Annotated in this window: 48 protein-coding genes and 1 tRNA gene (1 of these 49 only partly in view); 26 read left to right on the top strand and 23 right to left on the bottom strand. The window is 39.0% G+C overall.

Annotated features, from left to right (window positions below):
- Window positions 1–1,043 carry the 3' portion of a TlpA family protein disulfide reductase gene (locus tag HMPREF0766_RS14985; protein ID WP_002998903.1) on the top strand. Its footprint begins 331 nt before the window's first position, so the window shows 1,043 of its 1,374 coding nt (coding positions 332–1,374); its start codon lies beyond the left edge, outside the window; the stop codon is at window positions 1,041–1,043.
- A gap of 175 nt (window positions 1,044–1,218) precedes the next feature.
- Here the strand turns inward: HMPREF0766_RS14985 and HMPREF0766_RS14980 are convergent, their stop codons facing one another.
- The 4 genes from HMPREF0766_RS14980 to HMPREF0766_RS14965 all read right to left on the bottom strand — a co-directional run bounded on the left by HMPREF0766_RS14980 (window position 1,219) and on the right by HMPREF0766_RS14965 (window position 3,606).
- Window positions 1,219–1,620 carry a DUF1634 domain-containing protein gene (locus tag HMPREF0766_RS14980; protein WP_037460604.1) on the bottom strand — a complete coding sequence of 134 codons (402 nt, stop codon included), beginning with the start codon at window positions 1,618–1,620 and terminating at the stop codon, window positions 1,219–1,221.
- A gap of 4 nt (window positions 1,621–1,624) precedes the next feature.
- Window positions 1,625–2,458 carry a sulfite exporter TauE/SafE family protein gene (locus tag HMPREF0766_RS14975; RefSeq protein WP_002998896.1) on the bottom strand — a complete coding sequence of 278 codons (834 nt, stop codon included), beginning with the start codon at window positions 2,456–2,458 and terminating at the stop codon, window positions 1,625–1,627.
- On the bottom strand, window positions 2,458–3,117 hold the full coding sequence (locus HMPREF0766_RS14970) for a FadR/GntR family transcriptional regulator (RefSeq protein ID WP_002998894.1): 660 nt from the start codon (window positions 3,115–3,117) through the stop codon (window positions 2,458–2,460). Before HMPREF0766_RS14970 ends, HMPREF0766_RS14975 begins: the two co-directional genes overlap by 1 nt.
- Before the next feature lie 216 nt (window positions 3,118–3,333).
- Window positions 3,334–3,606 carry a helix-turn-helix domain-containing protein gene (locus HMPREF0766_RS14965; RefSeq protein ID WP_002998892.1) on the bottom strand — a complete coding sequence of 91 codons (273 nt, stop codon included), beginning with the start codon at window positions 3,604–3,606 and terminating at the stop codon, window positions 3,334–3,336.
- Between the two features lie 520 nt (window positions 3,607–4,126).
- Between HMPREF0766_RS14965 and HMPREF0766_RS14960 the strand changes: the two genes are divergently transcribed.
- The gene (locus HMPREF0766_RS14960) at window positions 4,127–4,456 is read left to right on the top strand and encodes a HopJ type III effector protein (protein WP_002998889.1); all 330 of its coding nucleotides are present in this window, start codon (window positions 4,127–4,129) and stop codon (window positions 4,454–4,456) included.
- Window positions 4,457–4,518: 62 nt separating this feature from the next.
- On the opposite strand, the gene HMPREF0766_RS14955 is transcribed toward HMPREF0766_RS14960, so the two are convergent.
- The 4 genes from HMPREF0766_RS14955 to HMPREF0766_RS14940 are packed head-to-tail and all read right to left on the bottom strand — an operon-like array spanning window position 4,519 to window position 8,623.
- Entirely contained in the window at window positions 4,519–4,971 is a 453-nt protein-coding gene (locus HMPREF0766_RS14955) for a DUF1572 family protein (protein WP_002998887.1), read from the bottom strand.
- Between the two features lie 10 nt (window positions 4,972–4,981).
- Window positions 4,982–5,989 (bottom strand): ATP-grasp domain-containing protein, encoded by a 1,008-nt coding sequence (locus HMPREF0766_RS14950; RefSeq protein WP_002998883.1) that lies wholly within the window; start codon window positions 5,987–5,989, stop codon window positions 4,982–4,984.
- Between the two features lie 18 nt (window positions 5,990–6,007).
- Window positions 6,008–7,849 (bottom strand): peptidase MATCAP family protein, encoded by a 1,842-nt coding sequence (locus tag HMPREF0766_RS14945; protein WP_002998880.1) that lies wholly within the window; start codon window positions 7,847–7,849, stop codon window positions 6,008–6,010.
- A 3-nt stretch (window positions 7,850–7,852) separates the two neighbouring features.
- Window positions 7,853–8,623 (bottom strand): N-formylglutamate amidohydrolase, encoded by a 771-nt coding sequence (locus HMPREF0766_RS14940; protein WP_002998878.1) that lies wholly within the window; start codon window positions 8,621–8,623, stop codon window positions 7,853–7,855.
- A gap of 211 nt (window positions 8,624–8,834) precedes the next feature.
- Here HMPREF0766_RS14940 and HMPREF0766_RS14935 point away from each other — a divergent pair, with 211 nt between their 5' ends.
- The 3 genes from HMPREF0766_RS14935 to HMPREF0766_RS14925 are packed head-to-tail and all read left to right on the top strand — an operon-like array spanning window position 8,835 to window position 12,885.
- Complete coding sequence (locus HMPREF0766_RS14935; protein WP_002998876.1) at window positions 8,835–9,509, top strand: hypothetical protein; 675 nt, start codon at window positions 8,835–8,837, stop codon at window positions 9,507–9,509.
- A 35-nt stretch (window positions 9,510–9,544) separates the two neighbouring features.
- Window positions 9,545–11,572, top strand: coding sequence for a hypothetical protein (locus HMPREF0766_RS14930; RefSeq protein WP_002998875.1), 2,028 nt, complete (start codon window positions 9,545–9,547; stop codon window positions 11,570–11,572).
- A gap of 11 nt (window positions 11,573–11,583) precedes the next feature.
- Window positions 11,584–12,885, top strand: coding sequence for a hypothetical protein (locus HMPREF0766_RS14925; protein ID WP_002998872.1), 1,302 nt, complete (start codon window positions 11,584–11,586; stop codon window positions 12,883–12,885).
- A gap of 350 nt (window positions 12,886–13,235) precedes the next feature.
- Here the strand turns inward: HMPREF0766_RS14925 and HMPREF0766_RS14920 are convergent, their stop codons facing one another.
- Genes HMPREF0766_RS14920 through HMPREF0766_RS14910 form a run of 3 tightly spaced genes read right to left on the bottom strand, consistent with a single transcriptional unit; the run spans window position 13,236 to window position 14,940 of the window.
- On the bottom strand, window positions 13,236–13,817 hold the full coding sequence (locus HMPREF0766_RS14920) for an NADPH-dependent FMN reductase (RefSeq protein WP_002998869.1): 582 nt from the start codon (window positions 13,815–13,817) through the stop codon (window positions 13,236–13,238).
- A gap of 8 nt (window positions 13,818–13,825) precedes the next feature.
- Complete coding sequence (locus tag HMPREF0766_RS14915; RefSeq protein WP_002998867.1) at window positions 13,826–14,323, bottom strand: DUF2480 family protein; 498 nt, start codon at window positions 14,321–14,323, stop codon at window positions 13,826–13,828.
- Entirely contained in the window at window positions 14,320–14,940 is a 621-nt protein-coding gene (locus HMPREF0766_RS14910) for a superoxide dismutase (RefSeq protein ID WP_002998864.1), read from the bottom strand. The genes HMPREF0766_RS14915 and HMPREF0766_RS14910 overlap by 4 nt, the downstream gene beginning before the upstream one ends.
- 75 nt (window positions 14,941–15,015) lie before the next feature.
- Between HMPREF0766_RS14910 and HMPREF0766_RS14905 the strand changes: the two genes are divergently transcribed.
- Both HMPREF0766_RS14905 and HMPREF0766_RS14900 read left to right on the top strand, forming a co-directional pair.
- Window positions 15,016–15,651, top strand: a complete 636-nt coding sequence (locus HMPREF0766_RS14905; protein ID WP_002998862.1) for a helix-turn-helix transcriptional regulator — start codon at window positions 15,016–15,018, stop codon at window positions 15,649–15,651.
- A gap of 95 nt (window positions 15,652–15,746) precedes the next feature.
- On the top strand, window positions 15,747–18,938 hold the full coding sequence (locus tag HMPREF0766_RS14900; RefSeq protein ID WP_236590443.1) for a TonB-dependent receptor: 3,192 nt from the start codon (window positions 15,747–15,749) through the stop codon (window positions 18,936–18,938).
- A 100-nt stretch (window positions 18,939–19,038) separates the two neighbouring features.
- On the opposite strand, the gene HMPREF0766_RS14895 is transcribed toward HMPREF0766_RS14900, so the two are convergent.
- The 5 genes from HMPREF0766_RS14895 to HMPREF0766_RS14875 form a co-directional block, all read right to left on the bottom strand.
- Window positions 19,039–19,257 carry a DUF6965 family protein gene (locus HMPREF0766_RS14895; protein ID WP_002998855.1) on the bottom strand — a complete coding sequence of 73 codons (219 nt, stop codon included), beginning with the start codon at window positions 19,255–19,257 and terminating at the stop codon, window positions 19,039–19,041.
- Between the two features lie 22 nt (window positions 19,258–19,279).
- On the bottom strand, window positions 19,280–19,855 hold the full coding sequence (locus HMPREF0766_RS14890; RefSeq protein WP_002998852.1) for a pentapeptide repeat-containing protein: 576 nt from the start codon (window positions 19,853–19,855) through the stop codon (window positions 19,280–19,282).
- 14 nt (window positions 19,856–19,869) lie between these two features.
- Entirely contained in the window at window positions 19,870–20,382 is a 513-nt protein-coding gene (locus HMPREF0766_RS14885; RefSeq protein WP_002998849.1) for a GNAT family N-acetyltransferase, read from the bottom strand.
- A gap of 216 nt (window positions 20,383–20,598) precedes the next feature.
- Window positions 20,599–21,351 carry a murein L,D-transpeptidase catalytic domain family protein gene (locus HMPREF0766_RS14880; RefSeq protein ID WP_002998846.1) on the bottom strand — a complete coding sequence of 251 codons (753 nt, stop codon included), beginning with the start codon at window positions 21,349–21,351 and terminating at the stop codon, window positions 20,599–20,601.
- A 66-nt stretch (window positions 21,352–21,417) separates the two neighbouring features.
- Window positions 21,418–22,449: a L,D-transpeptidase gene (locus tag HMPREF0766_RS14875; RefSeq protein WP_002998843.1), complete on the bottom strand. Its 1,032-nt coding sequence runs from the start codon at window positions 22,447–22,449 to the stop codon at window positions 21,418–21,420.
- Window positions 22,450–22,705: 256 nt separating this feature from the next.
- Between HMPREF0766_RS14875 and xpt the strand changes: the two genes are divergently transcribed.
- From xpt to HMPREF0766_RS14820, 11 genes are all read left to right on the top strand, one after another.
- The gene (gene xpt, locus HMPREF0766_RS14870) at window positions 22,706–23,275 is read left to right on the top strand and encodes a xanthine phosphoribosyltransferase (RefSeq protein WP_002998839.1); all 570 of its coding nucleotides are present in this window, start codon (window positions 22,706–22,708) and stop codon (window positions 23,273–23,275) included.
- A gap of 470 nt (window positions 23,276–23,745) precedes the next feature.
- Window positions 23,746–24,327, top strand: coding sequence for a helix-turn-helix domain-containing protein (locus tag HMPREF0766_RS14865; protein ID WP_037460597.1), 582 nt, complete (start codon window positions 23,746–23,748; stop codon window positions 24,325–24,327).
- 262 nt (window positions 24,328–24,589) lie between these two features.
- Entirely contained in the window at window positions 24,590–25,135 is a 546-nt protein-coding gene (locus HMPREF0766_RS14860; protein WP_002998834.1) for an RNA polymerase sigma factor, read from the top strand.
- 63 nt (window positions 25,136–25,198) lie between these two features.
- Complete coding sequence (locus HMPREF0766_RS14855) at window positions 25,199–26,299, top strand: FecR family protein (RefSeq protein ID WP_002998831.1); 1,101 nt, start codon at window positions 25,199–25,201, stop codon at window positions 26,297–26,299.
- Between the two features lie 257 nt (window positions 26,300–26,556).
- Complete coding sequence (locus HMPREF0766_RS14850; RefSeq protein WP_236590444.1) at window positions 26,557–29,919, top strand: SusC/RagA family TonB-linked outer membrane protein; 3,363 nt, start codon at window positions 26,557–26,559, stop codon at window positions 29,917–29,919.
- A 15-nt stretch (window positions 29,920–29,934) separates the two neighbouring features.
- The gene (locus HMPREF0766_RS14845; RefSeq protein ID WP_002998825.1) at window positions 29,935–31,749 is read left to right on the top strand and encodes a RagB/SusD family nutrient uptake outer membrane protein; all 1,815 of its coding nucleotides are present in this window, start codon (window positions 29,935–29,937) and stop codon (window positions 31,747–31,749) included.
- A 385-nt stretch (window positions 31,750–32,134) separates the two neighbouring features.
- Entirely contained in the window at window positions 32,135–32,812 is a 678-nt protein-coding gene (locus HMPREF0766_RS14840; protein ID WP_002998822.1) for an HAD hydrolase-like protein, read from the top strand.
- A gap of 5 nt (window positions 32,813–32,817) precedes the next feature.
- Window positions 32,818–34,167 carry a DUF5690 family protein gene (locus tag HMPREF0766_RS14835; protein WP_002998820.1) on the top strand — a complete coding sequence of 450 codons (1,350 nt, stop codon included), beginning with the start codon at window positions 32,818–32,820 and terminating at the stop codon, window positions 34,165–34,167.
- A gap of 14 nt (window positions 34,168–34,181) precedes the next feature.
- On the top strand, window positions 34,182–35,342 hold the full coding sequence (locus tag HMPREF0766_RS14830) for a TIGR03364 family FAD-dependent oxidoreductase (RefSeq protein WP_002998815.1): 1,161 nt from the start codon (window positions 34,182–34,184) through the stop codon (window positions 35,340–35,342).
- A gap of 432 nt (window positions 35,343–35,774) precedes the next feature.
- A complete protein-coding gene (locus tag HMPREF0766_RS14825) occupies window positions 35,775–36,881 on the top strand; it encodes an AraC family transcriptional regulator (protein WP_236590445.1) in 1,107 nt (368 codons plus the stop codon).
- 81 nt (window positions 36,882–36,962) lie between these two features.
- Window positions 36,963–37,337 carry an SPFH domain-containing protein gene (locus HMPREF0766_RS14820; protein ID WP_002998810.1) on the top strand — a complete coding sequence of 125 codons (375 nt, stop codon included), beginning with the start codon at window positions 36,963–36,965 and terminating at the stop codon, window positions 37,335–37,337.
- A gap of 123 nt (window positions 37,338–37,460) precedes the next feature.
- On the opposite strand, the gene HMPREF0766_RS14815 is transcribed toward HMPREF0766_RS14820, so the two are convergent.
- Together HMPREF0766_RS14815 and HMPREF0766_RS14810 are read right to left on the bottom strand one after the other, a co-directional pair.
- On the bottom strand, window positions 37,461–38,111 hold the full coding sequence (locus HMPREF0766_RS14815) for a response regulator transcription factor (RefSeq protein WP_002998806.1): 651 nt from the start codon (window positions 38,109–38,111) through the stop codon (window positions 37,461–37,463).
- Between the two features lie 486 nt (window positions 38,112–38,597).
- Window positions 38,598–39,203 carry an RNA polymerase sigma-70 factor gene (locus tag HMPREF0766_RS14810; protein WP_002998804.1) on the bottom strand — a complete coding sequence of 202 codons (606 nt, stop codon included), beginning with the start codon at window positions 39,201–39,203 and terminating at the stop codon, window positions 38,598–38,600.
- A 483-nt stretch (window positions 39,204–39,686) separates the two neighbouring features.
- Between HMPREF0766_RS14810 and HMPREF0766_RS14805 the strand changes: the two genes are divergently transcribed.
- The 5 genes from HMPREF0766_RS14805 to HMPREF0766_RS14785 all read left to right on the top strand — a co-directional run bounded on the left by HMPREF0766_RS14805 (window position 39,687) and on the right by HMPREF0766_RS14785 (window position 48,724).
- Window positions 39,687–40,835, top strand: a complete 1,149-nt coding sequence (locus HMPREF0766_RS14805) for a FecR family protein (protein WP_002998801.1) — start codon at window positions 39,687–39,689, stop codon at window positions 40,833–40,835.
- A 189-nt stretch (window positions 40,836–41,024) separates the two neighbouring features.
- Window positions 41,025–44,474, top strand: coding sequence for a TonB-dependent receptor (locus tag HMPREF0766_RS14800; protein ID WP_169311218.1), 3,450 nt, complete (start codon window positions 41,025–41,027; stop codon window positions 44,472–44,474).
- A 19-nt stretch (window positions 44,475–44,493) separates the two neighbouring features.
- Window positions 44,494–45,975, top strand: coding sequence for a RagB/SusD family nutrient uptake outer membrane protein (locus tag HMPREF0766_RS14795; protein ID WP_169311217.1), 1,482 nt, complete (start codon window positions 44,494–44,496; stop codon window positions 45,973–45,975).
- A 145-nt stretch (window positions 45,976–46,120) separates the two neighbouring features.
- The gene (locus HMPREF0766_RS14790; protein WP_002998794.1) at window positions 46,121–48,196 is read left to right on the top strand and encodes a DUF5695 domain-containing protein; all 2,076 of its coding nucleotides are present in this window, start codon (window positions 46,121–46,123) and stop codon (window positions 48,194–48,196) included.
- A gap of 159 nt (window positions 48,197–48,355) precedes the next feature.
- Window positions 48,356–48,724 (top strand): LytTR family DNA-binding domain-containing protein, encoded by a 369-nt coding sequence (locus tag HMPREF0766_RS14785; protein WP_115388686.1) that lies wholly within the window; start codon window positions 48,356–48,358, stop codon window positions 48,722–48,724.
- A 169-nt stretch (window positions 48,725–48,893) separates the two neighbouring features.
- Here the strand turns inward: HMPREF0766_RS14785 and HMPREF0766_RS14780 are convergent, their stop codons facing one another.
- Window positions 48,894–49,466 (bottom strand): RNA polymerase sigma factor, encoded by a 573-nt coding sequence (locus HMPREF0766_RS14780; RefSeq protein WP_002998786.1) that lies wholly within the window; start codon window positions 49,464–49,466, stop codon window positions 48,894–48,896.
- Between the two features lie 245 nt (window positions 49,467–49,711).
- Here HMPREF0766_RS14780 and HMPREF0766_RS14775 point away from each other — a divergent pair, with 245 nt between their 5' ends.
- Complete coding sequence (locus HMPREF0766_RS14775; protein WP_002998783.1) at window positions 49,712–51,244, top strand: beta-N-acetylhexosaminidase; 1,533 nt, start codon at window positions 49,712–49,714, stop codon at window positions 51,242–51,244.
- A gap of 196 nt (window positions 51,245–51,440) precedes the next feature.
- Complete coding sequence (locus HMPREF0766_RS14770; protein ID WP_002998780.1) at window positions 51,441–51,713, top strand: hypothetical protein; 273 nt, start codon at window positions 51,441–51,443, stop codon at window positions 51,711–51,713.
- A 112-nt stretch (window positions 51,714–51,825) separates the two neighbouring features.
- Here HMPREF0766_RS14770 and HMPREF0766_RS14765 read toward each other — a convergent pair whose 3' ends face one another.
- The 4 genes from HMPREF0766_RS14765 to HMPREF0766_RS14750 form a co-directional block, all read right to left on the bottom strand.
- Window positions 51,826–52,998 (bottom strand): thiol-activated cytolysin family protein, encoded by a 1,173-nt coding sequence (locus HMPREF0766_RS14765; RefSeq protein ID WP_002998777.1) that lies wholly within the window; start codon window positions 52,996–52,998, stop codon window positions 51,826–51,828.
- A 752-nt stretch (window positions 52,999–53,750) separates the two neighbouring features.
- Window positions 53,751–54,035 carry a hypothetical protein gene (locus HMPREF0766_RS14760; protein WP_201680373.1) on the bottom strand — a complete coding sequence of 95 codons (285 nt, stop codon included), beginning with the start codon at window positions 54,033–54,035 and terminating at the stop codon, window positions 53,751–53,753.
- A 408-nt stretch (window positions 54,036–54,443) separates the two neighbouring features.
- Entirely contained in the window at window positions 54,444–55,229 is a 786-nt protein-coding gene (locus HMPREF0766_RS14755) for a CPBP family intramembrane glutamic endopeptidase (protein WP_002998773.1), read from the bottom strand.
- A gap of 97 nt (window positions 55,230–55,326) precedes the next feature.
- Window positions 55,327–55,411, bottom strand: a tRNA-Ser gene (locus HMPREF0766_RS14750).
- 140 nt (window positions 55,412–55,551) lie between these two features.
- Here HMPREF0766_RS14750 and HMPREF0766_RS14745 point away from each other — a divergent pair.
- Complete coding sequence (locus HMPREF0766_RS14745; RefSeq protein WP_002998770.1) at window positions 55,552–57,597, top strand: M13 family metallopeptidase; 2,046 nt, start codon at window positions 55,552–55,554, stop codon at window positions 57,595–57,597.
- Window positions 57,598–57,671 lie beyond the last annotated feature (74 nt).

Here is a 57,671-nt window from a genome sequence, read left to right as displayed (position 1 = left end):
TTAACGGTAATCTAAATTCGAAAGAAAACAGGATTATGAAACAATGGACAGATCTTACATATCCCCTCTTCTATAAGGCGATCTGTTTTATGAAAATTCATAGCACATATGTAGACTATTTTCCACAGCAGGAAGCCATAGTTGCGAAATCTAAAACTTTTTTTAATGGAAAAGTGTCTGGAAATCCCAAATTTGATAAGGAAATCAAAACCATTATGCAAATGGATCTGATCAACTATGCTGTGTCTTTTATTGGAAGTCCGCGCACAGTACATCCTAAGATAGAAGAATACAGTGCTTTTTATGCAACATTAAAAACAAAAGAATTGGCTGTATATACACAAGCAATGTACAACTATCCTTATGGTATGCAGGTTCTCTCTTCTTTAGTCTGGATGAATATGGAACAGGATAAAGTTGGAGGACAAGGATTAGGTAAAGCAATAGAGTATGTGCCAAATGATACGTTAAAAGGGGATCTTGTGTTGGAATATTTAACTCAAATCGACGATTATAAGAGTTATAAAGCTGTTACTGATAGATTTGGAAAATACCTGCTTACTAAAACACAGAAAGAAAAAAATATCAGCTTGATTGTACCTTTACTAAGCTACGAGAAGGGATCTGACGCGTTGGCTTTTAGCTATCCTGATAAAGATGGTAATGAAGTTTCATTTGCCGGTTTGAGTGGTAATGTAGTTTTGGTGGATGTCTGGGCTACCTGGTGCGGACCCTGCAGAGCAGAATTTCCTTATTTAAAACAACTTGAAACAGATATTAAGGGCAAACCTATCCAGATAGTGAGCATTTCAGTAGATGACAATGAAGACAAAGAGAAATGGTTAGCAATGATTAAAAATGAAAGTTTAGGTGGGATACAGCTATTTGCCGGATCAAAAGATAATTTTTCTGATTACTATAAAATAAACGCTATTCCTCGTTTTCTGGTCTTCGATAAGAATGGGAAAATTGTAACTGTAGATGCTCCGCGTCCTTCAGACCCTCAATTAAAAGAACTTTTATTTTCAGAAGCAGCTAAATAATAAATAAAAAACTTTTGTTACCCGATTCCCTCTCCTTTCTAAGGAGAGGGTTAGGGAGAGGTTCTGCACTTAAATTACTAACCTCTCTGCCCTTCGGGCATCTCTCCTTAAAAAGGAGAGAATGAATTATAATAACAGTTCTTTACATATATTAAGAAGAGGTTGTATTATGTACCTATCCTTTGACTCCTCCCAGTATACTAAAGGTGATAATAGCCAGTACAATACAGGTAATAATAATATACAAACGGTCTCTTTCCAGAACAAAGCCAAAAAGCGAGCAAATAATCCGTAGTATAGGGGTAGCGATAAGGATAACCACACCAAATTGAATGATCTGTGGCGCCTGAAATTTGGCTACACCTTCCAGAATACCGCTTATTGTGGTATTGACTTCCCCTTCACCAACAAAGTGCTGATAGTCCGGTACCAGTTGCTGCCCGTGAGCAATAAGGTAAACAATACCTCCTATGATCACTACTATTGAGGCAGAGATAACACCGATTCTTAATATCTGACCTACCAGTATCTCAATATCCTGATCCGCCCAGTAGTCTTTGGAAAATAATTTTTTCATATGATTAGAATTGATGATTAAGCCCATTGTAGATCATCTCGATAGCGACCAGTGTAATAGCTATGGCAAAGATGATACGTAGTATTTTTGGATTGATTCTGGTCAGTAATTTTGAGCCGGTAAAAGCTCCTGCGAGTACGCCCAGTATTACCGGAAAAGCGATTCCCGGATCCATATATCCTCTTTGCAGATATACTACGGCCGAGGCTGCTGCAGTTACACCTATCATAAAATTGCTGGTTGTCGTACTCACTTTAAAAGGTATACGCATAGCTCCGTCCATAGCCAGGACTTTCAATGCGCCCGAACCAATACCCAACAGTCCGGATATCACGCCCGCAAGTGTCATAATAGAAAAACCTCCGGCTACATTCGTCAGCTTGTAAGATACACTTTTGCCATTAACAGGGTAATCATTGTTGAGCTTGAGCTTTTCAGCCAGTTTACTTCCTTCTGTAAGTGCGCTCTCGTTTTTCTTTCTTAAAGTCATAGCCGCTGAAAAAATTAAAACGACACCAAATATAACTGCAATAGTATTTGTAGGGGTATAGATCGCTACAAGTGCTCCGATGACAGCTCCCAGCGTCGTAGCGATTTCCAGAAACATTCCGAGACGGATGTTTGTGATACCCTCCTTTACATATGCTGTAGCTGCACCGGATGATGTAGCAATAGAGGCGAGTAAAGCTGCACCAATAGCATACCGGATATCAACATGAAAATAGAGTGTAAGCAGGGGGATAACAATAACGCCACCTCCTAATCCGGTCAGTGATCCCAAAAGACCGGCAAAGTAAGCTCCCAAAAGCAGAATAAGTGAAAAGATAAGGATTGTCATTATGAATGATTATTAGTCAGGATATGAGCCAATACATGAAGAGCTTGTTGCTCGTCCTTAGCTTTGATAGCCTCAAACAACTGTGTGTGCAGATGATGACTCATCGCAAAGTAGCTGATCCCGCGAGGTTCACGTTCCTGAAAGAAATTAGAAATTAGATGTGTGAAATTCTGGTACAAAATATAGAATACATGATGATTAGCTGCAGATGCGATCCGGAGATGAAACTGGATATCTGCATGGATGCAGGCAGATTTATCTTCTATGAGAATAGCCTCTTTCCGAAGTTGCAGGTAATGTGCTATTTCATCAAGCTGCGGTGTAGTAGCATAAGTACAGGCTCTGCGTACGAGTTCTGTTTCTAATAGTCTGCGGGCATCATTTACTTCTTCAAAATTGGCCGTCCGTAGATGTTCATCGATAGCAGATTCTTCTGATAATCGTCTGATGTAAGTTCCGTCACCTCGTTTGACCACCAGTATACCAGAGCTGGCTAATGAATTAATCGCCTCCCGCACGGTGGAACGCCCTACTTTATAAATATCCATCAGTTCACTTTCACTTGGAATCTTATGTCCGGCAAGATATAAACCCTGCTGTATATCTGATTTGATTCGCTTATAAACCTGATCTGATAGTCTTTCTTTTTGTTTTATCATGATTTTACAGTAAAAAACAATGCAAACATATGATGTTTAATTTAAACATCATATGTTTTCCAGAAAAATAGAGAAAATTGTTACAAAGTACAAAAAGTAAACTCTGTAAAGTATATCAGGAAATCGGTGTTTATTGTATAATAATCAGGCTATATAATTGTATTATTTCAACATACAAATTCTATGGCTTGTGTTTGTTTGGACGAGTATGCAGTACTATTTTCTGTTTTTGCGTGTAGGAAGGTGAGAAGGTATGTGCAATTTGAAATCAAAAATCTGGGCTGGCTGAATTTCTAATGCACGACAAATAGCCACAAGACCACTTACAGACATATTATTGTCACCTCTCATTATTCGGTAAACCTGACTGTAACTGAATCCGGTACGGTCTTCTATATCTTCAAGTGTGATTTCTTTCGCTTTAGCAATCTTCCAGAGATTATGACGAATAACTCTTAATGTTTCTCTATCAATATACTGTTCTGCCATGTATATAAAAAGAGTACATATATGTGAATTTTATTATTCCAAATTTGGAATAATAAAAAATTATCTTTACTATTGTTAATAATGTTGATATAGTAAAAATAATTTTTTTAACGTTTTCTTTTCGTTATTGAAAAAATAACGTATATTGAATGAAAACATGAGTGTAAATTTTTTAAATAAAAGTAATTCCTGATCCTGTTTTGTTTCTTTTAAGCCGCAGGGTTTGCAAGTTCTTTATAAAAAGGTTTATTGAAGATTTTTTTATTCTTTTTCATAATTGTCGAATGCGCGCGCTGTAATTCCCCCCGCGACTCTGATCCGATTCCACTTCTATAATAAAGTAGTCGTAAATTACAGCGCAAGCGCTTCGATAAATTTAAATATTCTCTGACAGAATGATCACATTACATCTGAATATTTAGATTTTCTGTTCGCAGCTCACTTCACATTCCTTTAAAATAGTAAATTTGAATGTCTCCGGACGTACATTCGTACCTTATTAAATAAAATAAATCATTATATGGAAGAGTTATTTACCCAATTGTCTGCCAGACAAGCAACATTTGCAGATGTACTGGCTTATATTGCTGTTCACTATGATTATACACCTTCAGCTTTTCAAAACGGACTGCAACATAATGCTGCAACGGAAAACCAGGGAAGTGCAAAAGTATTTGCATTTGCTCTGGATCAGGAGCTTACTAAGGATCAGACATTGGCATTGTTTGCAGAACATTACACCGCTGTTCTACAAACACCGGAAGGTACCGATCATCAGAACATCCGGCAGTTTATGATTAATGGCTGGCACGGTATCCATTTTGAAGGACAGGCCCTGAAATTGAAATAAGATTACCTGTTAAATAACAAAGGGTAATGATTATATAATTATTACCCTTTGTTGTTGTTTTATTAATCCCAACCATCCAGTAACCTTCGGTGATAGTTGATCTGTCCGAGATGATAAGCCAGATGAGTGGTAAGGTGTACTAAAAAATACATTACCGATGCCTTTTGATCAAATACCAATATCGGATACTCCTTATAGAGATCCGATTCAGATAATGTATTCAGCGAATCGCGAACTGTCGTTATTGTATCATCCAGATGACGTATGAGTTCAGCTCTTGGAATATCCCGCAGAGAGAATTCCAGTTCCCGATGACGTATATATCCGGTTTTACCTATTTCATCCCCTATGTATGTATTTAAATTTCCGATAAGGTGGAGACATAAGTTTCCGGCAGAGTTTGCAATTCCTTTTTCAGCGATCCAAAGGTTTTCTTCATGTTTATACAGGAGAATCTCTATTCTTAATTTTTGAAGATCCCGCTCAAATAGTTTCTGCAAGGTATCTATAAGCATATGGAATATATTAATCTTTTTTATTTAAAGATACCTTTTTCTCCAGATTTTCAATAATTACAGTTGTGTAATCTTCTTCATTAAGAGCCGAAGCCTGAGGCAATGCACCGGGACTGAATACATTTATCTCCATGATCTTATTACCAACGATATCCAGTCCGACAAAGTACATACCGTCATGTTTTAATTTTTCAGCTACTTTTCCGACCAGTGTCAGTATCTCTGGAGTGATATGCGCAACCTGTGCTTTAGCTCCCTGATGAATGTTGCTTCGTATTTCTCCGGCCTGCTGTACACGATTGACACTTGCATATTTACCGTTAACAACTACAGGTTCACCATCCAGCAGGAAAAAACGGATATCTCCTTTCTGAGCTTCCGGCAGATATTCCTGTGCAATGAGATATCCGTCCCTGCAGATTACTTCAACAATCTGTTTCAGATTTTTGACCTCATTCTTATTCACCATAAATACATTCTTTCCGCCGGAACCTTTCAGAGGTTTGAGAATAATATGCTGATCCTGCTCCTCAAAAAACTGCAATACGTCTTCATAGCTTCTGGTTACCATCGTTTTGGGGCGTACTTCCTCCGGGAAGTTTTCCAGATACAATTTGTTTTCTGCGCCAATCAATGCGTGAGGGTCGTTGATGACCAGGACATTCTGTTTCTGTGCAAGCTGTGCAAACTGAAGTCCCATAGTAGCGGCCCACGGTCTGCCGATCATATCCAGTACCGGATCAAATCTCAGCCACATGACATCAATATGGTCCATCTCGATCCGTAGTTTGGCGGTAGAACGCAGGATATCCAAAAGTTGTTTAGTGTCTTTGATATCCGGTGATGGAGCTACGGATCTGGCATGAGCAGCGACCCTTTCTTCTTCCAGATAAACAAAATCCGCCAACCCGATATAGCAGATATCATGCCCGCGCTGCAGAGCCCGTAATGCCAGCAAGGTGGTCGTGAAGCTTGCCTCTTCTTTGTGTGTTTGATTAATAACAAATGCGATTTTCATATAATAGATAGATGTGTTTTAGAACTTTGAAAGATTGAAAATATTCCCGCCCTGTGTGATAGTACTGATATTGTGAAGATAGGGCTCTGAAAGATAACGGGGCTTGAGAACAGGGGCGAGGAGCAGGCCACGCTGTGTCAGTTCTTCTACAATAGGGATGTAATCTTCCCTTATTTTACCTACAGTCAGTGCAGACAGATTCCGTCCCTGACGGATATATTCGATAATACCCAATAATCCTTTGAGATAGAGGGCATCCTTTGTAAGGCCGCCACCGCGGTATACCCGGCTCGTCATGTGAAAAGCTGTTTCCTCATCAAACTCATAATCCTCGACAAGCAGAAAGAACGTATCAACAAAAGTATTTCCGGCAAGCATATGATGTACGGCTACCACCCGTGCAGCCAGAATACGAAGTCTTTCGGGAGTCAGTCCGCCGACCATAAATTCGGAAAAGACGGCCATCCCTTCCTGCAGCTGCTCATAACCGGGTACACCCAGACTGAATAATTTGAAGGGTTGAGATTTTCCGTTGAAATAGGTGACGATATGCGTCCCCACTTCATGTTGCAGAAGAGCCAGAGCGCGTGATTTTTCTATACGGTAGTGGGTGCTGATATTAAGTATTCCCCGATTGACCATGATACCAGAGATATCCTCCCGTACCCTGACCCCGCTTTCCAAAGTGGGAAGTTGATGCTGCAAAAAGCGAAGTTCTTCCCTTGCCAGTTTTGCAAATTCCTGTGCATTCAGCATTTCGGTACTTGTGTTTGCGGATTTGTTGACTCCTCCGTAAACGACCAGAATGGCCTTTGCCGTTTCCAGCAATTTATCATCTACGTTGCCGAATATTTGCAGACTGCCATGTAAGAATCCGGTATTGCCTCTATCCATGAGCATAGTCATCATCGCATCCAGTTCTTTTCGTTTATCACGAAACAGATAAGCAATCGTCGGATCATCCAGATCTTCTATACGCAGATTATACAGATTTCGCTTTACCAGTTCGGGATCAATCGGCATAGGACGATACTGAAACCGGGGTGTTTTCATAAATTTATCTTTTCTGAATTGTAACCAGGCTTCATGTGAATTGATAGGACTGACAAGTAATAAGAAATCAAACCGCTGACTTTCCTGTGCTAAAGCGCGATCGATCTCCCATACCAGAGGTTGCAGCTCCGTAGTTCCCAGCATCTTAAACTGTGAAACTTTCATCGAAGTGTGCATGCGTATAAATTCGAGAAAACTCTTTCGTATACTTCTGGAAAACGTATCCCGGTAGCTTCGCAGAATCAAAGGATAAGGTTTGCCTGTATGCTGGTCTATATATCTAGGTTTAATACTCAGACCAAGTCCCAGCAATTGTTTGAATTCCGGAGCCTGCGGATCGATAAGCGGTTCTGTACCTGCAGGTTTTGGGAATTTCGTTTCCTTTTGAAGATCTATGCTGAGATGGATATATGGATCATCGCTACCCTGCAAGCTTTTACGAAGTTTTTCAGCAATATTAAGAGCGGTTTTTTGAGACAGATGAATGGCAATATCCTGTTCCAGATCCTCTTCTCTCCATATTTCTATGAGCAGGCAGGCCCCGAATTCTTCTATAAGCTGACGCACCACAGGCTGAACTATGCTCTGAAAATTGATGTCCTTTTCTTTACCAATTAAAAACGAAACCTCAGATTTGGCCAGAGCCGATATCATCTGATCTTTTCCGGATTCAGGTATTCGGTATACCAGCAGAAAAGGATTGATCCGTTTGAAAACAAGTTTGCCTTCTCCGGCAAACTGAATGTGTACAGGCTCCTTTTGTTTGATCGCCTGAATAGCTTTCTGTATTGATTTAGCCTGTTCCATATATTAACTGATTTGATCGGGTACCATTAATGCGACAGAGCGTTCTAACAACTGGCGGAGTTCCTCCAGACGCTCAGGATACAGCTCACCCGTCCATTCGTTCATAAAATCTTTCCTGAATTCTATAGACAATACACATCCGTATGCCCCGTAGCGCTCATTGATCCATTTAGACAGATTGCCACCCGAGAATTTAACATTTTCACGTATATCAATTTGTTGTCCGTCAATCTTTTGTGTCTCTATGTACGAAATGAACGTGTTGATAAGAGGTCTCCACTTAGGATCATTATGAATAGTTCCGACATTGATCTGTGGATTTGTCAGTGTGTCAGTGATTTCATCCGGACCGGACCGCTTACTATTGTAACTATGGATGTCATAAATAATGAAATATTCGTACTGCCGGATAGTTTCTTCTATCAGTAAACCTATCTCGCTTAGTATGCTGTGATAGGCTTTCTGCATTTTAAGAATCTGTTCTGACTCAGGATGTGTCTTCCATACCTGTAAGCCCCAGGCTTGTTCAGGATGCAGGTAGATAGCATTTTCTAAAGGACGATTTAGATCAACCTGAAAGCGGGATGTACTTACTATAAACTGACTGGTATCGATAGCTGTGAGCATGCCTGTGTAAGGGTCTTCTTCACGCAGACGTTCTGAAGAGGAGAGTTGTAATAATTGCTGCAGATCCTCATGCACCTCATGGCCATCATGTACAGCAAAGGCCCATACAGGCCCGTCTTTTTTCTTCAATGTATAAGCAATATCCATATGCAGATCTATTCAATTTGATGTACCTGATATTAACAATCAGGAAAGTAAATGGTTTGGCAGGTTGATGATTCCTTATCCCTGAAAATGGCTATTTATACTCTTTAAGCAGGATCTTGGATCGATGTTTGTTATTCATTTGTGGCTGTTTCAAATGTAGATTTGCAGCCCGAAACTAAAATTTTTATATCTTTAACGGAAACACATTTTTATGTTAAGAAGAATTGTAAGTTGTATTATACTTTTTGTCGTATCTCTTTCGCTCACGGGCTGTCTGGATATCGTAGAAGAAATTGATTTAAAGTCCAATGGATCCGGAAGTATTCAGGCAACACTAAATCTGAGTAAAAGCAAGACAAAAGCATCTTCACTGATGATGCTTGACCAGGTCAATGGTATAAAGATTCCTTCCAAATCCAAGATTCAGACAGAGATCAATACCATCGTCAAACTATTAAAACAGACTCCTGGTATCTCCAATGTCAGCTCAAAGGTCGATTTTACAAATTTTATTGCCTCTATTAAATGTGACTTTACAGATGTAAAAGCCTTGAATGCATTTACAACTACACTCTCCAATCATTTTAAGGTTAAAGTATCCGGGCATACCAGCTATGCTTTCGACTCTAATAAAAAGGCATTTACGCGTAATTACAAGTTCTCTCCGGAAGGAAAAAAGGAGTTTGGAAAGCTGAATGCTGAAAATCAAAATGCATTTAAGGATGCCTATTATACCAGTATCTACAGGTTTACAGATCCGGTGAAAAATCAGGAAAATACCAGCGCTAAAGTATCTCCAAATAAAAAAGCTGTGATGCTCAAGACAGGTATCGTAAATCTGATCAACGGACAGATAGACTTGTCCAACCGAATACAATTGAATTAATACCACTATTTTTAGTAAAAACCCAATATTAATATATGAATATGAAATTTTTGCTTACAGTATTGATGACTGCTGCTGTCTCTGTAAGCGCTTATGCACAGGATCTGGTTCGTAAAATACCTGCTGATGCCAATCTGGTTGTCACTCTCGATACAAAGAAATTCTTTTCTTTGGCCAATCCTCAGGACTTTAATGAAACACTGCGAAAAGCAGGATTTTTCAGAAAGATGGATGAAAGCAATTTTAGAAATGTAAAAAACATCGAAGATCTTGGGATCAATCTTTCTTCTCAGGCTTATATTTATAACCTTAAGAACGATAGTATCAACTATATAGGTGCATTGATTCCATTGGCGGATGCTAAAAAATTCAGTGCTATGATCCCTGCGCATAAAAAGATCGAGATGGTAGATGGAATGCAGACATTCTATTCTAAAGATCGCGAGACACGTGTAAGCTGGGACAACAATACGTTGTATATGCTGACAGGAATCATTACAGATGAGTACTTTCAGCAAGATAGCATTGCAGAACGCTATGGTTTACAAAGCAGGGGACTGAGTCATCTGTATGATGATGTGGAGGTAGATTCTGCAATGGCAGATACTACTTATGCTGATATGTATGATGATATGGACGTGGATACTGTAATGGCAGAAGAGATGCCGGAAGTAGAAGCTATAGAGCTCACGGAAGAAAAGGTGCTGGCTGTTCCTGTATCTCCGCCTAAAGCTCCTGAAGTCATCGCTGTTCCGGAGATAGAAACACCACCAACCGGTGTTCCCGAAATCGTAATGGATGTACCTTATGATGACAGTGAAGAGGATGATGAGGATCAAACGGATTATTATAAAATGGTTGTACAGAATGATTCCATCAAAAGTGCCATTGTAACTCAGGCGATGAATCAAAGATTGTCCACAATAATCAGTTCTCAGGGTGGTAATAACTTTTCCAATACCGGATTTGCAAAACGTCTGAATCCGAATGCGATTGCTAATATCTGGGTGAAGAGTGTGCAAGGATTGTATAATGACTATTTTCCAAAATATTTCTTGTATCTGACGACAGGATTTGATCCGCTGTATGATTCCAAATTCAAGTTTGGATTAGGAGAGTTGACCGCTAATCTTGTTGTTGAAGGTAATAAACTGCAACTGGTCGCAGATATGGAAGTGGATAAAAGTCTGGTTCCTTACTATAAAAATATTTATAAGAAAAAACCAAACCCTAAGTTTTATCAATACGTTGATCAAAATGCACTTGGTCTGGTTTCTGCAAATATCAATACAGAAGCTTACCTGAAGTTTATGCCAAAGTATATAGAAGACTATTATGGGTCCCTTATACCTAACTACAGAGAAGCACTGACACTGGGAACCACACTGTTTGATATCCTGCTGGATGAAAAAGCAATAGCGAAGGTGCTTCCTGGTGATAATCTGTTCGTATTAAATGGTGTTGTGAAAGAAGAAGTGAAGTATACAGACTACGAGTATGACGAAGATTATAATTCAATTCCGGTAGAACGTACCAAAATGGAAGAACTTCCTAAGTTCCTGTGGATGTTCTCCTCTCCGGATCCGAGAGTTTTTGAGCAATTACTGAAATTAGGAATAAAAGAAAAGGCTGTACTGTACAATGATGGTGTATACGAGTTTGTACGAAAGAGAGGTCAGGATATTAATGCATTTGTACTTATCAATAACGGAATTGTATTCGTAGGGAATGATCGTCAGGAATTAAAAGATATAAAGGATAATAAAGTTCATAAAAAAGCAGGATCAACGTATACCAGGTTATTGAAGAAAAACAGCTTCCTTGCTTTTATGAATACCTCCCGTATTCCTCAGATATTGAGAGATCTGAATGTTCCTGTTATATCTGAAATGCAGGAAACAGTTAATGAACTGGAACAATATGGTCCGGTATATATTGCTTCTCCAGGCATTAAAGGAAATAAGATCAGCGGAGAGATGTCGGTAGAATTTCCTGCAAAAGGAAAGAATGCACTTTCATTTATCATGGGCACAGTAGATTCTTTTCTTAAAACAGCAAAATAAGGTAGAAGCGCATGAAAAAGGTATTCCTATGGATTTTAGTTGTAATTATTGTAGTGGTGCTGGGTGTGTGGGGGTATCTGACTGCGCGGCAATCGGCATCGGGAGATGCACAGATACACGTACAGTGTCGGGCTGTGGTCCGTATCTCTGTCGATCGGATGCTTACCTCCCTTGCAAAAAATGCATTGATTCATCCGGGTACTTACTTTGGTGGTAAAAAAGAACCAAAAAAGGATAGCCTGGAGCGGATTAAGATCTGGGAATCCGGATGGGATATCCCCGCCAATGTCTATCTGTTTTCAATGCGTAATGATCCCCATACTTACTATACTATTCAGTCACTGAAGGATAAGGAATCTTTTGCTAAATTTTTGAAAGTTAATTTTGCGCTGGAACCAGCCTTACTTGAAGGAACGCAGTTATACTTTGTCAAGGCGGAAAATCAACGGTCAGCAATTTTATTCAATCAGGACAGAATGGTATTTGCGTTCGGAATGGAAGCGGCAGAGCGACTCACTGTAATGCGTAGCTTGTTAGAAGATACGAAGAATCTGGCTACCGTAAAATCCATGCAATTAGATACTTTGGAAGCCGATCTGCTGTATACAGATTTACTGGATAAATCGGTTATCAGGACAAATTTTTATAATGGGAATATCAAAGTGGAAGGTACTGTCTATTCTGCATTATGGCATGCCCCTGAGCAGGCAACTGCGCGTCAGCTGGATACATCAAGTGTAGCGTATGGCTGGTTGAATGTGGATTTCAGACCAGTTTTAAATCAATATAAGGACAGTCTGGAAAAGCATAAGATTCCGGTGGATACGCTTTCCAAATACCTTGGCGGATATGTAGATCTGCAATGGAGAAGAGATCCTGTCAAACAGATCGATACTATTGTCACTTATGATCTGGATGACAATTTTGAAATGTCTGAAAAGAAAGAAGTACGTGAAGCAGAGGTGCCGGACCTGCAGTTTGTCATCCGGTCATCTCCGCATCTGGCGGCTTATCTGCCTGAGAAGATGTTCTATAAATTCAAAAAACAGGTGAAAGGAGATCTTATTGCTTTGAATACCGGAACTCCTTCAGATTTTACAAATACCAGGAATAATGTCCCGAATTACTTCTATCTGCATTTGCGTGCAGATAGCTGGAACAGAATGTTTGTAAAGAAAGATTCCGGATCAGCCTGGAATCATATCGATAATATCACTTTAAGTGCAACAAGAACAACAGCCGATTGGTCGGTATTGAAAGGGGAGATTAAGCTTAAACAATCTGATATACATGCTTTATATCAGCTGTTTTAAGTATATTCTACTCAAAATATGAGTTATGAGGCAAAAGAGTCTGAACTATGTTCAGACTCTTTTTTTATTTTAATATCTGTGTTTAGAGCTTGATTTACTGAGCAGTTATTTGTCTGTGAGATAAGTGCTCTTTTTCAAGCGTCAGTTGGTGTCCCCACCAACTGTTGAAATCTTGCCTGTGAAGATAGTATCAAATGCAAAATGCAAAAGGGGGAAATGAAAAATCCTCAAACACCGGGGTGATGAATGAGGATCTTATCAATTATTAACCTAAATTATGAAAAGTCATTTTTTACACTACTATAACGCTGTCAGAATCACTATAGTGTGTGTCGAAATGTTAAGAGATGTTAAAGTATTACATTATTCTCCTGCAGTGATCTTGCTGATATCTGCTTGCTGATGAGAATGCGGATCAGCAGTTGCAATTTTTGCTGATAGGCTTTCGTAATCTGTCCCGGGTTTCCTTCATCAAAAAGTAGGGGTTTTACGATAGGTACACTGAAGGGTACCGGCCAGGCACGCAGAGATTTGGCGATAGCATCCATAGCATTAATGCCTTGCAGTGCCTGTCCGCCATCAGCCCATGAAATAAGACCGATCATTTTGTCTGTCAGGTAAGGCCGCGGCTCCTTTGCCGATATTTCCAACCAGTCCAGACAGTTCTTCATCACTCCCGTCATACTGCCATGATAGAGAGGTGTAAGCCAGATATGTGCATCAGCTTCTCTGAATTGCTGCGTCATGATCTCTACAGCGACAGGGGTCTTAGAAAGAGTAAAATCAAATAAAGGTATGGCAGATCCTGCCAGATTGAATACGGTAGAATGGATCCCATTTTCTTCCAGTGTTTGTTGTAAAAATTGAATGATACTATGTGAGGTAGAAGATGGTCTTCTTTCTAGAGCTCCGTTAAATATTAGTATGTTCATAACCTGTATTATTTCTTGTAAATAACTTTTGGCATTCCCACCTCTCCGTACATAAGTCCGGATACCAGCGGTAATAACCTTGAAGTAACAGCCATATAGATTCCCTCAGGCACCCTGATGTCATTGCGGACAGCTACTTTTCTTCCTTTGAGCTTTGTAAAGTCAGCTGCTGTAATCGCGTTGATCCAAAGTGATTGATAATGATGATCCTGTTCTCCAAAGGATAGGCTGAATGCATAGGGACGAAGTAAAGTTGTCAGCAGCATGTATGCCCACTGAGGAACAATGGCATCGGAGGAACACATAATAGTGACAGCCTTGCCTGCGAATAAGGAAAAATCGAGATGCTGCAGTTTTTCCCTGAATTCCTTCTCCCTGAGCATCATGCCCATATACAGCATATCTTTGATGTCCAGTTGCACAAAAGATACCTGTGGTGCATAATCCATGAGATCAAGACCAATGATACCTGACTGTTGTACTTTGTTCACTAATGGTGCTGTCATGATTGTCTGTTACGTATAGCATCATAGTTGCGGGATACAGCTCCCCAGTCTAGTATACTCCAGAAAGCAGCCAGATAATCAGCCCTTTTGTTTTGATATTTCAGGTAGTAGGCATGTTCCCAGACATCTAATCCCATTATCGGAAATCCCCTGTCTGTGATATTGATATCCATGAGCGGATTGTCCTGATTAGGAGTCGAGCATATCGCAATACTGCCATTATATTTGACATACAACCAGGCCCAGCCAGAGCCAAAACGTGTCATTGTAAGCTGGCCAAACTGCTCCTTGAAATTGTCTAATGAACCCCAGTTGGCCAGGATAGCATCTGCAAGTGCTCCCTGCGGTTGCGTCCGCGCAGTTGGGGAAAGAATATTCCAGAATAATTCATGATTGAAGTGTCCTCCGGCATTATTGCGTACTGCAGGAGAATAGTTACTGATGTTTTCCAGTAAAGCTGTTAAAGATTCGGGTGCAGACAGACCGTCCAGAGCCTTATTCAGGTTATCTACATATGCCTGATGATGTATGTCGTGGTGGATTTCCATGGTTGCCTTGTCGATGAAAGGTTCTAATGCATCGTATGAATAGGGCAGAGCCGGTAATTGATAAGCCATAATTTTTGTAATTTTGTTTTTGTATAGCAAAGGTATTAACTTTGTTTATTAAACCAAATAATTACTTTGTTTATTATGAATAATAATTTGCCGGATAATGAAAAATCACTTTGGATACTCAAAACCAAAGGGGCACTTCCGTTGACTGCTTTGGCTAAAGAGATGGGAGTGACCACTGAAGGCGCACGTTTCCATTTGTTAAAACTGGCAAATGAAGGTCTTGTAGCGTCGACCACTGAATCAAAAGGAAGGGGGCGTCCGCAACAGATCTGGGAACTGACCCCCAAAGGACAATCCCGTTTTCCGGATACACATGCTGATCTAACTGTTAATCTTATTCGTACTATACGGGAGACGTTAGGTGAAAAAGCATTACAGCAGATCATTAAAGCTAACGGAGAAGAAATTCTGGATCGTTATACACAACATCTTTCAGGAATACGGGATCTCGAACCGCGTATAGAAGCTCTTGTCGATATTCGTCAGCGGGAAGGATATATGGCCGAATACAGACGCGAAGCGGATGGTGAATATCTGTTTATTGAAAATCATTGTCCTATCTGTGCGGCTGCCACACAGTGTCAGGGATTCTGCGATAATGAGCTGACCACCTTCCGGACAGTATTAGGTACGCAGGCAACGGTAGATCGGATCAGTCATATCGTGGCGGGCGCACGTCGCTGTGCCTATGTCATTAAACAAAAAGAGTAAGATTTCTTTACACTTTCTAAATCATTTGTTAATCTATTGGTGGTCATAAGTTAATACGCTACGACTATTTTAGCACCCATCAATCAACAATGTATATGAAAGGTTATCTACTTACTATTTTATGCTTATTGTTGTGGGGTCATTATGACGTCATGGCACAAACGACGCAAGCCAGTATTTCCGGAAAAATTACAGATGGGGCGGGACACGCAGTAGCAGGAGCGACAGTACAGATCAGAAACGAATCTACAGGATTCAATACCAAAACATCTACTACAGCTAATGGGGATTTTACATTCAAAGAACTTCCGCTGGGAGGTCCCTATATAGTACGGGCTACTTATGTAGGATATAGCGAGCAGGTTCGTAACGGATTTATGCTTAATCAGGGAGACATCGTTCGCGTTGTCATTCCAATGGAAGAATCCAGTAATACACTGGATATCGTAGATGTGACTGCTAATGCTATGAAAAATAAGATCGAGAATCTTGGAGCAGCCACAGCGGTATCCGCAAAAGACATCGCAAAGCTTCCGGTAAACGGACGTAATTTTACTTCTCTTATGGATCTTTCACCGTTAAGCAGAGGGGATAATCTTTCAGGACAATTGGGCTCTTCAACTAATTTCACCATTGACGGTATGACTGCAAAAAATCCGACTTCAGCGGGTTCTACAACCAGTCGTAGCGGAGCGCCGTATTCTATTTCAATCGAAGCTGTACGTGAATTCAAAGTGGTTACTAATCAGTATGATGTGACATACGGCCGAAGTGGCGGAGGTACAGTGAGTGCTGTGACCAAGGCCGGTACCAATACTCTGAGCGGGAGTGCATGGACCTATGCACGTGCAGACTGGTTATCCAGTCCGTATGATATTCGTGGTAACAAACGTAACAACAAGTTTTCTACGTATCAGTATGGTTTTACTTTAGGAGGTCCTATTATCAAAGATAAATTGCATTATTTCGTAGCCTGGGATCATCAGAGAGATGCACGCCCTCTGATTATTGCAGATGTACAATCTGCCACAGACGAAAGCCGCTTTAATATAACACGTGCTACGTTAGATCAGTTTGTCAGTATCGGCCGTAATAAGTATGGCCTGGGAGATGGATCTCAGTATGGCTCATTTGACAAGACCCGTGGTTCGGATGCTGTATTTGCACGTATAGACTGGCAGATCAACGAGAAAAATTTATTGACTATCCGCGACAATTATACGAACGACAGAAACAAATTAGGCCTGGAAGATAATACAGCCATTAATATGTTTGAATCGTATGGAAATGATAAAAACATAGATAACAGTTTGCTGGCAACTTTGCGTACATCCTTATCTCCGCGGCTGACCAATGAATTAAAAGTGCAACACCTGTACACGTATCAGAAAAGCAGTCCGGGCGATCAGCTTCCGGAGGCGAATATTCCAAGAGCTATTGTTGAAAATATCGCTTCACCTGTAGACGGAAAGTCTCTGGCTACTAATGTGCAGCTGGGAGGACATCGTTTTGCTCAGGAAGGATTTACTAATAATGTGATCCAACTGGTGGACAACGTGTATTTGAGTACAGACAAAATAAACTATACGTTTGGTATAGACCTGATGTATACACATGCAAAGTCTCTGTATGGCAGCGAGGTGAACGGACGTTTTCAGTTCAGACCAAGTGATCAGTTTACAGCATTACAGAATTTTGATAACCTGACTCCATATGCATTCTATCGTGAGGTTCCTTTAATGGCTGACCCTACCGTAACCGGTAATATTTTTAATGCCGGTATCTACGGGCAGATGCAGACCAAACTTGCAAGAGGACTGGATATGACAGCAGGTATTCGTCTGGATTACGGCCGCTATCCGACTTCGCCACTCAATGAACTGTTGCTTTCTGAAGTAGGAGTTCGTACAGATAACAAGCTGAAATCATTCGTAGTACAGCCCCGTGTACAGTTTACATGGGATGTCAATGAAAACAAAACTGACTTCCTCCGCTTCGGAGCAGGTATCTTTGCGTCAGACATCAACAACTATATGACCATCAATAACCTTACTTTTGATGGCAAGCATTTCGCGACAGTAGACGTACGCGGTGCGGATGTGCCAAGGCCGGATTTTAATGCTTATCGTCAGAACCCGGCAAGTATTCCCACATTGGCAGCTTTTCAGGTTCCTACCATCAATACCTATTCGGACAATGCAAAGATTCCGGTTGTATACAAAGCCAACCTTTCCTATACCCGATTCATCAATGATCGTATCAAGGTAGGTGTGACAGGTTTTGCGACATTAGGACGTAATAACTACATGTATGTAGACCGCAATATGGTAGCAGATCCGTTTTTCAGATTAGCTAACGAAGACAATCGTGGCGTATATGTGCCTGCTACTGCAATTGTAAATGGTGCTGCTGACTGGAAACAAGGGCGTATCAGTAACAAATTTGGCCGTGTGTTGGAATTGAACAGCGAAGGTAAGATTAATCAGTTCGCAGTAGTAGTAGATGGATCATATCAGTACTTTCAGGACGGTTCGGTATCCCTGAGTTATACCTGGAATGACACAAAAGATAATACTTCCTACAACGGTAACGTCGCAAATACAGCGACTCTTTCTCTTCCTGTGAAAGATGATCCCCGTGATCTGAGTAAGATGAGCTATTCAAACGGTCAGTTCAGACATAAGGTAGTTTTCTATGGTACCCTGCCTACATTCTACGGGGTGAGTGTCGGAGTCCGTTACTCCGGAATCGGCGGTACGCGATACAGCTTACTTGCAGGTGGTAATATCAATGGTGATTTTGTATCTAATACCAATGATCTGGCTTATATATTTGATCCGAATAGTCCGAATACAGCAGCCAATGTTGCAGCCGGTTTAAATGATCTTCTGAATAATCCGAATGCGAGTCAGAGCCTCAAAGATTATATCCTGAAATATTCAGGTAAAATAGCAGAACGTAACGGCGGAGTAAACGGCTTCTACGGAATAGTAGATCTGCGTGTAGCTAAGAAATTCAAGTTTGGCCGCACACAATCACTGGAAGTATCTGCTGATGTCTTCAATCTGGGTAACCTCTTTAAGAAAGACTGGGGTGTCAACGAATCATTGGGTTCACAGGCACTCTATGCATTGGGTATACCGGAGAATAAAGAAACCGGTACAGCTGCTGTACCTCAATTTGATGTGACAAAACAGCAGTTCAATTATCGGGTCAACAACTCCGGAATTGTCAATCCTTCAGGAAATCCATACCAGTTCCAGTTAGGTCTACGCTACGGATTCTAATCCTTAATGATATCTTATTAAAAAAGCACGTCCGTAAGACGTGCTTTTTTGTTTTACAGCTATACCCGAAACAGATAAGTAGATAAAAGATATACGTTGCTTATTGCTCTATTGCATCTTTAAGCAATTGCAGACGTACCCATGAGGGACATTTTTCTACATCTTTTTCCCACATATCTACGCATATAAAGCTAATTCTTAAAAATTCAGGAACGTTTGTCACCACCATGTGTGGTGCTATTCGGATTTCGGTAGGCAGTTCCCGGCTTGAAAAATACTGTTTTAATTCAGCTGCATCCATAGCCGCAAATATAGCCAAATAACCAATAGATATGCGTCAATTAATGTTCAATCTGCAGATTATATTTATCCAGTAATCCGGCTATTCCCGAAACTGAAAACCTCGCCTTTTTAAGTTTATTATTTTCAGGGTCGATCGAATAATTACAGGCCGACCGGAAATCTGCCTTTTCCAGATTAGTGTGGTAAAAATTGGCTCTGAGAAGATCACAATTCTCAAAAACTGCCTGAGAAAGATCACTCTCCGAAAAATCTATTTCCTGAAGAGAACATTCCTTAAAAACTATTTTCTTTAGAGAGAGCCCATAGAAAGAGGAATGATGCAGCTGACAGCGAGTGAATGAAAAAGCAAGTCCGAAATCCAGACAATTTTCATAGCGTATGCCAATCATTTTGCTGTCTTCAAAGATGATATCGCGCAATGCAGTTTTTTCCAGACGAACCAGGCTCAGATTACAATGCTTAAAACTACAGTCTATAAACTTGAATCCCGAAAGATCCTGTTCTGCAAAATTGCAGTTGATAAATGTACAATTATCATATTCTCCCTTTGCCAGAGCAAGAGAAGTATAGTCCATTCTTTCAAAAGTTTCATCCTGTGTATACTGTTCACTCATGAGATAGATTTGTATTAGCTTGATTTGTTAAATAGTTCTTTTTTCAATATCATATTCAGCGAATTCAGCATTTGCCCATTAGAGGATTCTATAATTTTATTGTTTTCAGGGCGGAATGAAAAACCGTTCTTTTGATAGCAGTGTATAGCAGCATCATTCCAGTCAAATACATTGAGTTCCACTTCTTCGGCCTGCAGATCGTGAAATGCATACCTGCACAAGGCCTGAATCAATGCGGACCCAAAGCCTTTTCCTCTGTCCCCTGGAGTTCCTATTAATACCCTGCAGATTTTGTAATGATTATGTTCGCTCTTATACAATTCTGCATGACCAATATATCGGTTTTCAGACAGTGTAAAGACAGCAAAAGCAAGTCTGTCAGGATCACTTAAATAGAAATCTAATTGTTGACAGGTAAGTGGAAATGAAAAAATAAAGCCGGCAAATTGTACCAGTAATTCTTCATCTGGCACCATTCGGATCAATTGCTCAAAGTTAGATTGTTGGAAAGGAACCAGCCGGATCATTTGCTTTAGTATTAAGTGCTAAAGATACAAATCCTTTTACAGCAGCCCAACAAGCTGTAAGTTTTTCAGTGAAGAAAATAGTTCCGTGGAGAAGTTTGACGTATTTTGAAGATTACATCAAAAAAGAAGATGCTAAAATAAACCCAAAATCAGGTAATGTCTACCCGTTATCAGATTGATTTTAACATCTTCAAGCATGCTGCTTTAGAAGCTCTATTAATTTAAATGCTGTTTATCATTATTTTCAACATCCCTTTGTGCAAGCAGTGAAGATTCACTGTTAAGAATATTGCTTTTATTCGCATAATTCTGATTATCGGCATAGATGTAAAGAAGAGTTCCCTCTTTAATCGTATTGATAATCTCTGCATTGAGTTCACGCGGAAGTGCAGGACATCCATAGCTACGACCCAGACGTCCGGTAGAGGCAATGACCGCTTCGCTACAATAATCCGCTCCGTGCATCACTACAGCTCTTTCCTTTGCATGGTCATTTATTCCTTCTTCCAGACCATTCAATACCAGCGAATAGCCGTTACCACCCTGATAGGTCTTTTCTGTAACATAAAAACCCAGGGAACTCTGGTACGAATTGTTGCGGTTAGAGAAAGAAGTCGCAAATTTTTCGCCGCTGTTGCGGCCGTGCGACACCAGACTGTGGTAAAGTACTTTTCTGTTTTTCAGGTCGAGTACGTACAGCCTTTTTTCCGTTGAAGGAAGTGTAAAATCAATAATCGTCATGGTGTCCCTGTTGTCCGTTGACAATATGCTGCGCCCGCGCATAGCTTGCTCAAAAGCCTCTAATTTGAGAATAGGCTCCAGATGCATGCTGGCGTACAGTTGTTGAACAGGAGATACTTTTTTAATTGGTTTTACAACGGTTTTTTTTTCAATATGCTTACCTGTATAAACAGATGCTGATGACGAGGTAAACAATACTAATGAGAAAATATACAAAAATCTAATCATAACACAAAATCACAATTTTCCACTACAAAGGTAGTAATAATATGATTTTCAAAATGTTAAATAACGTTAATCTATTACAATTACCAGTGCATTCATGGGTTTAGCCCAGTTATAGATGAATTTTGCATGTGAAGAAGCATTACGGACACACATATGCGACCGGGGAACAGTTCCCAGCGAAGAGCTGTACTCAATAATAGCTGTAGCCGGTTTGTTGACTGGTATTCCATGTATATACGCTCCGTTGGTAAAGCGGCTTGCATAAGGTGCAAAGCCGTCAATGGTAGTTGTTCCGTCTTTGTAATAAAACATTTTGGACTTGTGTTCCTGTATCATAAACAAGCCTACCGGAGTCTCCTGTGCATGAGGTGGTTTGTGCCTGCCGGAAGTGGCAGGATTCATACTCCGTATAGTCCAGTCCTTGCCGGAACCTTCTAATGTACATATATTCTGATTGCGCACATCTACTACTACCACATGATTGAAAGTCGTGGAATCACTTATAGCTTTGACATACCTTTTGGGAACATCCCAGGTGCCGTCAAATGAAATACCCTCTATTTTGACCATATCCAGTGTGTCACTGCTCAGTAACCTGACTAATGATCCGTCTCTTCCGTATCGGATCGGTTTGTCCGTTTCTCCGACAACATATAAAGGGGCTGATTGATAACGTTCCACACCCAGTGAATCGGATACGCGGGTATAAGCATTCCGCTCAAAGTGTTTGACAACAGGAGCTTCCCTGTTTTTGTTTTTATAGTTCTGAAGGATAGCATATTGTCCGGTTTTCTTTTGAAAATTAACGACATAAGCCAGCCGTTCTTTTATCTTATCCCATTGAAAATTGCGCGTAGTATCTTTATAAGGATAAGTATCTTCCAGACTATGTTTGTCATAAAGAAAATCTTTTTTCAGATTGATATCTGAAGCTTCGACGGGCTTTTGCCGCTCAGCCTCCTTTTGCATTTTTGCAACCTGCTCCAGCGAATCCTTTTTGTTGTTTTCCTGTGTTTGCTCAGGACTCTTTTTAGAGGTACATGAAGATAATAAGAGGATAATGTAAAAAGTTAAGTAAACCTGTTTTGTTTGTTTCATAATTTAGATAGCCGTTGCTAAGTCATCCTGATGTGCCTGTGTTTTAATCAATATACCGCCACTTTTGTTATATCAAAGCAAAATCAAATAATCGTAGTACATCAGGTATGTATTTGTAATAGCTCAGTTATACAAAAAGTGTGCTAAAGTGTCCTGATCAGCCTTACGATGTCCGGATTGTCGTATATTTGCATCATTTTTCAGAAAAGAAGTTACTGAGAACATAATAAAAGGCAGTATTAAGAGAATAGGCGATATGGATATATTGAAAGATCGGATTTTGAAAGACGGGCAAAGTTTTGCGGGAGGTATTCTGAAGGTAGATAGTTTTATAAATCATCAGATGGATCCTGTATTAATGAAATCGATCGCAGTAGAATTTGTAAGGCGTTTTGGTCACCTTCCGGTAAACAAGATTATCACCATTGAAGCAAGCGGGATCGCGCCGGCTATTATGCTGGGTTATCTGCTGGAACTTCCTGTGGTATTTGTGAAAAAGGCAATGCCCAAAACAATGCAAAATATGCTTGTATCCTCAGTTTATTCCTTTACTAAAGACAAGACATATGATATCTGTGTAAGCCGTGACTTTTTGGGGCCTGCAGACCGGGTGGTATTTATTGACGATTTTCTGGCTAACGGTAATGCCGCTTTAGGGATTTGCGATCTGGTAAAAGAAGCCGGAGCAACACTGTTGGGGATGGGATTTATCATTGAAAAATCTTTTCAGATGGGCGGAGAATTGTTACGTGCAATGCCGGATATACAGGTAGAGTCACTGGCAAAAATTAAAAAACTGGGAGACGGACACATCATTTTCGGATAGGAAATTAAGCGTATACTTTTTGATATAAAGAAGTATAAGGTAAAATAAACAGCCCGGACAGTATGCATACTGTCCGGGCTTTCCGTTTATGATATATTATTTGTACCTGTTATACTTGGTCGGACAAATAAATCTTTGGGTATATAACGGGAGGTTTATTCTGAATATTATGCGTTAAATACAATTTAACATAGTTTTTTGAACATGATATTGATTTTCAGAAGAATAAAAAGAATAGCTTATTTTTTTCTGTTAGCCACATGTTAAATTGCTGTTAATATTGGTTTTTTTAGCTCTTATTAAGCCTTTTAAGGTTGTATGCAGGACCCGTTTTTTGATTTTATTTATTATGTTTGAAAGAGACGCCTTAAAATGTGAAAATATTCTTGTAACATAGATTTCACAAACGTAAACAAATGCGAATGTAACTGTCAGTGGGCGAGCAGGTATTAAAAGTGAATTATACACAGATGAAAGATAACACCATATTCAAAATAAGTTCAAGAATTAAAGAAATCCGTAAAGGAAAGGGCATTACAATACAGGATCTGGCAGACAGGGCAGGCGTGAGTAAGGGATTGATTTCTCAGGTGGAGAATAACCGTACTGTTCCTTCATTACTGGTTTTGATCAATATTATCGGTGCACTTGAAATTGACCTTACAGAATTTTTCAAGGGATTTACATCTGATGGAGATTTAGGACCAGTCATTGTCCGCCGGAAAGAACAGTATGAATCCTTTGAAAAAGAACATGCACTGGGATTTATGTACAAAAGGATTTTCACAACTTCAATCGTCAATTCGACAATGGATATTGTATTGCTGGAGTTAGAGCCGGATGCAAACCGTCCTATGGTCACTACAGAGGCATTTGAATACAAGTATATTCTGGCAGGAGAGGTTGAATATATCTTTGAAAATGAGGTTGTACATCTCAAAGAAGGAGATTCTATACTCTTTGACGGAAGACTTTCTCATTCTCCACGTAATTCAGGCACACAAAAAGCAAGCATGTTGATCGTGTATTTTTTTGAACAGGATAAAGCCTGATCTTTAAGTGGCCATTAAGACAGCTATTCATTACAAAATCAGTATCGTTACTGACCGTAATCTCTTTCAATAATTATTCTGGCTAATCAAAAAAACTATATCCCATTGTTTTACTTCACTCGCTGCTCTCATCCTTCCGGATACAATTATTTTTGGAAAAACATTGATTTAACATTAGCTTAGCATTACAATTATAACTTTGTGCTGTGGATGATACAATAATTCACAGTTAAAAGAATACTTAAATTTGGGATGGAAAGTCATGAATACGTGGTCTGATAAAGAATTGTTTGATGTAATTAAAAACAACAATACGCAAGCCTTTTCGATTTTGTTTGACAGGTACTCGGATATTCTTTTTCGTTTTATTTTGAAAAGAACACATTCCGTTACGGATACTGAAGATATTTTGCAGGAAGTATTTCTATCGTTATGGAACAAACGTACAAAAATAGAAGTAGGAGATTCGATCTATCCTTATCTGTTCAAAGCTGCACGTTACGAAGTAATAGACTGGATGGTCAAAAGTGAAAAACGGGTAAAGCATTTTGAACAATTGCAGGTCAAAGCAGAAAAAGATATAATTTGTCTGCACAATACGGAGGATAAACTAATGGCCCAGGAACTTGCCAAATTACTGGAAGATGAAGTACAGAAAATGCCTTTCACCATGCGCTCCATATTTAACCTCAGCAGAGGAGAAGATATGTGTATAAAAGATATTGCCTCCCAATTATCAATCTCTGAGCAAACCGTCAAAAACAATATTTCCATGGCGATGTCACGACTCAGAATACTTGTCAAATAATATTTTAATTTTTTTTTATTTTTCTTCGGTACTTTTCTCTGTTTAGTCAGGTTATAAGGTTGTATGAATGAAGACAACCTGAATAAGCAGGCTAAAAAATTATTACAGAAATATCTGAATGGTCAATGTACTCCTGAGGAGGAGCAACAGGTAATAGAATGGTTTTATTCTTTTGGGGATGAACTGCCTTCTGCGGAGGAGGATAGTACAGATAGCCTCAAAAGGTCAAAGACGGTAATCCTTGATCAGATACAGCGGGAAGAAGATACACTAACATCTTCGGGATTCTTTACATGGAAGCGTATGCTTGTTGCTGCGGTTATACTAGTCGTCATGGGAGGATTATTGGGGATATATCTGAAAAGTAATAATACAACTCAAACTGTTGATCTGGCAGCTGTAATTCCGGATTCCAGCGGACAATATAAAAATGATATTATGCCCGGTTCTTCTTATGCTGTTATTACTTACCCAAATGGCAAACGTAAAACAACAGTAGATTCAGGGACTGATCAAAACCTGTCTTCTTCTGCAGAAAAGGGATTACTGACAATAGAGGTTCCGAAAGCAGGCAAATATAAGCTGACTTTGAATGATGGAACAAATGTATGGCTTAATTCTTCCTCGGTACTGTCGTATCCGACAGTATTTGATTCGGATCAGCGTATAGTAAAATTATCCGGGGAAGCCTATTTTGATGTTGCAAAGGATACGGACAGACCCTTCCGGATAGAGCTTAACGGATCCGTAATTGAAGTACTCGGAACCAGTTTTAATGTCAATGCGTATACAGATGAGATCAGTACCTCACTTGTAGAAGGAAAGGTGAAGATCATTACCGGTCAAAAGGAGACTTTCTTATCTCCCGGAAATGAAGCACTTATAAAAGGTAATGATGTAGCTGTAGCACCTGCAGATATTCAGAAAAATACAGCATGGCAGCGTGATGAATTTTATTTTGACAGTGATAATTTGTCAGAAATTATTAAGGAGGTGGCCAGATGGTACGATGTTGAAATCGTAAATGCCGGATCTTTGACCGTAAATACAACATACAAAGGCGCTATCAGCAGAGAGGCAAAGTTGTCTGAAGTATTGAATATACTCTCATCGGCAACACAACGCAGATTTGAAATAGACGGACGTAAAGTTATCGTAAAATAGTGAATGATATTAATGTTAACCCAAACCACAAAAATATGAACCAAACCTGACGTATCTGACTTAGTGCCTGGACAATAAAAAAAGGAGGTGTTGGAGCACCCCCTGTATTGAAAAAGGCAAATTTTTAATTGAAATGTGAATTCTATTGATTTATTAACCTTTAACAATTCAAAGTTATGAATTTTTTTTCTCCATTAATAGAACAAGTTGACTGGAGAGGTCGATCAAATCCGCTTGTTTTTAAAGTCCTACTAACTATGAAGTTAATTTGTATTCTGGTCCTGCTGTGTACGCTGGGAGCCAGAGCATCAGGATATGCGCAGGAAGTGAGTCTTTCTATGAAAAACGCAAAAATCGAAAATGTACTTCAGGAGATATCCAAACAAACGAAGTTGCGTTTTTTTTATGATGAAAAATTATTGGAGCGTGCGGGGCGCGTCGATGTATTTGCTTCCGAATCGGATGTAAGGGTTGTACTGAATCGTGCACTTAAAAATCGGAATTTAGCTATCGAGATTCTCGGAGGCACTATTGTCATCAAAGAAAGAAAAAAAACAGATAATGAAGTATCCGGAGTTGTCAGTGATTCGACCGGTGTCATGCGCGGAGTCACGGTATCTGTATTGGGAGTCGCCGGTCTTTCAACCAAAACGGATGCCAATGGCAGGTACTCTATCCGGGTTCCTGAAAAAGGTGTACTCTTATTTCGTTTTATAGGATACAAAGATCAGCAGGTAGTCGTAGCCGGCAAAAGTGAGATCAATGTGCGTATGGAAGCTGAGGAATCCCATCTGGAAGAAGTCATCGTAGTAGGATACGGTACACAGAAAAGAGTGAATCTTTCCGGAGCCGTTGATCAGATTGGAGAAAAATTCTTAGATAGCCGCCCGATTACAAATGTCGGAACAGCTTTACAGGGAGCGATGGCCAATCTGAATATTACGCCTACAAGTGGTAGAGCCAACAGTTCTCCGGAGATCAATGTGAGGGGGTATACTTCGCTTTCGGGAGGAGGGCCGCTGATTGTGATCGATGGGGTGCCAACTACCAATGACGAACTCAACCGGATGAATCCTATGGATATCGCAAGTGTAACGGTACTTAAAGATGCCGCATCTGCAGCAATTTATGGTAGCCGGGCAGCATTCGGGGTTGTATTGGTTACGACCAAAGCCGGAACAAGTACTGATATTAAAATTGCTGCAAATTCTATTTTTGCCGCAAAAGCAATTACCCGCTCCGTAGAGATTGAAGATGACCCGTACGAAGTCATGAAGTACCGGAATATAATGTCTGCGCCCTGGTATAATCTGTATGATGAGAAAATGCTGGAATATGGGAAACAGCTCAGTGAAAATCCTTCTTTGCCCCGTGTTATCACAGATCCGCAGAATCCAAATGCCTATATTTACCTGGGGTCTACAGACTGGTTTAAGGAAGTTTATAAAAGCGCACAACCCTCTTATACCAATAACATCAGTATATCACAGAAAAATGAGCGTTCGTCCTATTATATCTCCGGTGAATATTTCAGGCAGAATGGTATGCTCAGGATAAGTCCTGACACCTATGACCGTTATAACTTCAGAGCCAAGGGAGATTATAAAATAACGGACTGGTTTACATTATCGAATAATACCACCTATACAAATGATAAGTATGATCAACCCTCTGCAATAGATCAGGGGTATCTGTACTGGCACAACGTAAACCGCCAGCCTTCTTTGGATATGGTCTACAATCCTGACGGAACGTATACTCAGGCAGGAGTCAATATGATAGGTGCTGTTGCTGAAGGAGGGAGAAGTATCAAGCGGATAAATGACTTTCAGAGCAGTTTTGGTGCAAAGATAGATTTTATCAAAGGTATCTGGAGTCTGAATGGAGATGCTACATTCCGGAGAGTATCCGGTAAAAGTCATTTCTTTCAGTTACCACTGCAGTTTAGTACAGGCCCGGGAATTCTCAATCGTCAGAATTTTAACAGCTTTGCTTCCAATGGTAGCGATGAGACGCGCTATAATGTATATAACATTTATTCACAATACCAGCAGACCATTAAAGACCATTATTTTTCGGTCATGCTTGGTTTTAATCAGGAAGAGCGGATCTATGAATCATTTTCTGCAGGACGAGATCAGTTAATTTCCAATTCACTTCCAACTATTGGTTTGGCAACAGGCGAAATTCCTACTGTGGGGGCTTATGATTATGCCTGGGCAGTGAGAGGAGCATTCGCAAGGTTAAACTATTCTTATAAAGATAAGTATATTCTGGAGTCCAATCTGCGCTATGACGGGTCATCCAGATTTCCTAAAAAAGATCGCTTTGCATTTAATCCGTCTGTTTCAGGAGCATGGGTCGTTTCTCAGGAGAAATTCTTTGAACCCCTTAAAAAAACGGTTGATAATTTCAAGTTAAGGGCTTCATACGGATCATTGGCTAATCAGGATCTGAAGGATAATTATTATCCGTATATCGCTAATATGCCAAAGGGAACGGGTGTAATTCTGGATGGCAAACGTCCTCCTGTTGTGAGTAGTCCTGGCTTAGTATCTTCGACACTTACCTGGGAGACAATTACTCAATCCAATTTTGGAGTAGATGTCAGCCTGTTTAACAATCAGTTTTTCGGATCCTTTGATATGTATCGCCGGTATACAAAAGACATGCTGACAGCAGGTCGCGTTTTACCTATTGTACTTGGAGTAGACGTGCCTGTTGAGAATGCTGCAGATCTGATGACTAAAGGCTGGGAGCTGACGCTGGGTTTTAATAAAGAATTTATGGCCGGACATAAGCCTCTTTCTTTTTCAGCACGATTTAATCTGGCTGACAGCAGAGCATTTATCGAAAAATACAACAATCCGAAGAATAATCTGAATGACTACTATGTAGGACAGGAAATAGGCGAAATGTGGGGCTTGACCACTTTAGGGTTTTTCCAGTCTAAGGAAGAAATCGCCGCCCATGCTAATCAGTATGATGTAACTTCTTATCCAGGCACCCGCGGCCTCGAACCCGGCGATCTGAAATTTGCCGATATCAACGGAGATGGTAAAGTAAACCGCGGAGACTGGACGCTTGCTAACCCGGGCGATTATAAAATCATTGGTAATTCCAGACAACGATATACCTATGGTCTGGATTTGAGTTCGGCCTGGAACGGAATTGATTTGCGTGTGTTCCTTCAAGGCGTCGGTAAAAGAAACTATTATCCGTCAGGTGGAGATCATTACTTCTGGGGTATCTATGCACAACCCTGGGCCAGTCTGACTAAATTTAATCTGGATCACTGGACTCCGGAAAATCCTAATGCTTACCTGCCAAGACCAAAATCTTATGTTGCAGAGCAAAGTGGAATCGAACTGGCGGCAACGCAGACCAGGTATATACAGAATGCAGGATATCTCCGCATTAAAAACGTGACTGTAGGCTACACATTACCCAAATATCTGACAGATAAATGGGGAGTAGAGCGTATACGCATATTCGGAAGTGGTGAAAACCTGTTTGAATTTACCAAACTGATGGATTATCTGGATCCGGAAATCGTAGGAGACAGAACGGCTTATCCATTTCAGCGAACTTATTCTTTAGGCCTAAACTTTATTTTCTAAAAAAGGAACACGATCATGCAAAATATAATAAGAAAGATAATAGCAGGAGGGACTTTGCTGGGAATGCTGTCTCTGATAATAGGCTGTAATGATGAATTTATGGACAGGTATCCGACTACATCTATTACACCGGAAGTGTTTTTTACAAGTATTACAGATTTAAAGACATATACGGACGGTTTTTACGGATATCTGGATGCGCCTATTGCGGATTTAGGTACAGACAATCTGGCACATCACAATTCAGGAAGTACTATTGATGAAATAATGAGGGGAGGAGTTACGCCTCAGAATGCATCCGTATGGAGTTGGACCCGACTTCGGAATATCAACTTTTTTCTTGAAAATTATGGACGTGTCAAGAATGCTAAAGCAGAAGATGTTAATCATTATGTAGGAGTAGCCAAATTTTTCAGAGCACGGTTTTACATTGATAAGGTCAATACGTATAATGATGTACCCTGGTATGGAAATACTATGGGTACCGGCGATACCGAACTGCTCCATAAAAAGCAGGATAGCAGGGCACTGGTTGTAGATTCTATTATGGCCGATCTGGAGTTTGCAGCAGCAAATATCAAACCTGATGGACATAAATCAACTGTGACCAGATGGGGAGCACTGGCTCAGTTGGCACAGTTTGCTTTACAGGAAGGAACCTACCGGAAGTATCATACCTATCTGGGTCTGAAGGATAGCTATAAGAAATTTCTGGAGAGAGCAGTGTCAGCATCAGAAAAGATAATAAATGAAGGAGGGTTTCAGATCAGTAAAACAGGTGGAGTAAACCGTGCATACCGCGATCTGTTTATCAGTCAGAATTTGCAGGCTAATCCGGAGACAATTCTGTTTATCGATTACGATAAAGATCTGGGACGCCGGCGTAATGCACACACGGTGCTGGACTACGAATGGGCTTTAAGTCAGACACTCATGGAAAGCTATCTGATGAAGGACGGAAGCCGCTTTACTGATCAGGCAGGTTATAAAACAAAAAACATTGATGAAATATTTGTAAACAGAGATCCGCGTTTGGAACAAACATTTATGAAACCCGGATTTCAGGCTGTAAATGCAACTGCTCCTCATCGTCTGAAGCCGACATTAGGCGGGTACAATCAAATAAAATTCTATCCTGAAGTAGCAGATATGATAAGCTGGGAAGCTGCATATACAGATGCATTTGTATTCAGATATGCCGAAATCCTGTTGATTTTTGCTGAAGCCAAGGCTGAATTAGGTATTTTAAATAATCAGGCTGATTTGGATAAGTCTGTCAATCAGCTCCGCGCCCGTGTAGGTATGCCGAATATGATCCTTAGTCAGGTGAGTGCTTCTATAGATCCCAAACAGCAGGCTTATTACAGCAACGTAAATGAGGGTGATGTAGGTCTGATATTAGAGATTCGTAGGGAAAGACGCGTAGAGCTGGCATGTGAAGGTCAGCGATACAGAGATGTATTCAGATGGGAAGTAGGCGAGCGACTTGCAGATCAGCAACAGGGAATGTATGTAAAAGCATTGGGACCAATGGATGTGACCGGAGATGGTAAAGTGGATATTGCAATACTGGAATCAGCCAGCAGTACAGGACCTATAAGTCATCTTACTGAGGCTGAATTAAAGAATATTACCTTATACTATCTCAAGGATGCTAATGGTAATAATACCACCATATATCTGGAGAACGGAAACACTGGACATATCATGTTTACGATAGGAAGAGATAAAAAGAAAGAGTTTATTAAACCTAAATATTATTACTATCCGGTGGCGAATAGCCAGCTGGTGTTACAGGGAAGTAATCTGGTACAGACGTTGGGCTGGTAAGTGTTCACATAGATACAGGGAGTGATCCCGGATGAGTTTTGAATCATTTCCTGTATCTTTTAATACTATTTTAATTTTCTACAGCAAGGGTGTGATGACCTGTTTAGTTAATGCATATCCATAACAGTACTGTTATAGATATGCATTTTTTATATATGCGTGTTTAATTTTAGTGAACATTTGGATTTTTGTTGTGACTTGTAGATTTCTTTATCCTGTTTTTAAGCCTGTAAACACATTTTTGTGGATTCTAATTGTTTACAAATACTTAACAAAAGTTTAGTTTTTAAGTAATATTTGAATTTTACTTTTGAAATGCCGCCAAACGCTTTTTAAAGAAACGTTGGCTGTATAGATCTAAAACAAATATTAATAAAAACAAAGAATGGCAATTAAACTCGTTGTATTCGATATGGCCGGGACTACGGTCAGAGACAATAATTATGTAGGAAAATCATTTACAGAGGCTATGCGCAAGCAGGGCTATAATGTACGTGTAGAAGATGTAAACCCGATCATGGGGTATAAGAAACCTGTAGCCATACGTATGATGCTGGAAAAATATGAGCAGGATGCAACTAAAATTACAGACACATTAATTGATACTATTCACGAAGATTTTGTAGCGCTGATGCTAGACTTTTATCGAACATCACCTGATATCCAACCTTTGCCGGGTGTTGAAGAAACATTTGAACAACTACGCTCTTCCGGTATTCGTATAGGACTGGATACGGGCTTTTCAAAAGATATAGCACAGGTTATTATAGACAGACTGGATTGGAATGACAAAATAGATATCATGGTAGCCAGCGATGAGGTAGAAGCCGGACGTCCCTATCCTTATATGATCTATAGAATGATGAACAAATTTGGGATTCATTCTGCAGAAGAAGTGGCCAAAGTAGGAGATACCGAAGTCGATATAAATGAAGGGTTTCAGGCAGGTTGTAAATATGTAGTAGGGGTCACTACAGGATCCTTTTCGCGAAGTGAGCTGGAGCCGTACGGTCCTACACATATCATCGATCGTATCTCGGATATCTTACCTATTATCCGGTAATAGTTATGAAACTGCTCACGCTCTTCCGCACCAAGGCAGCAAGCTGGAATTATATAGCAGTATCCGTTTTTGCAGCTCTGGCAGCTTTTAGCTGCTACACCAGTATGTATGCTTTCCGGAAATCTTTTGCAGCCGCCACATTTCACGAAGCTGAATTTCTTGGACTGGACTACAAAGTCTGGCTCGTTGTTGTACAGATGTTGGGCTATATGTGTAGTAAGTTTTATGGTATCAGGTTTATTTCCGAATCAAAAGGTAAGAACAGAGCAAAGTATCTTCTGACTTTGATCGGTATCTCCTGGTTGGGACTTTTAGGGTTTGCACTTATACCTGCACCGTACAATATACTCTGTCTGGCCATAAATGGTTTTCCGTTAGGAATGATCTGGGGGTTAGTTTTTAGCTATCTGGAAGGACGTAAAAGTACAGAGTTTATGGGGGCTGTCATGTCTGTCAGTCTGATCTTTGCTTCAGGATTTGTCAAGACTGTAGGACGGACATTGATGGATTTATTTTCGATCAATGAGTTCTGGATGCCATTCTGTACAGGGTTGGTGTTTTTGTTACCTTTTCTGATCAGTGTATTTTGTCTGGAAATGATTCCTGAACCTACAGCTGAAGATGAGCGGTTGAGAACCAGAAGAGAGCCTATGAATGCACAACAACGGAGAAAATTTCTTATGGTGTTTCTCCCGGGTATCATTATCACCATTGTAATCTATGTGATGCTGACGGCTTTACGGGATATACGGGATAATTTTGAAGTTGAAATCTGGAAGATGATCCATGTTCAGGACAATCATATCTATGCTAAAGTCGATGGATTGATTTCTCTGGCTGTGCTGATATTAATCAGTCTGCTGATATTGGTAAGAGATAACCTCAAAGCTTTTCAACTGATCCATCTGCTGATTGTATGCGGGTTTGTGATTGCCGGATTGTCAACATATCTTTTTGACAGACAATATATAGGTGGTGTAGCCTGGATGAGTGCAGTAGGTCTGGGATTATATATGGCATATATCCCGTATAACGCTATTTTCTTTGAGCGTATGATTGCCAATTTTCATGTTAAAGGGAATATCGGATTTATAATGTACCTGGCCGATTCTATAGGGTATCTCGGCAGTCTGTCTATCCTTGTCATCAAAGAATTCAGTCCTGTCGAAATTAGCTGGGCTATGTATTTTAGTCAGCTGGTATATGTGATGGCCATTATCGGCGCCTGTTGTACCGTAGCTTCATGGATGTATTTCGTCAATAAAACAAAATCAAAAAAGAATATATTTATACAAACTCAGGATTTAAACGTGAATGAACACTTTAACCGAAGTGTCGTGTCTACTAAATTTTAATAAACAAAAGAATAATGGAACAGCAATCTTATGATTTAATTGTTATTGGTGGGGGAGTCTTAGGTACTTTTCATGCTTATCATGCCTTGAAACTTGGAAAAAAAGTCCTCCAATTGGAAAAAGACAATTTTCCGGTAGGCTCCACCGTACGCAATTTTGGTCAGGTAGTTCCTTCCGGAATGTCTGGTAAATGGTTTCAGAACGGAGTGAGAGGATTGGATATTTATCAGGAAATTCAGCAGGAATTCGATCTTTCTGTACGCTGTAACGGCAGTGTATATATTGCTTCTGATGAAGATGAGCAGACCCTGTTGCATGAACTCAAAAATTATTACGATACTCTGGGGTATACGCAGCAATTGTTAAGTAAGCAAGAGATAGCAGATAAGTATCCCGCTATCAAAGATTCGTATGCAAGAGAAGCATTGTTTTTTGCACAGGAAGTGAGTGTAGAACCGTTGGTAATGATCCGTAGATTACAGGAGTACCTCCAGGTTAAATTCAAAAATTATACATTGCGATTTGATGCACCCGTCATTGATTGTGCGGTGAAGGGCGCAACTGCGGAAGTCGTGTTAACGAATGGTGATAAATTGCAGGCAGAGAAAGTGATTCTATGCTGCGGATATGAATTTAAGCTCCTCTTTAAAGAATTATTTGAGAGCAGCGGGCAGATCATCAGTAAATTACAGATGATGCGTACCAAACCCTTAAAAGATATTGGCCTTAACGGAAATATTCTGACAGGTCTCACGATAAGAAGATATGAGAGTTTCACAGATAATTGTCCGTCTTTTGGTAGAATAGCTACACCTTCACATTATGACGAACTAAAGAAGTATGGAATACATATACTCTTTAAGATGGCTCCTGATGGAAGTATTATTATTGGCGATTCACATGAGTATGCCAACGGTTCCAGGTTTGATGATCTGGGATTCTCTTTAGATTCCTATATTAACGAGTTGATGTTAAAAGAGGCAGAGCGCATAGTGGATTTTGATGTCAGACAACTGGCTACCAGCTGGGCAGGTTTTTACGCTCAGCATGCAGATGGTATTCTTGAGTACAATATTGATGAACGTATCCATATACGCACATGTATAGGAGGTAAGGGGATGACAGCGAGCGCAGGATATGCTGAGGCAAGTATTGCTGGTATTTATCATATTTAATACCGCATCATCAGGCAAATATTGTATATCGTAAAATGCAGAACCTGAGTTCTGCATTTTGAGTTTACAGGAAATTCCGTTTCTGTTCAATTTTGTAGCTGGATAGCTACAACTTTTTGATTTACTGCACTCTTCAGCTATTTTAATTCCCCTAATCCTGGCAGGTAAGGTATATTTGTTATTCGTTTTAACAACATTTTGTTAAGCAATAATCTGAAAGAATGATAATGTAATCATTTGACGGAATATCGACCTGATGGAAATATTAACTTCTAAATTTAGACTGCAGAATTCTACTCTTTGCCGCGCTGTGTATCATTACGCTGGTGTGGAGAGTATTGTCTCTTATACAGACAGACCGTTTCTAAAGTGTAAGTTTAAATTCCGGATTTTTAGTCTGCTTATACGTACTCAATTCCTGATATGGGCATCATGATTTATATTGTGTATACCATACTGATGGCGTTGTGCCTGCTTTCCTTGCATCTCATCTACTCGTTGAGGGAACGCAGAGCATTTGATTGGGTAGGAGCAGGCTTTCTCATGGTGACAGGAATCCATGTGATACACAATTCTCTGTTCAGAAGTACATATGTGGATCATGTACTTATGTTTAAAATAGCCCCTTTTGAATTTTTGTACGGACCACTGTTATATCTGTTGTGCATCATTTCGGATACAAAAAAAATATCTTACTGGCACCTTTTTCATTTTGTTCCGTTTGGATTGGCTTGTCTGTGTTATTTTTTCATTTTGTTTTCAGCTCAAAAAACGTTTCTGAATATATTTTACGATCTCCATGATTATATTGTAGCCTTTTCATGGCTTATTTATTCGATTGCAATATGGATTCATATGGCACTGCATCAGGACAGCAGGCAATATCGCTCAAAAGGTTTGTACTGGATCGCTACTGCAGGAGGATTGTCTGCATTGACAGTGTTGGTAATTGATGTATTTGATGCAGATGACAAATCTAAGATGTTGCTTACAAATCTGTCTAATCTCTTGATGTTTGTTCCTGTTCTTATTACGGTAAGTTTTTTGTATCTGTATTATTTCAAATTGCTTTTCCTGAAAACTTCTGTTAAAGATAAAAAGCCTGCAGACGAGGAATATCTGAGTTACAAAAGTTCATCCCTTAACACTGCACAGATGGAGGCCTATGCAATGAAGATCACAAAATATCTGCGTACGGAAAAGTATCTTGATATTACATTTAGTCTGGAAATACTATCCAGACATACCCATATTCCGAAGCATCACCTTTCACAGGTTTTTACCCGATATTTTAAATGTAATTTCACCAAACACATTAATATGCTTCGAATCGATTATGCATGCCGGATTCTTGAGCAACAAGATTTTGCAGAAAATGTGGATAATCTGGTTGAAAAATGCGGTTTCAAGTCAAAAGCTTCATTTTACAGAAACTTTAATCTGCTGAGAGGGTGCACACCTTTGGAATATCGTCAATCCAGAATCGTCTGTCAGCCTGGTTCGGAATCAAGCCATAGTTATATAGGAAAATTGGACTAAAAACACATAGCTAATTCCAATCTGTGTCCTTATTTTTGTCCATCAGGTTTTGAACTGAAAAATCAATAAAATTATATACATATGAAAATACAAGGTTTAGTATTACTGGCAGTAGTAGCTATTGTCGTAATTGTAGGGTTAATGTTTGGTTTACCCAAATATTCTGTATGGCAACAGGAAATGGCCGGTAAGGCACGGCTTGCAGAAGCCACACAATCTCGTCAGATCCTGATAGAACAAGCAAGAGCTGAAAAGGAAGCTGCTGTTTTACAGGCTGAAGCAATCAAAATCATGGGGGAAGCTGCTCAGAAATACCCTGAATATCGTAAGCAGGAATTTATAGGAGCATTTGGAGAAGCTTTGAAAGCCGGAACTATCAGTCAAATTATTTATGTGCCTACAGAAGCCAATATTCCATTACTGGAAGCGGGCAAACGTAGTAATGTAACAGAATAATTTCATGTGATAAATAATTTTGGCACGCATATTGAATAATATCTAACTCATAATTTAGGTTAATAATTGGTTAAAAAGCCCTGCATCTCCCCGGTGACAGGGCTTTTTGTAATTATAAGCATTTTATATATTGAAGCTCGGCAATTGTTTGTGATTTAGTAAGTTGTAGAGCTCAGCAATATTCTTGACTCCCAGTTTTTTAAATAACCTGATTTTATAGGTGCTAACAGCAGTTTTACTTAAATTCAGTACTTTTGCAATATCTTTTATACTTGACCCCTTTAAGAGTAAAAACGAAACCTCCATCTCTCGGGGAGATAGTATAATGCTGATAGTCTGGGTTTCATTATTTGGCTCTTTTAATATAAACTGCTGACTTGTCTTTTCTTTCCTAAAGTGTTTGGAACCTGATAATACTGTCTGTATCACATTTCGAATATACTCTATCGATTGATCCTTGCATACATATGCAAATGTCTTTTTCATAAAGCTGGCGGAAGCTAGGAATTTATTGTCCTGTTTACTGAGGATAATGATCTTCAGATCTTTCTGAACACTGAGAATCTGATCTACAATCGCCACCCAGTTCCCGTTGGGTAATTCAATTTCCATAATAAGAAGATCATATTTAACGACGAGAAGCATAGATTGCAATTCCTCAAAATTGCTTGCAATATAAATATCAATATCCGTTAAGAATTGTTCTAACAATGTAGAGACACCTAATCTTGCGACCGGATGACTATCTGCAATTAATATATTCCTCGTTGACATTCTTTTAACAATTTTAATCGGTTCCTGTAATTCTTAATATTAAAAAATAAAATCGTTAACGATTAGAATATTCCGGTCAATTAAATTCCCTTAGCATAACTATATTTTGTAATGACTGTCAGTTCTGAAAAGCATCAGTACATTATTGCTAGTTATAGCAAAATAAGAGAAGAGAACAACTTATAGAATTGTTAATCCCTAATGTTTTTATTGTCTAAAATCAAGAATATGTTTCTCAGTTAGTGTGTGTGAGATACTTCTGCAACGTTACAGAATTTATTGAATAAAAGCAAGAATTGTTAGGTATAGAATTTTAGAACTTTTTATAGAATTTTTGATTTTAGTAAGATCGACTATTTTGATAATCTAAATTTGCAGATTGTACTCTCTTTGCGAAAAGATGTTTATCAATGGAATTTTATTTTTATATCCTCACAAAGGATTCTCCTTAGATATGCTTTTATCTCGGCAAAGTATCAAATAATATTAATAGAGCAGTAAAATCAATGCTGCAATAGTTTTATGTAAATGTTGTCTGATATGACGCAGTGCTATTGTAATCTGATTCTCCACTGTCCTTTGAGAAATTTGTAATCTTGAAGCGATTTCTTCATTCTTCAGATTTTCAAAACGGCTCATAATAAATATCTCCTGACATCGCTTTGGAAGTTTTGATAATATATTACGCAATGTACTATCCAGTTCTTCTGATTCCAGTTTATCAATTGCTGTATTTGAATTTGTGGCATTACTGACTACAGACAGGTCATCAGTAAACTGCAACAGAGATTTCTGTTTGGCTCTTAGATATTTGTATACATGATAACGGGCTGCGGCATGCAGATAGGCCGGGAATGCTGTAATTTGCAACTGATGACGTTTGTTCCAGATATTAAAAAAAATATCATGTGTTATTTCTTCACTTTGTTCTTTGTCTTTAAGATAGCTAAAAGCTGTCCGAAATAATAATGACCAGTATTTATCAAAAAGCATGGCAAAAGATGACTGGCAATCCTGAGTCTGGGTCGCTAACCATAATTCCTGATCAGTTTTAGTCGTGCTATTGATCATTGGCTTTTTGTTTAATTGCATATTTGCAGATTAAAGATGTAAAAGTTTAAATCATTACAATTAATATTATAAAGATACCGTAAAATACAGAATTAAGAGTATGAGCAAAAATAAATTAAATATTTATGTGTGTGTGACCCTAAAAATGTCTCTACATAAATAATAAGACACAATTTGTATATGTTTTATTAAGAAGCATAAAATATTTAAATATATAATAAAGATCTCTAACACTAACTGTTAACGTATGTCCTTAGGACTACCGGCCCGTTGTATACAACGGGCTTTCTTTTTATTTTAGAATTATCATTTCTAATCTCCTTCATTTTTCAAGATACGGGCTTGGGAATTTTATTCTAATCAATATCTTACGCACAGTGTATTCTCTTGCTGATCAGAGTGCTAAAAGATCTACCGGAATAATAAAAATAAAATAAATCAAATAGTTATGTGTGTAAAGACTCCGGATTGTCTCTATATACAAGGAACCTTACTTGAAAAACAATGCTATCCAAAGAACAATACATAGAATTATATGAAAAATATACAAATGGTAATTGCAGTAAAGAGGAGTTGCAACAATTGGAGACCTACAAAGATGATTTTGAATTTGTAAGGGTCCCATGGGATATTGATTCAATGGGCGAACCGGATGATGTACGAAAGCGTATTTATGACAAGTTGTTTCACGAGATCAACAAAAGCTCAATAAATAAACAGTATAGTTATCGTTGGCTTAAATGGAGCGCGGTAGCAGCCGCACTGCTGATTTTTATTGGATCAATATGGATAATAAAACGTAATCAGGAGGTTGAGTCACCGGAACAATCCATAACCGGGAATCTCATTAAACCGGGGAGTGATAGAGCCACACTTATTTTAGAAGATGGAAGCCAGTTAGATCTCGAAAAGATAAAATCTGGTGCAATACATAAGAATGGTAAATATGTAGCAGAAAAGATCAAAGGAGGGCAGTTGGCATATAAGAGTGGTGATAAGGAGACGGTTTCTGATGTAGGTTATCATATTTTGCGTACGCCTAAAGGGGGACAATTTCAACTTAGATTGCCTGATGGCACTGTAGCATGGCTCAATGCTGCCTCTTCTATTAAATATCCGACTTCGTTTGTGGGAGCAGAGCGTAGAGTAGAGATCAGTGGAGAGATCTATTTTGATGTGAAGAAGCAAAATGGTAAACCGTTTATAGTGCAGAGTGATGATCAGGAGATTAAAGTGCTGGGTACCAAATTTAATGTTTTTGCGTATCCTGAAGAATCGTTTGTGCAGACTTCGCTAATGGAGGGTAAAGTTCAGTTGGATATAAAAGGTCGTCAGCTGATGTTAAGTCCCGGCGTAAGTTCTGTTTACAATAAAAATGCAAATGAAATAAAGACACAGCGATTCGACCCTGAAGAAATATTAGCATGGCAGCATGGATATTTTAATTTTAATTCAGAGCATATTGAAAGCGTTATGCGCAAAATCGCCAGATGGTATGATGTGGAAGTAGTATATCAGGGAGATATGAAAGGGAAATTTTTTTCAGGAACGTTGTCACGCTCCAGCAATGTGCGAGATATTCTGGATATAATGGCTCTTACAGAGACTGTGAAATTTAAAATTGTAGAAAGGAGGATATACATTATGGACTGAAGGTCACCCAAAAATCCATGAGTAAAAAACCGGGAGCGATGACAGCGCTCCCGGAGATATAAGCTTATGTGATCAAATCAATTAAAACCAATTAACCACATTTTAACCTTGATTAATCAAATGTACAAAAAATATATTACAAAATCAATCCTGTATTGCACAGGAAGAGAGACGAAATTATGGAAAATTTTGAAACTCTCTATTTTATTTATCCTTCTGGGTACGGCTTATGTTAAAGCATCAGCCTCTATTCTGCAGATCAATCTTTCCCTGAAAAATGTAGCTTTTGAGAAGGCTCTTCGAGCTATCGCAAAACAAAGCGGATACGATGTACTCTATAGCCCATTAATGATGGAAAAAGCAAAACCCGTATCTCTGGAGTTGAAAAATGTCACTTTAGAAACAGCTTTGGAAAAGTGTTTTGAAAACCAACCTCTGACTTATTCGATTAATAAAAGGGCAATAGCTGTTAAGGAAAAACCTGTAAACTCCAATAGTTCTTTATCCATTCATGAACAACTAGTCGCCGGATTAAAAATACAACAGATAGCCATTAGTGGATGGGTACAGGATACAACAGGTGGAATACAGGGAGTATCAGTTTCAGTAAAAGGGAATTCCAGGATTGGTACAGTTACAGATGATAATGGTCAATTTCATCTCATGGTTCCTAAAAGTAATTCCGTGCTGGTTTTTTCCCGGATTGGTTATGAACTAAGAGAGATACCTCTGGAAGGTAAAACAGAATTAAGGGTACAGCTTAATACCATAAATACAGATCTGGAAGAAGTTGTTGTTGTGGGTTACGGAAGTGTGAAGCGTAAAGATCTTACAGGAGCAGTATCCAGTGTCCGAACTAAAGATCTTCCTCCGGCAGCTAATACTTCCATTGCACATATGCTTGCCGGAAGGGCAGCAGGTCTGACGGCTGTGCAGCAGAGTGCCCAGCCGGGAGGATCCGTTTCCATGCAGATCAGGGGACAATCTTCAAACAGAGCTCCTCTTGTTGTGATTGACGGATTTGCTCAGACAGGATTTGATGCTCCTGCAGATTCAACAAGGTCACAAGGAGGATATGTTGGAAATCCGGGACAAATCAATAGGGATTTGAATTCTATAAATCCGAATGATATAGAATCAATAGAAGTTCTTAAAGATGCATCTGCGACAGCGATTTATGGTGCGAGAGCAGCCGGTGGTGTAATCTTGATTACTACAAAAAGAGGAAAAGAGGGGCGGGCAGAAGTAAACTACAGAGGTACTCTTTCTACTCAACGCATATATGGTCTTCCAAAATTATTGAATCCGAAAGATTTTATGATCCAGTCAAATGAAGCGATCAAGGAAAACTGGATGCGTGACAACAAGGTGTACCCTTATGGTACAAAAACATTGGATCAGGCGATTGCAGAGGCTCAGGCAGCAAATAAACCCATATGGCAGACCCGTTATACCGATGCACAGATCAGTAATCCGCCTGCAGGTACGGATTGGTTAAGTCTGGTTACGCGCAACGGATCTGTTCAGGAACACAATCTCTCTGTCAGCGGAGGAACTGAAAACACCAAATATATGATTTCAACCGGGTATTATGACCAAGAGGGAGTCATCAGGAATAATGGTATGAAAAGATTTACAACACGGTTTAACCTTGATCAGAAATTTTCAAAATATATCAGTGCAGGTATCACGAGTAATCTCAGTCAGATCAAAAACAATAATGTTCCTCTTGGCAAGGGAGCAAGTGAGAACTCGGGAATAATTCGTGCAAGTATGCAGTTTAATCCGCTTCTTCCGGAAAAAGATGATAAAGGAAATTATATGATCAATCCGTTAGAAGGATATATTGTGAATCCTGCTTCTTTATTGGAGATAAAGGATAGATCGGTGACCGAACGGTTGCTTATGACATCTTATTTGCAGGTCAATCCGTTTGAAGGTTTCAGTGTGCGAGCGTTAGTTGGAGCAGACCGGAATCAGGGAAAGCGGAATTATTATCTTCCTACCACAGTACTTTTTGGTGCGCGTGAAGGTGGCTTTGCTTCAATAAATAATACCGCAAAGACAGATTATACTCTTAATGTGGTGGCTAACTATCTGAAAAACTGGGGAGAAAACAGTCTTTCTGTTATGGCGGGGGCAGAATATCAGAAATTTAACTGGGATGGATCTGGATCTTTTAACTCAAAGTTTCCATATGATGGTGTATTATGGTATAACCTCGCAGCAGGAGCAAGAGAAAGACCAGGTGTAAGTTCTTATGGAGGAAGTTCAGAGATTGCTTCCTATTTTAGTCGTGTCAATTATTCCTTTATGAACCGCTATCTGATGACTTTTAATTTCCGTGCAGATGGTTCTTCTAATTTTTCCGAAAATCACCGTTGGGGTTATTTTCCGGGAGTGGCATTAGCCTGGAAAGTGAATGAAGAAAATTTTATGAAAGGGACATCATCCTGGCTGTCGGAGCTGAAGCTTAGGGCGGGATACGGACAGACAGGTAATGATAATGTACCCGGGATATATACTTACTATGGTACAGGCTATAATTATATTATTGACGGCAAAATCACAAATGGTATCGGTCTGAATGCGTTGGGTAATCCCAATTTGAAATGGGAAACACAGACAGATATTAATGTTGGCCTTGATTTCGGATTATATGGACAGCGTATTACAGGATCAGTTGAGCTTTTTGACAGAAAGGTCAAAGATATAATCGCCGATAAGCGATTGATGTCTTATCAGGAAGTTAATACTATAAAGGCGAATCTTGACGCAGTAAAACAAAGCCGTGGAGTCGAATTTTCACTTCGTAGTAATAATATAAGCAAACCGGACTTCTCCTGGAATACTGATCTTACGCTTACCTATTACAGAGACAGATGGAAAAAGCGTGATCCTAGTTTCAGACCTGATATCAATATTGACTACAATGCGAGCTTCGAAGAGGTGTGGTCATTTCTATCCGATGGTATTGTAAGTGTAAATGATACAGAATATATTAAGAAGTTTGGTGCAATACCGGGAACAGTCAAGATTAAAGATGTCAATGGATACAAACTCAATACGGATGGAAGCCGGGTTGTGGATGCTGATGGCAGACCACAGTATGCAGGTGCGCCTGACGGAAAGATCGATAATGCAGATTTAGTTAAAATAGGAGTGAATGCACCCATTACTATAGGATTGAATAATAGTTTTATATGGAAAGGCTTTGATCTCAATTTATATTTTTATGGAATGTTTAACCGCTGGAGGGTGAATGATACACGTGCTTATTATAGTGTTGAGTCATTTCGTCTCAGGAACGGGGCCAATATGTTTGATGAAGTTAAGGAACGTTGGTCTTACGCCAATATGGATGCGAAATATCCTTCCATATTTCAGGCGAATGCCAGCTATGGAACAGGAGACTTCTATTTGGAAAAGGCCTGGTTCATACGCTGTCGAAATATTACACTTGGATATACACTACCGAAGTCAGTCGCAGCCAAGGTGCTGAAAAATGCCCGAATATTTATAGATGCTCAGAATCCTTTTGTGATTACTCCTTATTCTGGTACTGATCCTGAAACAGATCAGATGGCAGCATATCCGAATCAACGTACATTTTCTTTTGGAGTAGATGTTAAATTTTAACTATTTAAAACGTATAAAAATGAAAACAAATAAATTCTTTTATATAGCTGTATTTGTGTTCTTCGGATTGATGTCTTCGTGCGAATTGCAGCGGGAAGAATTCGATAGGATACTTCCTGAAAATTTTTACAAAAATGAGGAGGATATTAAATCTGCTGTGACAGCTGCCTATAATAACTTCCATATCAATAGTTACTCAGGAGGAGGGGTATACTCCAGCAGCATAGGCGGTATTAATATTTATACAGAGGTGTCTACTGATATCATGGATTGCCAGTGGGGAGATAACGGAAACTGGGAATTGTTTAATACGCATAGTTGGACAGCTGCTGATCCACGTTATTCAGAAAAGCTTTACGCGAAATATAAGAATGTAAGTCAGATCAGGAATATCATACTACAGATTGAAAAATCGGAAGTGAGGGATGAACTCAAGCAGCGGTACATAGGAGAGCTGAAAGCGCTCCGGGGATGGCTGTTATATTGTTTGCTGGATATATACGGTCCCGTTCCGATCGCGCCGGACGAAGCACTGAAAGATCCTGTTGTTGAGCTTATTCTGGAACGTCCTGCGGAGACTGAATATGTGGCTCAGGTTGAGTCCGAACTCAAAGATGCGATACGGATGCTACCCTTAAAGGGATCCGAATGGGGACGTGTTGGTGCAGGAGCGGCCAATATGATGTTGCTCAAGCTGTATATGCATCAGAAACGATGGAAAGAGGGGGAAGCGATTGGACGGGAGCTGATGAATGCAAAATATGGTTATAGATTGTTGGATAATTATTACGATTGCTTTTCGCTTAATACGGAGGTTAATAATGAGAATATATGGGTGATACCCTGTAACACTGAAAACTATGCCAACGGCTGGATATCGCATGTGCTTCCCGGAGATTATCCATATCCCAACCCGGCAGTTGAAGCCTGGTCCGGTTACAGAATGCCCTGGGATTTTTATCATACTTTTGAGAAAAAAGACAAGCGTCTTGCCAATATCATAAGCGAATATGTGTCCAAAGCAGATGGCACAGTACGTAACGAACAAAATCCTGCCGGAGAACTCATCAAAGGAGCCTTGCCGGTAAAGTATACGGTAGATCCTAATCAGAAAGGAGACAGGGGAGGAATAGACGTGCCTGTATTTCGCTATTCTGATGTATTACTGACATTGGCAGAGAGCATTGCACGGCAAGGAACAGTCACACAGGAATGTATGGATCTTGTCAATACTGTGCGCAGGCGTGCCGGACTGGAAAATCTGTCTCTGGCAAACTACGGAGATTTGAATAATTTCCTCGATATGCTGCTTCTGGAACGCGGTCATGAGTTGTACTGTGAAGGACACAGACGTACGGATCTCATCAGATATGGTAAGTATGTCGAATTCAACCGACGTGTGGCTAATAGCCATAGTGCAGATTACAAAGTTCTTTTCCCGATTCCTAATTCATATTTGCTGGAATCTAAAGGGAAAATAAAACAGAATACAGGCTATTAACTCTATTCTTATAAACAGAGTAAAGAGAGAATACAGTAATAATGCGTATTCTCTCTTTTATAGAATAAAAAATAATTGATCTTATTTTAATTTTAGACTGTTTTTTTCATATATCAAATGTTTCCAGTCTGTTATTTTTAATAATATGAGTAAACAATTAATACTGGCGATTTTTATTGTGTTAACATATTTAACACAACAACTTTATGCGCAGCAGATAATTTTTCGTACAAACCCGGAAACGGGAGCAATAAGTAGCTTAAAGATCGCTCATGATCATCGATCAATGAATTGGCTGATTGCGACAGATGGTACACAATATAGCTCTGTTACCCGTAAGTACGGTTGGGGGTTGGGGTACTTTACAGAAACAGTAAATGGTATACGAACATCAAGAACATGGGAGCTTCCTGTATTAAATAAGAATGCCGGAAAGCAGCTTTCATACAGGGCTGGCAATTTGCAGGTGGATGTCAAGAGAAGTATGACAGGAAATGATCTGATAGAAGAATTTGTTTTTACTAATCGGGGAAAACATACGGTTACTATTTCGGATATAGGTATCTATACTCCTTTCAATGACAATTATCCAAATGCAGAGACTTGTATTACTTCCCGAACTCATGCGCACATATGGGATGGAGGAAATGCAGCTTATATCAATGCCACACATATGGGAGCAAATGCCCCGCATCTGGGGCTGATAGTATTGGACGGAGCGATAGATCACTATGAAATCTGGGACAGGGATATGCAAAAAAGTATGTCAAATACACGAGGTATCATCTCTGTGACGATGCCGGAAATATCGCTGAAAACCGGAGAAAAGACATCAGTTAAGTGGCGAATATTCACCCATTCAGGTTGGGACGATTTTCAAAATAAGATACTGAAAATGGGAAATATAGTTGCTCAATGCAACCAATATACCTTTCAGAAAGGAGAAAAGGCACGAGTGGAAATACAGGGAAACGAAAATTTGCTGAAGCATTGTACTGTCACTAAAAATGGTAAACCTGTTCCGGTCAGTAAATTAGGAGAAAGGTGGGTTGTAGAAACAATTATGGATGAGAAGGGTAAGGTGAAATTTGAGATTAATTATGGAAAGGGTAAGCGTACACATATAGATTGTATAGTATTCGGTAATTATGAAAGTTTGATTGCTAAACGTGCAGATTTTATTATAGATCATCAACAATTGAATGATCCTTCAGACCCTCGTGACGGTGCATATATGGTTTACGATAATGAAACGGACAAGATTTTTATGAATAATACGAGTAGTGTGAGTCCAGCTGACCGTAATGAGGGTGCTGAACGTCTGGGCATGGGGGCTTTTTTAGCTAAACAATATCTGGTGACTAAAAATCAGAAAATCAGAGAATCTCTGGTGAAATATGTGAAATTTGTACGAAATAAATTACAGTATAAAGATTATACAACATGGTCTTCGGTAAAGAGAGATTCGAGAAACAGAGCATATAATTATGCCTGGGTAGCTGAATTCTATTTTCTTATGTATAAAGTTAGTGGTGATCCGCAGTATGCAACAGATGGATTTAAAACTATGAAATCGATGTATAGTCACTTCGGGCATGGCTTTTATTCTATCGGTACTCCTGTACGCCTGGGATTGAATGTTTTGAAAGATGCCGGAATGCAGGAAGAATATAAAAGCCTGTTAGCAGATTATTTGAAAATAGGAGATACATACATTGCTAACGGATTATTTTACCCTATTTCAGAAGTAAATTATGAACAGAGCATAGTTGCACCATCTATACAACTTCTTTGTGAACTCTATCTGGAAACCGGAATCCAGAAATATTTAGATGAGGCAAAAAGACAAATGCCCGTACTGGAAGCTTTTGCAGGTTTCCAGCCCAGCTATCATATGAATGAGATCAGTATCCGGCATTGGGATGGATATTGGTTTGGAAAGTATGAGTTTTGGGGTGATACCTTCCCGCATTACTGGAGTGCAATCACTGCAGCTGCATATCACTATTATTATCAGTGTACAAAAGATAAAAACTACCAGCAGCGTGCTGAAAATATTGTGCGAAATAACCTGAATCTATTTTCAGAAGAAGGGCGTGGCTATTGTGCTTATCTATATCCTCAACGTGTGGATGGAAAAATGGCAGGATTTTATGATCCTTATGCAAATGATCAGGATTGGGCATTAGGCTTTTATTATCTGGTGAATTTAGGACTATAGATCACTATCTTGAAGTAGATTTAGATACATATTTTCTGTAAATGATAGTTTAAAACGATGTTCGAATGATCTTATAGTTCAATAATAGATTGGACATACTAGCTATAGAACAAATGACTTTATTGAAAGGAGAAGGATTAATAAATATATTAAATGTATATGACCAGTATAGAATCTTTGAAATATCTGATAAAAGAACGTGACGTAACGCTTATTATCTCGGCTGCAGATATTACGCATTGTGTCTCTATGGGGGCACATACTGAATTAGTCCGAAGGAATGAGAAAGGATATGTCATAAAAAAAAATATTAAGACTGTGCTTGAAGAGTTGTCTCACCCTTACTTTATAAGAGTGAGCAGGTCCCTTGTGGTAAATCTTCAATATCTGAAGTGTATTCATAACCGGGAGAAACAAATAGAGCTGGAAAGTGGCATCCGTCTGGAGTTTAGCATTGCCGCTTTTAAGTTAACTCAGGAAGTAGAACATATATTTAAAAATGGCTCAAAGACATATTCTTTATATTAGTGAATCGCAATGATCATAATAATTTAAAAGAATGACTGGAAAAATAAAATGTGCGTGAAGGAGAGTAATCATATATTTTGTATGTATTGGTTTTAAAGTTCTTTGATTTTTTGTGTGAATTTCTGATGTGTATGATGAAACGGCTGAAATTTCAGCTATACGTGATAAATCAGATAAAGAACAGAAATGTCAGTAAACGATTCAATTTTCCCCGGATAATTTTTAATGCGGCTTTTATATGATTTTTTACTGTAGATTCGGAGATTCCTAATTCTTCTGCTATTTCTCTGTGACTTTTTGGGGTATTCCTGCTCATTGTATATACTTCCCGCATTTTTGGTGGTAATGCGTTGACAGTCCTTTGGATATATGCGGTGAATTCTGCTTCTACAATGTATTGATCTGTTGAACAATGGCCTTTATTTATAAATTCCTGAAGAGAATCCAGATATTTATTTTCTACTTTGCTATGTGCAAAATAGTCCAGTAAGCGGTTACGAAGTATAGTGTGCAGATAGGCCTGAATATTAATAATTTGTGGTAACGCAAAACGCCGGTCCCATAAATTGGTGAACAGTTCCTGAATCAGATCTTTTGCCTGCTCCAGATCTCCTGTTTTCTGATAAGTATGAGTGTAAAGCGCGAGTTTATGTCTGCTGTAGAGTATAGAAAATGCATCCTGATCATCGGCTTTTGTCAATACAATCAGTTCTTCATCTGAAAGAGTATGATACGATTTCATGATCAATATAATTGTACCAATGGTTGATTTGGTATAGTTAAGGTTGGTGGTTTGATTTTTGTGTTAATAAAACCATTGATCCCACAGTGTGATTGTTGTCTAAGTTAAGTAGTGCAATTGTATTTTGCAAGTAATAGCAAAAATGTTTAATAAGCCTAAACGTTAAATGGTATCAAAATTTAAATAATAACTGTATGAATAAAGTTTGTAAAGTAATATGTTGCTTATGGATCTTAGTCTTTGCAATGTCACTAAAAGCAAAGGCTATTGATGTGATTCCCCGGCCGGCTTCTGTTTTAGAGAAAAAAGGTGAATATCTGATCAAAAACAATATCGGTATCTATACAAATGGTAAGGTGGATAATGAGGTCACCTTTATTGCTGAAATTTTAAAAGATGAGCAAGGTTTGAAATCATCAAAAGTAACATCTCCCAAACAGGCCGGTATTCATTTATTAATCAATATAACATTGCGGCAGGAACTGGGGGCTGAGGGATACCATCTGGAAGTCGATAGATCAGGTATCCGGATAGAAGCACCGACTTCAACAGGTGTTTTTTATGGTATTCAGACGTTAAGACAATTAATAAAAAAAGAATCAGGCATTGCAAAGCTTGGGTGTATAAAGATCAGCGATAAACCACGATTTTCCTGGCGGAGTTATATGCTGGATGAGGGAAGGGCTTACAAAGGTAAAGATGTGGTAAAGACTCTACTGGATGAAATGGCTGCTCTGAAAATGAATGTATTTCATTGGCATCTTACTGAAGATCAGGGATGGAGACTGGCCATAGAGAAATATCCCAATCTTACCAAAATAGGTGCGCGGAGAGATTCAACCCAAATAGGTGGCTGGAATAGTGATAAGTATGACAGAAAGCCATTGGAGGGGTATTATACCCGTGCCGATGTAAAAGAAATTGTAGCCTATGCTAAAGCGCGTCATATAAATATTGTACCGGAAATAGAAATGCCCGGACATGCCAGTGCTGCAATAGCTTCTTACCCCTGGCTTGGTGTCACCAAACTTCCTATAAAAGTACCTGCGAGTTTTGGTGTGAAATATGATGTTTTTGATGTGACGGATCCAAAGGTAATCGGGTTTCTTCAGGATGTATTGAGCGAAGTGATCACTATGTTTCCTTCAGATGTGATCCATATTGGTGGTGATGAGGTTAAATACAATCAATGGAACGATTCTCCGGAAGTTCAGGCTTATATGAAAAAGCACGCTTTAATTTCACCGGCAGATCTTCAGATCTCCTTCACCAATGGCATTTCTAATTTTTTGGAAAAAAATAATAAGCGGATGATGGGTTGGAATGATATTATGGGCGCAAAGTTACATGACTATAATCAGGATGCTGCACCTGTCACGGGGACACTTTCAAAATCCGCTATTATTCAGTTTTGGAAAGGCAATGTCGATCTGATGAAAGAAGCAGCACGCAACGGATATGCTATTGTAAATTCTTACCATGAAGCGACCTATCTGGATTACAGTAATATTTCACTGGAAAAAGCATATAGCTTTGATCCGGTTCCTGAAGGCCTGGATAAACAGTATCATGCTAAAATACTAGGCCTGGGATGTCAGATGTGGGGGGAATGGATTCTTGATGTGAAGGATATGTATAAACAGACATTTCCTCGTATTGCTGCTTATGCAGAGGTCGGGTGGACTGATGTGGAAAATAAAGATTATGTAGGCTTTCAGCATGCGCTACCCTATTTCTACAACAGATGGAATAAAAAGCAAATAGACTTTAATAAATAATATTCTGATTCAAAAGAATTTAATAAGGAAATAATCTAAATAAATTATTTAATTTATAAAAACAAACCCACTGCAAATTGTTATATTGTAACATCATCATACTCTTGAAAATATACGTTTTCAATATTCAAGTGTCAGGAGAGATAGGAAATAATATAGAGTGATCAAAAAGAAAATATACTAAATACATAAGATTATGAGTATTGTAATATTTAAAGATCAGGCTTTTGACACTAAGAAATTAGTGAGCATTACCCTAAAAAGTGAACACCTGAAGTTTCTGGCTAAACTAAAACGTGTGGATACCGCTAAGTTGGTGTATGTTCACAGCAATGCGGAAGATGGTGTTGATGTTCCTGCATATCTGGATAATAAATATCTGGCTGAAGTATGGGAAGACAATAAATTTACAGGAAATGTTATTCTCATAAATGAAGAGAACGCTGACATAGAGCTTTTTGAGGAATAGCAAACTAATTAAAAGTTATTCCTAAAAGATTCCGGGGGCTGTATTTGTTTAAAATACAGCCCCCGGACTTGCTCTTTCAATTTATGTTCAGGCATTAGTATTCGGACTAATGCTACAAATCGAATTCAACCTTTCTTTCTAAAGTAGATCCCATAAATGCGGAATTATCCTTGACGGAAGAAAAGGTATAAAAGGTCGGAGCATCTCCGAAGGATCTGAATTTGTAAGTCTTTTGTTTCATAATTTCGGTAAACAACTGCAATCTTCCTAATGAAGATTGGAGCAGTTGGCTGAATCTCCAGTCTTCAGGTGTTCCAAAAAAGAAGCATCGAATGGTAGATTTGCTTAAAATATTGCGTTCAAATTCGGATAAACTATCAAAATTAGCTATAGCCTTATTCAGCATTGCCAATATTTCCTGTGACTGGTTACCTTCGATAGTTACGAAGCCATATCGGCCATAAGTAATGGAATTTATAAATATAGGCATGCGTTCCGCTTGTAAAGCACTACTAAGCTCTTCTTCTAAGAATTTCCAGCCCGATTTTGTTGTATCTATTTTTATGCTGTAATAATCTTGTCTGAAGAAAGCAAAAGTACCTTTTCCCGGGACAACGGCATTGTCTGTGTCGAATTCCAGTAAGCCTACACCCGGCTTAAAGCTATCCCAGTACATGTTAGACCTGTTAAAAAATACAGAATCTTTGACATCGCTAAAGCTGGAGAAAAATCCGGTTTTAAGGGATACATCTCCTACATGCTGATCAATGGTTGGCTCGCCGATTTTTCTCAGTATATCAGATTGAAACTGTTTGAGATTAGAATTTCGCAGTTCAATTTGCTTTCCTTCCGCGATCTTCACATTATTTTTTCCGACAATCACAATATCCTGATGTAGAGGCAACGTTTTTCCTTCAAGGGGTAATCCGGAGGAGAATATCCCTTCTTTGACAAATACATTTCCATTAAATACACTGCCTGTATACAGGTCGGGATATGTTTTTTGGTCTGCTCCGCCACCGGGTTCAAAAACACCAAATTCTTTTATACTATTTGCTCTTGAAACCTGAAAGCTTACTTTTGAACTGTCCTGATTCACCACAGGAGTTGATACCGAGTATCCTTTTTTTATAAGGTCATTTTTCAGCGAATCTACAATCTCTTTTTTTGAACGTACCTTCTGTTCAATTATGGGTGGTTTTTTGTCTTCAATAACATCTTTTTTGCAAGATACCATAGCGCAGACAGTCAAAGACAAAAGTAGATAGGCGAGTAATTTCATCATAGTACAGATATAATAGGTATTTATTATAAAAATAGAATAAAGAAATTACATTTAAAGAATATTTGTTGTTTTTTTTGATTAATAATTATTAAATAAGGTATAAGGTTGTTTGTATTGTAACAAAGCCCTGAAAATAAAAATGCAGTGTCCGATTCAGGTACTGTATTCTAAGCGGCTACCTTTTGTTTAAATTATTACCATCAACAGGTATATTTAGCATTATGTTTTTTGCAGAGAGACATCTATTTTACTTCTTTTCCTGATTTGTCTGCATAGAACTTTCTTCCATTTTCGACAACATCTCTTTCTGACAAAGTTAGAGGCAGGTGTTTTACTTTGCAATACGTCTAAAGGAGTATTTTTGCTGGCTGGAAATATAGTATTGCTTCAATTCCAGGCAAAGAATCCACTATATGTGAAATTACATTCTGACTAAGATTAAGCACGAAAACTTGATATCTCTTTTAATATTTTCTTAGGAGGACAGAAGCTCATTTTTAGATTGACACTAAATCTGAGCTATAGTTTGCTTTATATTTGTCCCGTTCAATTCATTTTATTAAGCATTATCAAAAAGATAATCGGTACTCATATTGATATTCGATTCTTATATCCGTGTGAAACAACTTAGACGTTATCGGATTATCTCCTGTGGTTCTCATAATAAATTGTTTTCTCTTAATGTATCATAAAAATCGCCATCACTTTCCATTTTTTTGATGATTCTTCCCATGAGTTCTTTGAAATTCAACTTAGGGGATTCTTGTCCAAATACAGGATGAATAAAGAAATTCAGCTCCTGAGGGTTGTCTTTTATCCATTTTTAGAAAAATCACCGAATCCACTTTGCTTAATGTTATTGGTATCTCGCAATGACTCAGGTAGGCTTCCATATAATACTCGTCCTGCCACAGTAGAAGTGTGCTACTCCCGGCATTATCAATAATTACCTGAAAAGTGTCTTCTGAAGTAATGGTAGTAAGAAAATTGCTTTCTCTTTTCGGGTAATTTGAATCCTGAATATTTTGCTTTTTCATTTCAACACTTGTTTTCATTTATTAATGATGAATAACTTTTTTCAGCATAACCCGTATTTCTGTCATGTAAATTTGTTGTTTTCTGAAAACTGAAAACGTTGTTATAAGCGGGTTGTTTCCTCCTCCATTTTCAATATTGTTATTGAGCTAAATACTTATATATGAAGATACAAAAAGGTTGTGAATTCGGATCATGCTGTGGTACCAACTTTATGAGGGACAAATCCGAAAGCGAGGTATAATAATGTTGGATTAATGCATACCGTAGAATTGGCAAGGGTTAAACCCGATTAATTCTCTCCTTTTTAAGGAGAGATCCCGTTTATCGGGAGAGAGGTTAAGAACCAATATTCTTACACTTCATTATAAAAAGGATAGCGGGTATCTAACCTGTCAATATCTTACCTCTTATTTATACTCCCTGTTATTTTGTGGTTTAAAGAATAGATAAATCACACATATCCCCATTATCATTGCTGCTATATAGCCGATAAATGCAATTGTTTCGGCCTGTTGTTCGGTTCCTTTTTGCACTGTTTCGATTAAAAATCCGCTGTTACCCTTGAATCCCAATAGCCAATGTGTTAAGTTCCATGCAAAATGAATTCCGATGGAGAGTGCAATGTTTCCTGTTCTCAAAGTCGCAAATCCAAACAGGATTGCGCCCAATCCAGATCCAACGAAGGCATTTACCACAGAATATCCACCAAAAAGATGTTCTATACTAAAAATAACGGTGACAATAATCATGGCAACTACAGGTCCGGTAATTGTCTTTAATTTCCAAAGCATATACGTTCTGAAGGCAAGTTCTTCACGAAGAGCAACAAAAAGAAAAAGGGGGATATGTAGGACAAGAATATTAGGGTTAAATGTTTGAGATCGGGTAAAAGTAACATTGCTGAATGTGATGGTAATTACAGCCATCAGCAGTACCATAATAAGGCCTGTTCCAAATCCGGATACAAACCGTACTACACTCTTTTTATCAAAGCCTAACCCGTTTTTGGAAAGTACACTTTTATCACTTCGTACAAACCAGTAAATCAAAATAAAAGTAAATATGGATGCAGTGATTAAAGACAATAAATCCGGTAAGGAACTTTGCTTTGTAAGGGCGGAGGAGCCGATAAAGATGAGCAATGTGAAGAGATAAAAAATAATTACCTTCAGGTAGCCGGATACTTTCTTCATTTCTAATTGGTTATTTTACATGAAGTTAGGGAATTACGTGCTAAAAGTAGCAAGTATAATTCATAAAAAAAACCTTCATCGAAAGATGAAGGTTTTGCGGAGAGGGCGGGATTCGAACCCGCGGTACCTTGCAGTACACACGCTTTCCAAGCGTGCTCGATCGACCACTCTGACACCTCTCCGTTAGGAGCCACAAAATTAATATCTTCCGGCAATAAACCAAAACATTTCTGCATAATACGGATAAAAATGTAAAAGAAAAGATAACATTTGTGGCAACTTGTTAATTATCACTACCTTTATTTTTGTTAAATCACATCATATGATTACCAAAAACAAATTATGGGCAGTATTGCCGGCACTAGCTGTGCTTGGCTCCTGCCAATCCAACAACAGTACATCGACGTCTGAAGAAGTAAGAACCAATTTTTTTGATGTCAGCGGTATGGATACGACGATTAGTCCGGGGGACAATTTCTTTCTTTATGCCAATGGAGGGTGGCTTAAGAAAACAGAAATTCCTGCGTCAGAAACCGGTTGGGGCTCTTTCTATGTCCTGCAGGATGAGAATACGGCCAAACTGCATCTTATCCTCGAAGAAGCCGCTAAAGCAAATAGCGCTAAGGGCTCAGATGCACAAAAAGCGGGAGACTTTTACGCCAGCGGAATGGATACCGTGGCTATAGAGAAGTTGGGAACTAAACCTGTAGAACCTCTGATCAGCAAGATAAATGCGCTGAAAGATATCAATGAACTGATTGCATTCAGTGCAGATGGTTTTAAAGAAGGGAACGGTGATCTCTTTCACTTCTATGTAGCTTCGGATGACAGGATTTCCAATAAAAATGCTGCGACTTTCGTACAGGGCGGATTAAACCTTCCGCAAGCGAGCTATTATCTGGATAACGATGAGAAGTCAAAAAAAATACTGGAATCCTATAAAGCCTATATTGTGAAATTATTTACATTAAGTGGCGAAGAGAAATCAGCACAGCAGTATGCGGATAATATCATTAAGCTGGAGACAGCTATTGCCAAGTCTCACCTTACACCTGTAGAGCTGAGAGATCCGGTAAAGAACTATAATAAATTTGCTGTAGCTGCTTTTCAAAAACAAACACCTGATATCAACTGGCAGGATATTTTATCCCGTCTGTTGATCAAAACGGATACCTTACTTGTTCAACAACCCAAATATTACGTAGCACTAAATACGCTTTTGAAGTCCGAACCTTTGGATGTATGGAAACAAAAGCTAAAATTAGACGCACTTAACGATGCGGCTACAGCTTTACCGAAAAGCTTCAGAGATGCCAAATTTGATTTCTACGGTAAAGTACTTAACGGGCAGAAGGAACAAAAAGAACGATGGAAACTAATGGTAAGTGCGGCAGATGAAAGTCTGGGTGAAATCGTTGGTAAACTCTATGCCGAAAAGTATTTCAAGAAAGAAGCCAAAGAGCGTATGATGACACTTGTGGATAATCTTCAGAAAGTCTACCGTACACGAATTGAAAAACTGGACTGGATGACACCGGAAACCAAAAAGAAAGCCATAGAAAAGCTGGAGGCATTTACAAAGAAGATTGGGTATCCGGATAAATGGAAAGATTACAGTGATGTAGAGATCAGCAAAGATACTTACTACGCTAATCTGAAGTCTGCAGAACGTCATGCGTATAAGGAAATGGTAAATAAAATGGGTAAACCAGTAGACAAGACGGAATGGTTAATGACTCCGCCTACGGTTAATGCCTATTACAATCCCCCATACAATGAAATCGTGTTTCCGGCCGGAATTTTGCAATTCCCGTTCTTTGATTTCAATGCAGATGATGCCATCAATTACGGAGCCATCGGAGCAGTTATAGGGCATGAAATGACACATGGATTTGATGATCAGGGAAGGCAGTACGATAAAGACGGTAATCTGAATGACTGGTGGACCAAAGCCGATGCAGATCAGTTCAACGTGAAAGCCAAAAAGGTAGCCGATCTGTACAGTGGATTTACATTACTGGACAACCAGCATGTCAACGGAGAACTTACACTGGGTGAAAACCTTGCAGACATCGGTGGTCTGAGTATTGCATTTGATGCTTTCAAGTTGACTAAACAAGGGCAAACCACTGATAAAATTGATGGTTTTACACCAGATCAGCGTTTTTTTCTGGCATTTGCACAGGTATGGAGAATTAAAACACGTGACGAAACAATGCGTCTCCGTCTGAAAATGGATCCCCATAGTCCTGAAGAATTCAGAGTAAACGGTCCGCTGTACAATATGGAAGCTTTTTATAAAGCCTTTAATATACAGCCAAATGCCAAAAGCTATGTGTTGCCTGCAAACAGAGTAGGGGTGTGGTAGAGAAATTTTAATAAAAGATGTTTGAAAATTGGAAAAAAGTTTATACTTTTGCCCTTCATTAAATAGAAACATAA

It is taken from the genome of Sphingobacterium spiritivorum ATCC 33861 (assembly GCF_000143765.1).
In the GTDB taxonomy this organism is placed as follows: domain Bacteria; phylum Bacteroidota; class Bacteroidia; order Sphingobacteriales; family Sphingobacteriaceae; genus Sphingobacterium; species Sphingobacterium spiritivorum.
This window is presented reverse-complemented; position numbering and strand designations above follow the sequence as displayed.

Bases quoted from the DNA above. Each gene is read 5' to 3' on its own strand.
- HMPREF0766_RS14765 (WP_002998777.1), bottom strand. From the start codon at position 52,998: ATGATGAAATTACTCGCCTATCTACTTTTGTCTTTGACTGTCTGCGCT.
- HMPREF0766_RS14935 (WP_002998876.1), top strand. From the start codon at position 8,835: ATGTTAAGAAGAATTGTAAGTTGTATTATACTTTTTGTCGTATCTCTT.
- HMPREF0766_RS14775 (WP_002998783.1), top strand. From the start codon at position 49,712: ATGTCACTAAAAGCAAAGGCTATTGATGTGATTCCCCGGCCGGCTTCT.
- HMPREF0766_RS14930 (WP_002998875.1), top strand. From the start codon at position 9,545: ATGAATATGAAATTTTTGCTTACAGTATTGATGACTGCTGCTGTCTCT.
- HMPREF0766_RS14885 (WP_002998849.1), bottom strand. From the start codon at position 20,382: ATGATCCGGCTGGTTCCTTTCCAACAATCTAACTTTGAGCAATTGATC.
- HMPREF0766_RS14865 (WP_037460597.1), top strand. From the start codon at position 23,746: ATGAAAGATAACACCATATTCAAAATAAGTTCAAGAATTAAAGAAATC.
- HMPREF0766_RS14955 (WP_002998887.1), bottom strand. From the start codon at position 4,971: ATGCTTATAGATACCTTGCAGAAACTATTTGAGCGGGATCTTCAAAAA.
- HMPREF0766_RS14815 (WP_002998806.1), bottom strand. From the start codon at position 38,111: ATGTCAACGAGGAATATATTAATTGCAGATAGTCATCCGGTCGCAAGA.
- HMPREF0766_RS14850 (WP_236590444.1), top strand. From the start codon at position 26,557: ATGAAGTTAATTTGTATTCTGGTCCTGCTGTGTACGCTGGGAGCCAGA.
- HMPREF0766_RS14920 (WP_002998869.1), bottom strand. From the start codon at position 13,817: ATGAACATACTAATATTTAACGGAGCTCTAGAAAGAAGACCATCTTCT.
- HMPREF0766_RS14915 (WP_002998867.1), bottom strand. From the start codon at position 14,323: ATGACAGCACCATTAGTGAACAAAGTACAACAGTCAGGTATCATTGGT.
- HMPREF0766_RS14755 (WP_002998773.1), bottom strand. From the start codon at position 55,229: ATGAAGAAAGTATCCGGCTACCTGAAGGTAATTATTTTTTATCTCTTC.
- HMPREF0766_RS14855 (WP_002998831.1), top strand. From the start codon at position 25,199: ATGAATGAAGACAACCTGAATAAGCAGGCTAAAAAATTATTACAGAAA.
- HMPREF0766_RS14780 (WP_002998786.1), bottom strand. From the start codon at position 49,466: ATGAAATCGTATCATACTCTTTCAGATGAAGAACTGATTGTATTGACA.
- HMPREF0766_RS14905 (WP_002998862.1), top strand. From the start codon at position 15,016: ATGAATAATAATTTGCCGGATAATGAAAAATCACTTTGGATACTCAAA.
- HMPREF0766_RS14760 (WP_201680373.1), bottom strand. From the start codon at position 54,035: ATGAAAAAGCAAAATATTCAGGATTCAAATTACCCGAAAAGAGAAAGC.
- xpt (WP_002998839.1), top strand. From the start codon at position 22,706: ATGGATATATTGAAAGATCGGATTTTGAAAGACGGGCAAAGTTTTGCG.
- HMPREF0766_RS14745 (WP_002998770.1), top strand. From the start codon at position 55,552: ATGATTACCAAAAACAAATTATGGGCAGTATTGCCGGCACTAGCTGTG.
- HMPREF0766_RS14835 (WP_002998820.1), top strand. From the start codon at position 32,818: ATGAAACTGCTCACGCTCTTCCGCACCAAGGCAGCAAGCTGGAATTAT.
- HMPREF0766_RS14965 (WP_002998892.1), bottom strand. From the start codon at position 3,606: ATGGCAGAACAGTATATTGATAGAGAAACATTAAGAGTTATTCGTCAT.
- HMPREF0766_RS14805 (WP_002998801.1), top strand. From the start codon at position 39,687: ATGCTATCCAAAGAACAATACATAGAATTATATGAAAAATATACAAAT.
- HMPREF0766_RS14880 (WP_002998846.1), bottom strand. From the start codon at position 21,351: ATGATTAGATTTTTGTATATTTTCTCATTAGTATTGTTTACCTCGTCA.
- HMPREF0766_RS14875 (WP_002998843.1), bottom strand. From the start codon at position 22,449: ATGAAACAAACAAAACAGGTTTACTTAACTTTTTACATTATCCTCTTA.
- HMPREF0766_RS14845 (WP_002998825.1), top strand. From the start codon at position 29,935: ATGCAAAATATAATAAGAAAGATAATAGCAGGAGGGACTTTGCTGGGA.
- HMPREF0766_RS14940 (WP_002998878.1), bottom strand. From the start codon at position 8,623: ATGGATATTGCTTATACATTGAAGAAAAAAGACGGGCCTGTATGGGCC.
- HMPREF0766_RS14770 (WP_002998780.1), top strand. From the start codon at position 51,441: ATGAGTATTGTAATATTTAAAGATCAGGCTTTTGACACTAAGAAATTA.
- HMPREF0766_RS14810 (WP_002998804.1), bottom strand. From the start codon at position 39,203: ATGCAATTAAACAAAAAGCCAATGATCAATAGCACGACTAAAACTGAT.
- HMPREF0766_RS14840 (WP_002998822.1), top strand. From the start codon at position 32,135: ATGGCAATTAAACTCGTTGTATTCGATATGGCCGGGACTACGGTCAGA.
- HMPREF0766_RS14980 (WP_037460604.1), bottom strand. From the start codon at position 1,620: ATGAAAAAATTATTTTCCAAAGACTACTGGGCGGATCAGGATATTGAG.
- HMPREF0766_RS14820 (WP_002998810.1), top strand. From the start codon at position 36,963: ATGAAAATACAAGGTTTAGTATTACTGGCAGTAGTAGCTATTGTCGTA.
- HMPREF0766_RS14970 (WP_002998894.1), bottom strand. From the start codon at position 3,117: ATGATAAAACAAAAAGAAAGACTATCAGATCAGGTTTATAAGCGAATC.
- HMPREF0766_RS14945 (WP_002998880.1), bottom strand. From the start codon at position 7,849: ATGGAACAGGCTAAATCAATACAGAAAGCTATTCAGGCGATCAAACAA.
- HMPREF0766_RS14785 (WP_115388686.1), top strand. From the start codon at position 48,356: ATGACCAGTATAGAATCTTTGAAATATCTGATAAAAGAACGTGACGTA.
- HMPREF0766_RS14910 (WP_002998864.1), bottom strand. From the start codon at position 14,940: ATGGCTTATCAATTACCGGCTCTGCCCTATTCATACGATGCATTAGAA.
- HMPREF0766_RS14925 (WP_002998872.1), top strand. From the start codon at position 11,584: ATGAAAAAGGTATTCCTATGGATTTTAGTTGTAATTATTGTAGTGGTG.
- HMPREF0766_RS14900 (WP_236590443.1), top strand. From the start codon at position 15,747: ATGAAAGGTTATCTACTTACTATTTTATGCTTATTGTTGTGGGGTCAT.
- HMPREF0766_RS14960 (WP_002998889.1), top strand. From the start codon at position 4,127: ATGGAAGAGTTATTTACCCAATTGTCTGCCAGACAAGCAACATTTGCA.
- HMPREF0766_RS14890 (WP_002998852.1), bottom strand. From the start codon at position 19,855: ATGAGTGAACAGTATACACAGGATGAAACTTTTGAAAGAATGGACTAT.
- HMPREF0766_RS14790 (WP_002998794.1), top strand. From the start codon at position 46,121: ATGAGTAAACAATTAATACTGGCGATTTTTATTGTGTTAACATATTTA.
- HMPREF0766_RS14825 (WP_236590445.1), top strand. From the start codon at position 35,775: ATGATTTATATTGTGTATACCATACTGATGGCGTTGTGCCTGCTTTCC.
- HMPREF0766_RS14950 (WP_002998883.1), bottom strand. From the start codon at position 5,989: ATGAAAATCGCATTTGTTATTAATCAAACACACAAAGAAGAGGCAAGC.
- HMPREF0766_RS14830 (WP_002998815.1), top strand. From the start codon at position 34,182: ATGGAACAGCAATCTTATGATTTAATTGTTATTGGTGGGGGAGTCTTA.
- HMPREF0766_RS14795 (WP_169311217.1), top strand. From the start codon at position 44,494: ATGAAAACAAATAAATTCTTTTATATAGCTGTATTTGTGTTCTTCGGA.
- HMPREF0766_RS14975 (WP_002998896.1), bottom strand. From the start codon at position 2,458: ATGACAATCCTTATCTTTTCACTTATTCTGCTTTTGGGAGCTTACTTT.
- HMPREF0766_RS14860 (WP_002998834.1), top strand. From the start codon at position 24,590: ATGAATACGTGGTCTGATAAAGAATTGTTTGATGTAATTAAAAACAAC.